This is a genomic window from Segatella copri, assembly GCF_024330485.1.
Classification (GTDB): domain Bacteria; phylum Bacteroidota; class Bacteroidia; order Bacteroidales; family Bacteroidaceae; genus Prevotella; species Prevotella copri_L.
The window spans coordinates 115,343-173,013 of the sequence record NZ_JANDWX010000002.1; the positions used below are offsets into that span (position 1 = coordinate 115,343).

Genomic DNA, 57,671 nt, shown 5'->3' on the forward strand with positions numbered 1-57,671 from the left:
AGATGCAGACATTGGGCGAACCAATGAAACTTTCTGCTCCCTGGAAGATGGGAGAGCGGAAGGTGACGCTGCCTGCCGGCTGTAAGATGGGCGATGAGATACTGATAGTACGTCCTTCTACCAAGGAATGGATTCAGAAGATGGGCTGTGCTGACTTCGGTGCAGGCAAGGATCTGGGCTATTGGGGCTGGCATCCGGGAGAAATCGATGTGCGCTGGACCCGTAGTGTGGTTTCTGACGGAAAGGGAGGATTGCAGTTGGATGCTCCTTTATCCATGTCGCTCGGTCAGGATGATGCGGAATGCTTCGTTCAGCGCATCGCCGGTAATGACTGGCGCTTGAAGAATGTGGGTGTAGAAAATCTCACGATAGATTCTGAATATGATACTACCAATCCGAAGGATGAAAACCATGCCTGGGAGGGTGTATATATTAATAAGGTGAAAGACGGTTGGGTAAGAATGGTGAATTTCCGCCATCTGGCTGGTTCGGCTGTCGTAACCCAGCGTGATGCTTCCCGTATCACGGTAGAGGATTGCATTTCTCAGGCTCCTGTCTCAGAAATCGGTGGCTACCGTCGTCGCACCTTCCTCTGTATGGGCGAACAATGTCTGTTCCAGCGTTGCTATTCAGAACAGGGCATGCACGATTTTGTGGCTGGTCTCTGTGCAGCGGGTCCTAATGCCTTCGTACAATGCGATGGTTATGAATCGCTGGGTTATAGTGGTGCTGTGGGACCTTGGTGTACAGGATTGCTCTTCGATAATGTGAATATCGATGGCAACGACATCAAGTTCTGCAATCTCGGTCTCGAAGGCTACGGCATCGGATGGAATACAGCCAACAGCCTTGCTTACCAATGTACGGCTGCCGGAATCTTTGCCGACAGCATTCCTGATGGCAGCAACAACCATGTGTTTGCCTGTTGGGCGCAGTTTAACGGCTCTGGTGATTTCCAGCAATGTAACAATCATGCCAAACCATGGAGCCGCTTTGCCTCTCTTCTGGAGAAACGACTGGGTAGGGATGTCTCTGCCCAATGTCGTGTGCTGGAGAGAGAACGCAACAATGTGAGCAACAATCCTACCTATGATGTGGCACAGAAGATGGTAGAGGAGGCGCGCAAACCTCGCATCACCATGCAGATGTGGATAGCAGACAACGCCCGGTTCATGGCTTCTGTTTCTCCTGTCAAGGCTATGGATGTGGATAAAATCAAGGAACGTTCTAAGAAAAAGGCGGATCTTGCCCATGCCGGGAAGCCTGTCTTCGCGATAAAGGAGGGTAAGATCATGGTGGCTGATACGCTGTTGAAGGGTGCAAGAATGAATACCCCTTGGTGGAACGGACGTGTTCGTTACTCGACTTTCCCTAAGATTGCCGATGCCGTGACCCGTTTTGTGCCGGGAATGGAGGGACAGGGCACTACAACCCGTGTGGATAGTGTGGTGGCTCATCTTCGTGATAAGCATGTGGTGCTCTTCAACCAGAACTACGGCTTGTGGTATGACCGTCGCCGTGATGACCACGAACGTGTGCGCCGCCGTGATGGAGATGTCTGGGCTCCGTTCTATGAGCAACCTTTTGCCAGAAGCGGACAGGGCACGGCTTGGGACGGACTGAGTAAGTATGACCTTACAAAGTTGAATCCGTGGTACATCAGCCGCATTAAGGAATTGGCAGAAAAGGGAGCCAAGAATGGTTTGCTGGTTATCAACCAGCACTATTTCCAGCATAATATCCTGGAGGCAGGTGCCCATTGGGTAGATTGTCCATGGCGCCCGGTCAACAATATCAATGGTACGGTGTTCCCTGAACCTGTTCCTTTTGCCGGCGATAAGCGTGTATGGATGGCAGAATACTTCTATAATATAGATAATCCGGTGATGCGCCAGCTGCATAAGCAGTATATCATGAAGATGCTGGATGCCTTTGCTGATGAGCCGAACGTGATTCAGTCGATTGGCGAGGAATATACGGGCCCTTATCATTTTACGAAGTTCTGGTTGCAGACCGTTGCCGAATGGGAGGCTAAGACGGGCAAGCATGTCTGGGTGGCTTTGTCGTGCAACAAGGATGTGCAGGATGCCATCCTCCAGGATCCGGAGTTGAGAAAGGTGGTTGACATCATTCATATTGAACAGTGGTATTATACCCAGAAGGGACTTTATGCTCCTGAAGGAGGCAAGAATCTGGCACCTCGCCAGTATCAGCGTCGCCTTCGTCCGGGCAAGGTTACTTATGATGATGTCTTCAAGAGTGTGAGCGAGTATCGTCAGGCTTATCCTGAGAAGGCTGTCATTTACAGTGGGGCTTCGGCACCCGAGAATGGCAAGGCGGTGATGGATGCTGGCGGCTCTTGCCCGAATGTGAAGTAATAAGTAGAATATCATAAAAGTAGAGAAGATGAAAAAAATGATGATAACAGAATCTGTAAGAAATCTTTTATTGAATACCGACTTCCTGGAGTCGGTATTCGGTTCTTCTATTGTAGAACCGGATGCCAACTCTGGGAGGCCGGCATCTTCTCGAAAGCTTGAGAAAATGTATCTTCCTGCCGAAATAGAGCAGGCAAAATATGTTCTTCTTCATCTTGACGAGATTTCGGGCTTGTTGTCTGAAACTGACATAGAAGAACTGAAAAATCGCATAAAAAGCCATTTGTACCCTTAAAATGGGAGGAAAAATACACTGAATACCAATTTTTCCCATTCATTTACCTGATTTTTCCTTAGAGTTTGCCGCATTTAGGCTACTTTTGCACCATCAACAAACAAAAGTACACCTAAGATGAAAACAAACTACAATAACATTAGAGAAAGAGAGGAAGCAGCACAGACGTTGCTCGCTGCCTATCGCCAAGGCGACCAGAACGCTTTCATGTCTTTATATGATATGTACGCGGAAATGTTGCTCAATTATGGTCTGTGTATTACATCAGACAAAGAACTTGTAAAAGATTGTGTACAAGATGTGTTTATCAAACTCATCTCTAAAAGCCAGGATTTACAAGTTACAAAGGTAACCTCTTACCTGCTCATTTCTCTCCGCAACAGATTGCTGGATGAGTTTCGCCGCAAGAACTATATGACGGAGACTGCGGTGGAGGATATCCGTATCTCTACAACTGTAGAAGATGTGGAAAACTCTTATATCCTTGATGAAAGTTCGCTCAATAATGTTCGTAAGGTACAGATCCTGATGGATGAGCTGACACCACGCCAGCGCCAGGTGTTCACCTTATATTATATAGAGCAGCGCAAATATGAGGACATCTGCGACATCATGCAGATGAACTATCATAGTGTACGCAACCTGGTACATCGTGGCATGTTGAAGTTACGTGCAGCCGTAGCAGTATAAACTCTTCTGAAGGAGAAAGGTGTTTGACTGATGTTATTGGTAGACCCGAAATAGAGATTTGCACTTTAGGTTAATGGTAAATTAAAATAGGTTTATTATAGTTATAAAAAAGGCAGGGGACTCCGTGAGGAATTCCCTGCTTGTTTTTTATGCCTCGTTGTTTCGCCTTACCCCAGCAACGCTTCAGCTATCTTGATGTCGAATGGGGTAGTAATCTTGATGTTCTCACGATTACCATCAACCATTGCAACCTGGCAGCCAAGACTTTCTACCACCGAAGCATCATCGGTAAACTGTTCCTTGTATTCCTGGTTGAAAGCCTGCTTTGCCAGACCGATGTCGAAGGTCTGGGGAGTCTGCACCACGCGGTAATCGCTGCGCAGCACGTTCTTTCCGCCTCCGTGCTGGTCAATATAGCGCAAGGTGTCGGTTACGGCATATACAGGGATGGCTGCATATTCTTCGCGAGCCGTCTCGAAACATTCTTCGATCACTTCCTTAGATACGAATGGGCGCACACCATCGTGAATGCCCACAACGCCATCTTCATCATCAGGAATGAGAGCCAGTCCGTTTTTGGATGACTGGAAACGGGTGTCGCCACCATTGGCTATCTGGTGCTTGATGCTGAAATGATGCTCCTCGCAGAGCTGGTGCCAGTATGCCTGCTGACTCTCCGGCAGAACCAGAATGATGTTCAATGCAGGGTTGTATTCATGAAAACGCTCTATGGTGCGCATCAGGATAGGCTTGCCCGCTACCGGCAAGAACTGTTTGGGAATCTCACTTCCCATGCGGAGGCCCTTGCCTCCGGCTACTATGATTACGTAATCCATTTTTTAAGTGAAGAGTTAAAAGTGAAGAGTGAAGAATTCTAATCCTGCCTTTCTTCACTCATTGTTATTATTTGCTTTTCATGAGATGATCATACATCATGCCATCCTGCAGGGCAGCCACAGTTTCCTTGCTTACGAAGTAATTCAATATTTTATAAGCGTATGGGAGGGTTGCGGCAGGACCTTCGCCTGTAATCACGTTGCCGTCTTCCTGGAAGAGGGTGGCGGTATATTCGGTGTTCTCGCCGAAATACTGCTCGAAACCAGGATAACAGGTAGCCTTCTTTCCTTCGAGGATGCCTGTGCTTGCCAGAACCATTGGGGCTGCGCAGATGGCACCGATTCGCTTGCCAGCCTTGTGCTGTGCGATGAGCGCCTGGCGTACACCTTCGTGCTCGTTGAGGTTTGTACTGCCTGGCATTCCGCCTGGAATCATCAGCATGTCAGCATCTTCAAAGCTGGCAATATCCTCAAACTTCAGGTCAGCCTTGATGGTTACACCATGCGATGTTTCTACCCATTCTGTACCCGTTACACTTACAGTCTTGATGTCTACACCACCTCTGCGGAGGATGTCAACCGGAGCCAATCCTTCGATTTCCTCGAAGCCATTGGCAAGAAATTCATATACCTTTGCCATAATTTATTCGTTTTTTGTCTTGTTATTCGAATTATATTATTACCTTTGCAAAAGTAAGAATAATAATTGAAATAACAAAATAAATGGCACAGCAACATTTAAAATTCGCAATATTTGGTAATGAATACCAGGCTAAGAAGTCGGCTTCGATAGAGAAAATCCTTCTTTATCTTGAAAAGAAGGAGGCTGAAGTTTATGTGGAGAATGCTTATTACGAGTTTCTTACCCGCGACCAGCATCTCGATGTGAAGGCGGCTGGGGTGTTCGAGGATTACAACTTTGATGTGGATTATGTCATCTCTATGGGTGGTGACGGTACCTTCCTGAAGGCGGCGAGCCGGGTGGGAGCCAAGGGTACGCCTATCATCGGTGTGAATATGGGCAGATTGGGCTTCCTTGCCGATGTGCTGCCTAGCGAGATAGAGTCGGCGCTGGACAGTCTTTATGCTGGTGAATGTCTGATAGAGGAGCATGCGGTGATTCAGGTTGAGGCTGAAGGAGGCGTTCTGGCTGGCAATCCGTTCGCACTCAACGATATTGCCGTGCTGAAGCGTGATGATGCTTCGATGATTTCCATCCGTACGCAGGTAGATGGCGAATTCCTCGTCACTTATCAGGCGGATGGTCTGATTGTTACTACGCCAACAGGTTCTACGGCATACAATCTATCTAATGGCGGACCTATCATCATTCCGCAGAGTGGCAGCATCTGTCTTACTCCGGTGGCTCCTCACAGTCTGAACATCCGTCCTATCGTCATCAACGATACGGCAGTCATCACGCTCGATATCGAGAGTCGCAGCCACAACTATCTGGTAGCCATCGATGGACGCAGTGAACGTATGACGGAGGAAACCCGCCTTATCATCCGCAAGGCTCCTCATAGCATCAAGATTGTGAAGCAGCGCAACCAGCGTTATTTCTCTACCCTGAGAGAAAAACTGATGTGGGGTGCTGACCAGCGCGAAAGATAAGTAGAATAAGAAAGATAATTAAAATAAGAAAAGAGGTATATCCCGAAGATGAATCTTGGGTATACCTCTTTTTCCTAACCTAAAACAACTAACTAATAATTTTGTTCACACAAAACTAAACCTAAAAACATAAACCTTAATAAACCTAAAAACTTAAAAACTTAAAACTGAAAAACTTAAACTAAAAACTGAAACTATTCTTTGAACTTATTTGTTATATTCTTATTTGATAATCACTTTCTTTCCCTGGTGGATGTAAACACCGCTCTCAGCAGGCTTCTTACCCAATTTCATACCGCTAAGTGTATACCATGCATTGTCTGTTGTGGTATTGCTTATGGTTGGAGTTCCTGTGATGCCTGTTGGTGCCCAGATGGCGGTAACATCCTTGCAGGTGTATTTGCCATCACTCTGTTTAGGGGTAATCTCATAATACTTGGTGCTATTGACAGCTTTGATGTCTTCGGTCTGCTTCTTGCCTGTTCCATTTCCCTGATTGAAGATGACATTTACGATAGCATCCTTGCTCTTGATCTTGAAGTCCATATAGTACCACTTCTTACCGTTCAGCGTCTTGGTTGCTGTTACAGCAGTACCTGGCCAGGCTTTTGTAATGGTTTCGCTGGAATTCCATGCGTAGAAATACATGGCTGAACCCCAGTTGGTTACCTGGTCGGCATTGGCATATATGGTGATGGTATATGGCTCGAATGCCTTGATGGTATAATTGTAGGTACGGATACCTGTTACGGTTCCGTTGCTGAGCAAGCCAACCTTCAAGGTGCAGGTGTTGTCAATATTGATGGTGTTACCATTAGTAATCTGCTTGCTTTTGGCTGTAGGGTCTGTGCCGTCAGTAGTGTATACCAGTTTGGCATTGCTGTTCTGGCTCACAGCCGTAAGCTTAGCCTTGAATCCTGCCTCGTATTCGCCTGATGGTATGTTGCACCATGCGGTTTCTGCAGATTTAGAAAGATAATAACGGTAGTGGTATCCTTCGAGAATCTGTGCATAATCAGCACTTGGAGTATATGCCTTGGTGTTGTTTCCTACAACCACGATGAGTTTCGCCTTGTTGCCAGTAGTCTCATTGGCAAAGCAAGAGGTCTGCGCCATCTTGTTGGTATAATTGCTCATGTTGGTGATGCCTGCAAGTTTGCGGGCTTCAATCATGCTCTTGATTTCCTGTTTGTAGGCTCTCCAGTGTGGCTGGAACACGCAAGGAGTTCCCGGCATGGCGAGCATATAGGCATTGGCAGCAAGCGTATCCCGCTTAAGAGGATCCAGCTGCTCATCTTTAGAACGGTATTGCATGTCGTGATTCTCTACGAATGTGATGGCATACTGCCGGTAGGTTGGGTCATGCATCAGATTATTATCGCTCTTCAGCTTCGACCAGTTTGGCGATGAAACAATCTTATTGTCTTTTACGCCTACTGCGTCACGAACATTATAACGGAACTGGAAGTCGAAGGCAGCACTCTTCTTGTTGGTTTTGTTAATCCAGTTGATGATAGATGGGTTTCCATCCCAATATTCACCCACAGAGAATTTTACACCTGTTGCATCATTGTAGTCAGCTACGTGAGAACCACTGAATCCCTTTACCATGTCGTAGCGGAAACCGGTATATCCCATATCCTCCTTCAGGAATTTCAGATATGCCTTGATAATCTTCTGCACGTTTGCACTCTTGTGGTCTAGGTCACGGCAGCCATCCCAGTCTTGGCCCTCATCATTGTTATTGCTGAGGCTTACCCCCTCTTTGGTTGCCTGTTTAGCAGTAGCTCCACGATCATCATTCTTGCAGATGTCGGTAGGCTGCATCTTATATGTCACTCCATTGTATGTCTCTGCAGGGAAGGTGAACCAGCCGTCTGTATTGCGGTGGTTGACCACAACATCTGCTATTGCGCCTATGCCAGCGGCTTTAAACTTAGTAATCAGGCTTCTGAGTTCAGCCTCTGTTCCGAAAGAAGAATTCTGGTTGAAATAATAATATGGCTTATAGCCCATTACCTGAGTAGTTTCGATGCATTTACCGCTTTGTGGAAGCCATACAAGGTCGATGAATCCTTTCATATCATCGGCTTGCTTCTCTAAGACTGTCCATTGGGAGTAGTCGTAAGAATCCCATGAGAATCCTTGCAGCATGACGCCACTATAGTTAGCAGGCCAACCTTGTGCAAACATATTGATGCTTGCCAGTAAAGCGATGAGTGTAAGGTATATCTTCTTCATAATTATCATTGTATTTTTTGATTACTATCTTATGTTTAATTGTAAGTTGTATTCTTTTTCGTTGGCAAAGTTACGATTTATTTCATTAGCTTGTTCAAAAATTGATGCAAATCAAGCGATTTTCTTGTGCAAACGTTTGCATTTACTAATAAAGTTGTTTCTTTAGGTACGTCTTTAGGTACTTTAACTTGAAAGACTTGATGAAGATATATTTTGCATATAATTTTGCACAGATGAAACAGTAAAGATTATGGCGAAAAAGAGAACTAAAACAAAAGCAAAGGAACCCATCAAGATTTGGGTGAAACCTTTGAAGAATGGCAACAAGGCAATCTATCTGCGTACTTACCAAGCAGGAAGCAAGGGTAGAGGCTATACCTACGAGCGGTTGAAGGGATTGTTGCTGGTAGATGACAAAAGAGGAAGCGACAAGGAGGCTAAGGCAAAGAATGAAGCTACTTTGCGCACCGCTATGCTCATCCGATGTGAGCGAATCAGGGAGTGGAGTATGAGCCACGGTAACTATCAGCGAGAGATGGTGACCAAGGATATGCTCTTAAAAGACTGGATGCTGCTATATGCTGATCAAAAAAGACAGCAGGGACAGAGCGGCAGTCATGCTGTCAACATCCAGCATGCCCTCTTGCATTTGATAAGATACAAGGGTGAGAATATTCGCATGGCACAACTGGACAAGGTGTATTGCGAAGGCTTGGTACAGTATCTGGCTCATGCCAAGACCATTGGTACGGATGTGCCCAAGCGGGGCGAACATCATGAGAAAGACTTGGCGAAGGGTACGGCACGCCTCTATTACAATACGTTTGTTACTGCATTGAATGAGGCGGTGAGAGAAGGTATCATACCTGAGAATCCCACCAAACTACTGAAGAAAGAAGAGAAAAAGCTGATTGGTCAGGGAGAGAGCCGACGCTGCTATCTCAGCATCGAGGAAATCAGATTGTTGATGGCTACTCCTTGCAAGGATGAAACCGTGAAGCAAGCTTTCCTCTTCGCTTGTTTCTGTGGTTTGCGCATCAGTGATGTCAGGACATTGCGATGGGCAGATATCGGAAAAGGTACGGAGGGATACTATATTAGCAAGTTGATGGTGAAGACCCGTCATGTGGTAACGGTACCCTTGTCGGAGAATGCTTTGTCGTGGATGCCAGCAAGAGGACAGGCAAGGGCTGATGACAAGGTATTTGAGCTGCCATCGTTCTTCTCGGTCAACTATCGATTGAAGCAATGGGCTAGGGAGGCAGGCATTGACAAGCCAGTTACTTTTCATGTATCTCGTCATACCTTTGCCACCACCTTGCTAACGATGGGAGTGGACCTCTATACCACCAGCAAACTGTTGGGACATCAAAACATCATAACCACGCAAGTATATGCCGAGATAGTGAACAGAAAGAAGGTTGAGGCGGTGAACCTTTTGGACCAAATCAAGCCTCTTTAGGTACGCTTTTAGGTACATGATGCTTTCAGAAACTTGAAGGAGAGGGCAAGTTGCAAACTTAAAAATCAAGCAAATGATGAAGCAGGTAAAAATAAAATTGCCTCTCAGAGCGTTGACCCTAGCAAGCGGTCTGCTTCTGACGGTGAGTTCCTTTGCGCAGAGTAATGCAATTAAGGGACATGTGAAGGATGCTTCTGGTGAGCCTATCATGGGTGCTACCATTACAGTTAACGGTAAGGCAGTGGGCATTACCGACATGGATGGTAACTTCTCAGTTGATGCAGCGCCAGGTGCCAAGATTACATTCACCTATCTGGGTATGACACCGCAGACAGTGAAGGCATCTAGTAACATGAACATTACCTTGGAAGATGACTCTAAGTCTTTGAACGAAATCGTTGTCATCGGTTATGGTGTAGCTAAGAAGAACGACTTGACTGGTTCTGTTACTGCACTCAAGCCAGATGAGAAGAACCATGGTATCATTACATCTGCACAGGATATGATCCAGGGTAAGATTGCCGGTGTAAACGTTAACTCTGCAACGGGTGCTCCTGGTGAAGGTGCACAGATCCGTATTCGTGGTGGTGCTTCTCTTACTGCGAGCAACAACCCATTGATTGTTATCGATGGTATGCCTATGGATAACAATGATACAAAGGGTGTTAACAACCCTCTTTCTCTTGTCAATCCTAACGATATCGAGAGCTTCACAGTATTGAAAGATGCTTCTGCTACAGCCATCTATGGTTCCCGTGGTTCTAATGGTGTCATCATCATTACCACCAAGAAGGGTCGCAGCGGTCAGAAGCCACAGGTTTCTTACAATGGTACAGTCTCAGTAAGTACTATTGGTAAGAAGTTGGATGTGATGAACGCATCAGAATACGTTGACTTCATCAAGAACTATTATGGCGAAGGTTCATCTGCCTACCAAGGCTTAGGTTGGAAGGAATACAATGCTGATGGTACACCTAACTATGCTGCCGGCACATACGATACCGACTGGCAGGATGAGATTTACCGTGCAGCTGTCAGCCATGAGCATAATGTCAGCTTATCAGGTGGCATCAATAAGAAATCATGGTCAATGCCTTACCGCGTCAGCGTTGGTTACACTGGTCAGGAAGGTATCTTGAAGGGGTCTGACTACAAGCGTGTTACTGCTGGTTTCAACCTCAGTCCTTCTTTGCTCAACAAGCACCTCAACCTGAATATCAATGGTAAATATTCTTACTCAAAGACAGTTCCTGGTGGACAGGATGCCGTTGGTGCAGCTATCACAATGGACCCTACCCGTCCTGTTAAGAGCAGTGATGAGAAATTCAAGAACTGGGGCGGCTATTGGCAGTGGGCACAAGAGAGTAAATCATACGACCCAACCTTCCCATACGACCGCAATTCAGATGCTCCAGCCAACCCTGTTGAAAAGGTAGAGAACTACGGATTTAACAAGAGTGCACATGTTCTCTTGGGCAACGTAGAGGCAGACTATAAGATTCATGGTTTCGAAGACCTGCATCTGCATGTCAACTTAGCTGGTGAATATACCACCGGTGGTGAGTATGATCACAAGAATCCACAGTCTACCTACGCATACTACTATGGTGGAGAAAGTGAAGATACAGAAAAGAAGTATAACGTTGTAGCAACAGCCTATGCCCAATATACCAAGGACTTCAACAAGGCTAACCACTTCGATATCACAGCTGGTTACGAGTATAGCCACATGAAATATTGGGGAGACAAATGGAGCAGAACCATGTATCCATCTACCTACGAAGGAAAGAATGACAAGGGTGAAGCTCTTGCTGGTACAGAAAAGGCTTACGATACTAGCAGATGGAGAGGTCAGACCTATCTCGTGAGCTGGTATGGTCGTGCCAACTATTCTTTGTTGGATCGTTACCTCCTTACATTTACCGCACGTTATGATGGTTCTAGCCGATTTGCAGACGGACACCGTTGGGGTTTCTTCCCTGCAGCAGCCTTCGCATGGCGTGTTAAAGAAGAAAGTTTCCTGAAAGAAGTTGACGCTATCAGCGACTTGAAACTCCGACTTGGTTGGGGTAAGACCGGTCAGCAGGATACAGGTAGAGAGTACTACACCGCTACCTATAAGAAGAGTACAAGTAATCACCACCTCTATCCTATCGGTGGCGGCGACAACACTGGATTGCTCTATCGTCCATTGGCATACAATGATGACCTGACTTGGGAGACAACCACTACTTGGAACGTCGGTCTCGATTACGGTATGTTCGACCAGAGATTGGTCCTCAACTTTGATGCATATTACCGCAAGACTACAGACCTTCTGAGTGAAACAACCATCCCAGCAGGCCAGAACTTCGACAACAAACTGTTGAAGAATGCTGGTACCTTGGAGAATAAGGGTTTTGAAGTTGCTGTAACAGGTCGTCCTATCCAGACCAAAGACTGGTTTGTTGAATTGAGCGTGAACGCAGCCTACAACAAGAACGAGATTACTGAGCTTGCAGGCGGTCGCGATATGATTGAAGCAGGAATGACAGTAGGTCAAGCCCAGCCAATCACCTATCATAAGGTAGGTAAGCCAGCCAACTCTTTCTTGGTTTACCAGCAGGTATACGATGAGAACGGACGCCCTATCATGGGTTGCTACGTAGACCGCAATGGTGATGGTTCTATTGACGAGAACGATAGATACTTCTACAAGAATATCGTAGCTCCTTGGACAGGCGGTTTCAGCTTCAAGATTTCATACAAGAACTGGGATCTTGGAAGTAACTTCCGTGCAAGTTTTGGAAACTATCTCTACAACGGATACGCAGAAAGCAAGGCTAACACATCTGTTCTCTGTAATCCAAAGGGATATTATGAGAATTGTACAAAGGAAATAGCAGCCTTAGGTTGGACTTCCTACAACTATCCTCGTACCGATTACTTTGTACAGAATGCAAGCTTCTTGAAGTGTGACAATATCACTTTGGGCTACAATTTTGATAATGTATTTAAGATGGGTAACTACAAGGGTATCTCAGGTCGTATCTACGCCTCATGCTCTAACGTGTTTACCATCACAAAGTACAAAGGTCTCGAGCCAGAACAGACATCAGGTAAGGACAGCAACGTATATCCACGCTGCCGCACATTCCTGCTCGGTTTGAACCTCAACTTCTAACAATTTAAAATAGATTTCAATATGAAACTCAATAAATTCAAAACAATCGTTCCTGCTGCAGCGCTTCTGTTTTCAGCAAGTTTGTGCTCTTGTATGGATGATTTGGACAAGGGAAACATTGATCCAAATAGTGACGCAAATCCAAACATAACAGGCTTGTATAGCAAGTGCTATGCTGGACTTATCATGGAAGGTAATGATGGTAATGCCGATTTCAACATTCAAGACAACGGCAAATCCACTTTGATACGTAACATATACAACTTCAATGAGTTACCTACTGACGAATCAATCTGTTGGTGGTCTGATGGTGGTCTCACCGAAATTAGCTACAACCAGTTCAAAGCAGATAATGAAACTCTGAAGTATTTGTACTATCGTATGATGTCTAATATCTCATTCGAGAATCATTTCTTAGGACTCGAGGCAGCAAAAGAAGATAAGACCAAGTATGCAGAGGTACGTGTTATCCGTGCTTACCACTATTTATTGATGCTTGACTTCTGGGGCGATCCTTCATTCACAGATAAGATTTCGTCAGAGACTCCACGTCAGGCTCACACCTACAATACTAAATATGATCCAAACAAGAGTTACACTCGTGCAGAGCTTCTTCAGATGGGTCGTGAGTTCTTGTTTAACTGGGTAGAAAGCGAATTGCTTGCTGCAGAGCCAGACCTATTGGCAGCAAAGCCTGAGAAAGATACAGAAGCAGACTATGGTCGTGTAGACAAAGGAACATGCTGGTTGCTCTTAAGCCGTCTGTACCTCAATGCCGGTACATACCTCAACAATGATGGTCAGAACAATCCTCATTGGGACAAGGCGCTTGAATACGCAGAGAAAGTAATTAATTCAGACTATAAACTCTTCCTCGAAACAGATATGTCTGCAGAGGCAAAGGCTAACGGCTACAAGCCATACGACATGCTCTTCATGGGCGACAATGGTTCGAATGGTGCAAGCTGCGAGGCTCTTCTGCCATTGATGCAGGATGGCGACAAGACCCAAGGCTACGGAGGTTCACTTTTCTTCGTTGCTGCAAGTATAGATGCTAATTCCAGAACTGTTACAGGTAAGACATTAGGTACATCTGCTACCAACTGGTCAGGTATGCGTGTTCGTCCTTCATTCTTAACCAAATTTGTCAACAAGCCTTCGGATTTCGAAGGTAAGACTGCTGAACAGATTCGCGCTATGGGTATTGATGACCGTGCCATGATTTGGGGTGTAGACCATAAATTAGACCTGGGTAAGAATGACGCCTTCAAACAGGGACTCACCATTGTAAAATGGAATAACAATTACTCCAACCATGGAACTACACATGATACGGAAAAAGTAGATACAGACTTCTTCCTCTTCCGTGTAGCAGAGGCTTACCTCAACGCTGCTGAAGCAGAAATGCATCTTAACGGCGCAAATTCTGATAAGGCTAAGGGATGGATTGATGCTCTTCGCGATCGTGCCCACGCAGAAAAACGTCAAACATATTCTCTTGAAGACGTGCTTGATGAGCGTGCCCGTGAGTTGTACTGCGAAGGTCTCCGCCGTACCGACTTGATTCGTTTCAATCAGTTTGGTGGCAGTCAGGCTACATACAATTGGGAACTTAAGGGTGGTAACGAGAAGGGTACAACCTTCGACAAGAAGTTTAATGTATATCCTCTCCCATCTTCTGAGATTCTTGCCAACCCGAACCTGACACAGATTGACGGATATAACGAGGTTCAAAACTAAAGTATAATAGATTCATAAAAAGTAAACGCAATATGAAGAATAAATATATAATTGGTGCTATGCTTGTCGGCATCATCAGCTTATTCGCATCATGTTCGGATGACAACGACTCAAACCCTACGCTGATCCAGCCTACGGAGTTCAAGTTGAATACTCCAGAATATGTAAATTCTACTATTGACTTGGAGCATTCTACAGGACTTAGCCTTTCATGGTCACAGCCTAAGTACACTGCCGACAATGCCCCAATCAATGTAACATACGAGGTACAGGTATCTCCAACCAACACCTTCACAGTTTCTACTGATGAAGCTGCTGCAGACGAGAGTGGCGAGAAAGTTGCCGATTATGCAGCACTCAGCCACACTACACTGGAATGCAAAACTTCAGCCTCTGCTGAAGAAATAGACAAGGCTTTGGTAAAGATTCTGAAATTAACAGAAGACAATGTTCCTGCAGAGCAGGATGCGTATGTACGTGTGAATGCTTTCATCCTTGAGGGCACAAATCGTCTGAATCCTATCGCATCTAACTCTGTACAACTTAAGGTAAAACCTTACTATATTGAGTTGAAGGATGCTACTCCAACAATGTGGTATCTCGTAGGTAACATGTTTGGCGGCAAGTGGGCTGGTGACAAGAGTATTGGTGTTGACGCACTTCCTATGTTCCTTAAGCCAAACTTCTCTTACGACAAGAAGACTGGTGCTGGTGAGATTGAATACACTAACTACTTCCTTACAGACGAATTCAACGATAATGCAGAATCTGCTGTAGCAGGTTTCAAGATTCTGCCTTCAAGCTTCAACTGGGATTACAGTATGGACGGCGGTGGAAAGTTGAAGGACAATATCGCCTATCGTGGTTCAACTAATAGCGATGGTGGTCATATCCTTGCAGGAGCAGACGGTTACTACACAATCACATTGAACACCGCCAACAATACAGCCACTATGGTGAAGTACGAGGGTAATGTAACCAACTATGGTACTATCCAGATTGCTGGCTCATTCAACGAGTGGGCAGATACTCCAATGCTTCCTTACAACACGGAAGGCGTTGAGAACCACGCTTGGTATTATGTAATGGAAGTTCCTGCTGGCGAGACTGCACAGTTCAAGTTCAAGATTGCAGGATCTTGGGATACAAGCTGGGGTTATGGCAAAGCAGACGGCGATATCAATATGTTCGGTAAGTGTGAGGCTGGTGGCAAGAACCTCGGCTTGGCAGAAGGCAAGTACGTCATCTCATTCAACGACATCACAGGTGCATTCAGCATCGTTAAATTGTAAATCACTTAAAGTATAGACAATTATGATTAAGAAAATATTATTGGGAATGACCCTGCTGATGTCTATGGTATCTTGTACCGAGGACTACACAGACTGGGCTAACCCACAGACAAATCCTGAGGAGGAAGCTGTATCATTTGGAAACGGTAGCGTTACTCCAGAAGGTGTCATCAACTTGGCAGATGTTACAGGAGATAAGGTAAAAGTAGCGAGCATTGTTGCTCCTACTTCTACCAAAGATACTTACACGCCTAGTTTCAAGATTAATTTCGATGGTCAGTCATTCGACATTGATGCTGATGGTAACATGGCAAAAGCTGACTTGGTAAATTACATCACCAATAAGTATGGCAAGCGTCCTACAGAGCGCGACATCGATGCTACTCTTGACGCATGGCAAAGCAATGGCTCAACAGCCGTAAAGATGGTTACATCTGAAACATTCCAGGTTAAGGCTATTCCTGAGGCTCCAGTTATCGAAGAAGGCTATTACCTCGTAGGCGACATGTTTACTACAGATGACGTAAATGGCTGGACTAAGGGTGTTGCAAAAGCATTCAACCACAGCGACAAGGATGTATATGAGGATCCGGTCTTCACCGTATCTTTCGAAACAACCAAGGCAGACCAGTATTGGAAGATTATTCCTAAGAAAAACATTGATGCAGATGACCTCTGGGCTCCAGGTGTTGTAGGACCTAAGGTTGACGGCGACGACAGTATGACTGGTGCGCTGACAAACGGTGACGCTAAGGCAGGTAAGATTGCCAAGGCTGGTAAGTATAAGCTCACCATCAACATGATGGACTACTCTTATACCATAGAGGAGGTTAACTACGATCCATTCATCTACTTCATCGGTAGTACTGATGGTTGGAAATCTTCTGACCAGAAGCTTGCTCTCGTAGACGATGCAAAGGGCGTATACACTGGTTATGTTTATTTGGCCGATCCTAACGCTGCTGGCTTTGAGTTCAAGTTCCAGCGTAAAGCAGGTATTTGGGACAATGCTATTGGTGCAGGTACATTTGTAAGCTTTGGTGGAGCTGCTATCGGCGTCGACAATGGCAACCTCGGCGTAAATGCAGGAGAAGGTGTTTACTACATGGATGTTAATCTTTCAGAAGGCACTATCACAGCCACTAAGATTGAGACCATGGGTATGATTGGTGGCTTCAACAATTGGGATGGCGACGCAGTCATGACTTGGAATGCTGAAGAGTATTGCTTCGAGGCAACTAATGTTGGTGTGACAGCCGACGGTTGGAAGTTCCGCGTAAATGGTGGTTGGGACATCAACCTCGGTGGAAGCATCAACAACCTGACAGCAGGTGGTGACAACATTACAGTAGCAGGCAAAACTGTCAAGTTGTATCCAACAAGAAAGACAAAAGACAATATCTACTGCACAGTAGAATAAGTATTTGTTTCATCATAATAAAAATAGTATAACCAATAGGCGGCTCTCAATTCCGGGAGCCGCCTATTTTTCTTTCTCCTCATCCTTTTCAAGTATTTTTTCCCTAAAACCTTGGAAGTTACGAGGAAAAGTCGTATCTTTGCATAAGAAAAGCTGCACTCGACAAATTGAAAGCAAGCTTTCTTTGCGCTCGTTTGCATTTTCTTTGCCACCAAATAGCTTAAAAAAAATTTTCGTTTATGTAAAACTTGGGTTAAAGATAATGAATCTGTGTGAATCTGTGGGAGATTTTTTATGCCCTGGGCTAGCAGCTTCAGCCTTTACCTTTCCACAGTAGTGCAGTGTGAAGTATTTTTGCTTATTCCGTTGTCTGTACATCAGAGGCGGCTTTAGGAGATAATTATTATTAAAAAACTAGAAAACATTTGGCGGTCTCGTTTTTTATTGCGTAATTTGCGTTGCGTAAAAAGCGCAATGAACGTTTGTATAATGAATGATAACAAGATATGGCAAGATTGAACAATCCTTTTGTGGTATATGGCTATAAGGGCGCAGAGTATTTCTGCGACCGCCAGAAAGAGACGGAGAAAATGATTTCTTCGCTGCATAATGAACGTAACATCACGTTGGTTGCCCCACGCCGTATGGGTAAGACGGGATTAATTCATCATGTATTCCATCAGATGGAGGAGCAATATGCGGAAGTGAAGTGTTTCTATCTCGACATCTTTGCCACCAAGAATCTGGAGCAGATGGTGCAACTGATGGCTTCTGAAATCATCGGAAAGCTGGATACTGTTTCCCAATCAGCCCTTCGGAAGGTACAGGAATTCTTCAGCAGCTGGCGTCCTACTCTGACGATAGATGAATTGACAGGCATTCCTTCTTTTTCTTTAGACTTGAAACCGAGTGAAGGGAAGGAGAGTTTGAAACGAATCTTTGAATATTTGAAGCAATCGGGAAAGCGATGCTACATTGCCATTGATGAGTTTCAGCAGATATTAAGTTATCCGGAGGATGGGGTTGAGGCGATGATCCGTTCTTATATCCAGTTCTTGCCGAATGTATATTTCGTGTTTTCGGGCAGTCAGCAGCACATGATGCAGGAGATGTTTCTGTCGGCAAACCGTCCATTCTTCCAGAGTTCGCTGGTGTTGTCTTTGCCTTGCATCGGGGAGCAGGTGTATCGGGAGTTTGCCAATCGCTTGTTGGCATCTCAGCACAGGTCGATAGATGAATCTACCTTTTCTTATATTTATCAGCAGTCTGATCGTGTAACCTGGTATGTGCAGTCGATATTGCATGGCATCTACGAGCATGCTTCTTCCGAGATTACGAAGTCTCTGGTAGATGAGGTGATTCTGGAGCTGATTGAGGAGCAGGCGATGACTTATCAGAACTATTGTGCCTGGCTAACCGAGAACCAGCAGATGCTTTTGGGGGCGATAGCTCGTGAGCATTTGGTATCTTCGCCGTTGAGCCAGCAGTTTATCAGCACCCACCATCTTCCAGCTACGAGCAGCGTGAAAACAGCATTAAAGGCATTGGTAGATAAGCAGCTGGTAAGCAAGACTCCGACTGGCTATCTGGTTAGCGACCGCTTCTTTGCGAAATGGCTGGTGAGAGGAGGAATCATAGCCAACTGAGGAAATGAAAATTACGTCCCGATGCTTGGCTATGGTGAGATGGATGATAACAATGCTGCAACTTATATGATGCAAGGAATCAATTATAACGATGCAAGGAAGCCTTTCTTACGATTGCGTGACATTTGTCATGCGTTTATACGACACTTGTCGTACGGTCGGATGACAAATGTCGTATAATCACATGACATATATCAAAGTATAAATAAACCTAATATTTTACACCAAAAGATACAAGTTATCACATTATTATATATATATGCATCATCTTTCATAGAAGACAAAGAATGCGAATTCAACAAGCAAGTGCAAAAATCCATCCCATTGTCTGTTAAAGAATATAATCATAAAAATCTTGAAAACGTGCAGAAGGCTTAATACGATTTGCATAACGTAAAGGCATACAAAAAAGGCGGCTCCCGAAAACGAGAGCCGCCTAGTAATCTCTTCTTATTCCTTCATTTTCTGAATTTCCTCCAGCGGAAGCTCTGTGGCTGTTGCCACTTGCGCTTCAGAAAGACCCATTGACAGAAGGCGGCGAGCTGTGGCTAGCTTTTCTTTTTCCATACCTTTCGCCATACCTTTTGCCATACCTATTTCCATCCCTTTCTTTTCATCAAACTTTCTGGTGGCATATATATCACGCATATTCTTGATGTCCTCGTCATACAGCTCAAGTTCCTCTCGGGAGAGCTTGCGGAGGTCGCCTATTTCTGCCAACTTGCGGAAGACTGGATACTTCTCGCTGAATGGCATCTGTTCAAACATGTTCATATTCTTCACTATATAAATCCAACAATCAAATATATCCATACACTCTGCCTCCGTATGTTTGTCGAACAATGGCTGTTAGATTAATTATAATACAATGTTTGTAATAGAGTATTTCATTCTAAGCACTGTTTGATTAAGTCGTGAGCATCTTTTGCATGATATACTCTGCCAGCTTTAACATCTTCTAGGGCTTCTTTAATACCACTTTTCTTTTCGGTTTGAATAACCCAGCCAAACTTCTTTGCCAGTTTCTTTAATAAGTTGAAGTCAACTTGCGGAACAGTTATAGTTGTTTTTATATTATTTATAGCTACATTCATATTGCTTTCCTTTTAATGTTATTTTTAATGCTACCGCAAAGAAAATGCAAACGAGCGCAAAGAAAGCTTGCTTTCAATTTGCCGAGTGCAGCTTTTCTTATGCAAAGATACGACTTTTCTCTTTAATATCCAAATGTTTAAGTGAAAAATACTTGAAAAGGGGGAGGAGAAAAAGAAAATAGGCGACTCCCGGAATGGAGGAGAGCCGCCTATTGAATATTGTTGTTTCGATGATGAAACGAAGGATTATTTATTCTTTGATTTCCCAATGGCCTCCAAATGTAGAAGAACCAACACGCTCTATTCTTTTTTGAGCCTTTAGCTTTTCTATATGTTTTTGTATTGCACTTGCCTTGATAGCTAGTTTGTCCACGAGCTCTTGTCTTGTTATATACGGATTGTCTTTTATTAATTCAAAAACCTTTTCAATTGTTTTTGGTGATCTAGTTTGACCACCAGTTTGACCACCAGTTTGACCACCAGTTTCATTAGGAATAGGTAATCGTAGTTCTACCTCTTGTAACTCGTATTTATCTATTAATTCAGGCTTACCCCAACCTGATTCTTTGAAGCTTTTGCCCTTGCAGGGCGACAGTTTTGCGTCCGTAATTACCTAGGGCGATGCCCTGGGCTAGGGGCTTCTGCCCCTTCGGGGCGTATTCCCTGAAAGCTCAGTCCGGTTCAGGCTTATTCCTTCAATTTCTGGATTTCCTCCAGTGGAAGTTCGGTGGCTGTTGATACTTGCTCATCAGAAAGTCCCATGGACAGAAGGCGGCGAGCTGTGGCTAGCTTTTCTTTTTCCATACCTTTCGCCATACCTTTTGCCATACCTTTCGCCATACCTATTTCCATCCCTTTCTTTTCATCAAACTTTCTGGTGGAATATATATCACGCATATTCTTGATGTCCTCGTCATACAGCTCTAGTTCCTCTCGGGAGAGCTTGCGGAGGTCGCCTATTTCTGCCAACTTGCGGAAGACTGGATACTTCTCGCTGAATGGCATCTGTTCAAACATGTTCATATTCTTTCCTCCTTTTTATATTGTTTTATTCTTTGGATTCTCTTTTGGTTTCTATAGAAAATTTCAGCACTCCTAAATTTACCCCAAAAGTCAATCTGCGCATTTTTAATGGCAGCTTATCTGCGAAGACTTCGTTCATAGCAGCTTGTATCTTACCTTCTGTTGCTTTGTCTGGTAAAAATACCATGCTCCTTTGCATCTTCATTCACCTTATCTATAGTTCTTGCCAATTTGCGAAGTTGAGTGAAAGTATCAATGATGGCAATGGTTGTACTGATGGCTAAATCACCTTTCAGAATTGTGGCAAGCATATAAAGTCCTTGTTCAGTAAATGCGTGAGGTGCAACAGTGGAATGCTTGAGGGTATTGAACCGGTGGAAATTTTCCACCAGTTCCTGTTTCTCGCTGCTATTCAGTTCAATAATATAACCAGGGGGAAACTTTTTGGGGTTATTTTTAACCGCTTTGTTTATATCTCTGGTTTCTACTCCATACAATTCCGCAACATCTCTGTCAAGGATGACTTGCGTATCCCTGATGACAATGATTTTACTTTCTGTTTTTACAATAATTATTCTTCCTTGTTTTTTAGCAAGTCCATCATTTTCTTCATATCAGGCAAAGCCTTGCGTAACCTTTCAGGCATGTCATCCAACGTCTTGTAGGTAGCAACTCCCATCGGCTTGCTGTAGTCTCGAACAGCATATTCTGCATAAGAGTAGTTTGCTGATTGGCAAAGAATGATTCCAATAGACGGATTCTCGTGTGGCTTACGCACCTTGTCGTCGAGAATTTGGAGATAGCCAAAAAGTTGCCCAAGATAAGAGGTCTTAAACTCGCCAAGTTTTAGCTCTATGCAAACCATGGCGTTCAATTCTCGATTGAAAAACAGCAGGTCTGGGAATTGTTCAACACCATAGATTTCCAAATGGTATTGGTTGCCGATGAAAGCAAAGTCTCTGCCAAAGGTCATGATGAAATTCTTGATGTTCTGAACGATGCTTTGTTCTACAACTCGTTCGTCGACATCTATTTTTTCGCGTTCCCCAATCTCTTCTACATTGATAAAGTCAAGTAGATATTCATCCTTGAACATTTCTACTGCACGTCGAGCTTCCCTAGGATTGTTGATGGTCCTGGTAAAATTGTTAGGCATGCGTCCTTGGCTATGGTAAGCATCCTCCTTTATAAGTTGGCGGAGCTTCTTTACGGAAAGATGTTCCTCTACAGTGCGGTGAATATAATAAAAGCGTGCCGAAGTTTCTTTTGGTCCACTAATGATGGAAGAGTGGTGTGTGAATGGTACTTTAAAGAAGTCCTCAACAGGAAAATCTGGAATATTAGAAATAGATAAAGTATGGAATATATCTATCTGATTTTCACTATTTTGTAATTCAGCGGTTGCAACCGCTGAATTCTCAAAGCACAATTCGGCGGTTGCAACCGCCGAATTGCTGTCAAGCATATTCCATGCTTCATAAAAACGTCTCATATCCTTCATTTGAGTTTCCGAGAATCCTCGAAGACCAGGTAGTTCCTTACGAAGTTGTTCGCTGATGGCTGCTAATGCGCCCTCGCCCCATACTCCTTTGCGGGTATGTTGTGAAAGATATTTTCCGATGGCAAAATATAAAGCAAGTTGTATGCGGTTCACACCTTTGGCTGCTTCATATTGTCCTTGAAGTATGGCTGTCTTTATAGCGTTGACAGCATTGTTATATTGTATCAAACTATCCATAGAGTAATGTTTTAATTTGGTCTTCTAACAGAAGGCATACGGATTTTGGGACAAAGAAAATGCAAACGAGCGCAAAGAAAGCTTGCTTTCAATTTGCCGAGTGCAGCTTTTCTTCTGCAAAGATACGATTTTTCCTCGTAACTTCCAAGGTTTTTGGGAAAAAATACTTGAAAAGGATGAGGAGAAAGAAAAAAAAATAGGCGACTCTCGGAATTGAGAGCCGCCTATTAATTTTAAGTTTATTTGATGAAGCAAATGCTTACTTCTTTGTCATCACACATTTAGCAAAGCCTTCAGCCCAAGCATAAAGCTTGATGTCGTAAGTACCTGCTTCTACAGTGATGTTTCCACCATTCTTTGTTGTGAGGTTATCTAACTCTCCACCCCAACTGATGGCCCAATCGTCGTTGGCGCGGAACTTGATTTCACCAGCACTCAATGTGATGTTCTTAACTTCCCAGTAGCCATTAACTTCCTTGGTATCTTTATTGTAAGGAACGTAAGTCATATCTACGTCTGACTCCCAACCATTAGGTGATGCGCTACCAATGATTCCAATAGATGTAATAGGAGTCAGTTCGTATTTCTTCTCAGACAAATCAACATCTACCTGATAGTAACCTGCAGGTTCTGTAATAGTGATGTTGGCTGCATCTGGAGCAGTATTGAAGTCTGCGCCATAGTTGGTGCCCTTCCACTCTGGCTGAGTACAGAACTTGAAACCATTCTGGTTCAGGTACATGTAACCAGTGAATTTTACACCATCTTCACCTGCGAGATAGTCATTTGTTGCCCAGCCATTAGCATCGCCTGCCATATAGAGGATAGGCTTGCCTACAGAGTAAGACAGGTTGTTCATGTCGAGAGTTACAATCCATGTACCAGTACCTACGATAACCATGGTCTGTGGTGTACCCCAGCTGTCGCCAGTATAATAGATTGTACCAGAAGCATCTTCGCTACCGTCTTTCTCGCAACCCAAGACACCTGTGTTGATAACATCCCAGTTGCCGGTTTCATCCCACTTGCTACCTTCGTAGAACTTAAAATAGTTCTTATCTTTCTCTGTGGTGACCTTGAGCTGGTAAACACCATCAGACACTTTGTTCATCCATACAGGTTTTGTTGGCTTCCATCCATTGCCATTAACTTCACCGAGCATGTAGTAACCTTTCTCATCAATAGCAGGAGTTGGGGATGGCTTAAGTTTGGCTGTAGTCGTACCTACAGTATTGATGGCAACGGCATCACCTGATGCCAAGTTGACAGAAACCTTAGACTCAACGTTGATGTCACGAGCAACGCTTGCGCGTGATTTGTTCTGGCTGCAGAGAATCTTCTCCAATTCTGTTGCGCCTACCTGAATGCTGTTACCGTTGATTTCGCCTTTAATGGCTTCGCCATTTACTTTCAAGTCTTTGAGTGTGAAACCTGTAACATCTGCATCTGATGAATTGACTGTGACGAGATTGATAATACCGTCATCGTCTGGCAAGCTACTTTCAGCTTCAGTACCTGCTGCGAAAGTAATTCCGTATTTGGCAGCTGAGGCCTCCTGTGGATTGGTCTGAGGATTAGCCCAATCATCGTAGTCGCCGTTGCAGCTGGCAAGTGTAACACTTGCCAAGACTGCTAAGCTATATAATAATGTTTTTTTCATTGTGCTTTGGTCTTAATTATTTAACTTCTGCTGTGTAATTATCAAAGTCGATATACAACTTCTGTCCAACTTGGGTTGTTACAGAGTAATCTGCGCCCTCAGTCTCAGCCCAGCTGTTTACAATATCATATCTACGCCAGAAGACGTTGCCCTTGTAAAGAGTGAACTCTGTACGATACCAATCTAATTTGCCTACCTTGACAGCTGCGCGAAGCTCTGCGCTGGCAGTGAATGCTGGAGAAACCCATTTGCCATTCTTATCTGCTGGAGCTGTCAGAGCATAAGCGTCATCAAATGCCCAAGTACCAGACATCTCGACACTACCACCTAAGATGTAAACCTTTGTTGGGTAAACAGTCAGTGTCCAATCGATGTTCTTCTTGTCTTCGGTAATCTTACCCTTGAAGTGGAGAGTGTACCAACCTGCGTTTGCTACCTTGATTCTATGCTCTTCACCTTCTGAGATACCGGCGTTGGCCTCATCGTTGATTTCCTTGATACGGTTGTAACCGCGGTCGTCATTGTTCTCGGTACCCCACTTGAACTCACCACCAGCTGGCAAGTAGATTATACCATAGTAGTTACCTTCCAAACCAAAGACCTTAGGAATTGGTTTCCAACTCTTCCATGGATCCTGGATAGAACTACCAATCAAGTAGAGGTTGTCAGTGAACTTAGCATCAGGAGCCTCATAAGTAGCCTTCACAGAACGCAAGGTGATGGTATTTGAGAATGTCTCGCCCAAACTTGTATCAGTAGCGTCTCCAATCACAGCACGCAAGCGAATGTAAACAGGCATTTCTGCAGGAACACTTGTATCTGGATTTGCAGCCTGGAAGAGAGCTACTATAGCGTTGTTTATTTCAGTTGCATTAACTTGCATATCGGCAGTTCTATAGAATGTCGCTAACTCTGTGTGAGTTGCAGTACCATCGCTGACGAATGCTGGATCGATAGATACCTGTACGTAATATCTCATAGAGTAAGGTACTCCACCATAGTTTGGCTGAGAACATGTCAATCTTAAACTTTTTGCACTGATGAGATCGTAAGTATTGTTTTCTGCTACGGCAGGAGTGTTCAATACAAATCCATCTGCAACATGACTCAAGTCCAATGTAGGGTTGCTGTCTCTGTCATCATCGCATGATGTAAAGAGCAAAGGGAGTACCAATGCTGGCAACAGCATGAATTTGAATATCTTTTTCATAATTCTTTCTTTTTTTATTTAATCTGTTAACCTAACAATTAGTATTTTGGGTTCTGTGTCATGTTAGGGTTGTTCTTAGTCTCATTACCTGGGATAGGGTAGATATCGAAATGCGATTCAATACCTGCACCATTAGGTACACCACCCTTGAAACTCCAGAGATACGCTGAACCACTGAACAAGCCAAAACGAACCAAGTCTGAACGACGGCGGCCTTCCAAATAGAACTCACGGCACCATTCGTCAATAAGGGTCTGATTATCTACTGATGTAGCTTCTGTCCCACGGTGAGCACGGTCCTGAACTAACTTGATGTCAGCCAAACCTTCCTGACTGCCGTTGAGACGGAACTTAGCTTCTGCTCGGGTCAGATAGATTTCTGCCAGGCGGAACAATGGGATGTCGGTGTCTGAAAAGTTCTGGTCATGCTGTGCTGTACCATCTGCGTGGAAATTGCTCCACTTTACGATAGCCGCACCGTTCAGAGGGTCTGTGATAGCATCACCTGGATTGAGTGTACGAACTTTTCCACTTTCGCAGCCACCTACACCCATGTATAACAAAGCTCGGTCGTCTTTTGCCTTTGCTATAACAGCGTCTGTGCCGATGCCTTTCTCATTATCTTTTGCGATAATCTGATCCTTTGTTGCATTAGGTAAAACATCATCTGTAGTTGCCATAGGAATTTTCCCGTCAGGGAAGAACTTCTTAACCAAGTCTTCGCGTGCAAAGATACATTTCCAAGGGTCAGCGGTACTTGCTGATGGCATGCCAGCTTTGGTGCAGGCTGCTACGAGATAAGTAGAACCGCCATACTGGCGAGTCTTCAAACCATCCTGACGAACAGCAAAGATGATTTCCTTCATAGCCTCTGGATTGCAATCATTGTCGCCCATGAACAACTGCTGGTAACCGCTGTAGCCATTCTTTGCTTCGCGAGAAAGGTCATATTTGCCGCTATTGATAATCTTGTCGCAATAATCGATAGCCTTCTGGTAGTCCTTAACCTGACCATCTGTATAAACAGCTGAGTTAAGTGCCAAACGAGCATGGAGGGCATAAGCTGCACCACGGTCGGCACGTCCGAAATTCTCACTGTTATTATAAGCACCCACCTCTGCCATCATAGGCTCGATAGTTTCCAACTCTTTATCCAGCCAGTTATAGAGATCTACTCCTGACTTCTCTACAGGGAGAGAATCGTCGAAGGTTTCCTTGAAAGGAGCCTTGCGATAAAGGTCGAGGAAATAATAGTAGTTCAGTGCACGGAGGAAGCGGACTTCTGCAATCTTATCTTCGCTCATCTTACCTGTCTGCTCGGAAATAAACTGGTTGTACAGGGTGATGTCGAAAATTAATCGCTGGTATGCCCAGTTTACTCGTGCATTACTCTTATCCCAGTTCATGTTGGTAATAGCGGCAATACCTTCATTGTCTTGCCATGCCCACAAAATTTCGTCTGTCATTAATTCTTGCAAGTTGAAGACGGTACGGATAAATCCGCTCTCACCCTCGTCTCCACTCAAGTCTGCTGAACCAGCAGGACCTTTCTGACCTGTAAGACCGAGGGTTGCATACTGTTTAGCCAAGAGGCCCTCCGCAGTATATGTTGGGGAAGACTGTGGATCAATGGACTTGATATTCAGTTCGTCTGCGCATGAGACAAAGCCCATGCACAACATACTTGCCATTGCAGTCGTTATAAATAGTTTTTTCATAATTGTCTCCTTTTTTATTTTTAGATGTTAAGATTCAAACCAAGCTGGAAGCTTATTGGACGTGGGTAAGGATTACTGTCGATACCACTGCTTACCTCAGGGTCAATACCCTTATACTTGGAAATGATGAATGGGTTCTGAACTGTGAAGAAAATTCGACCACTGCAAATCTTCTCAGCACCAGCCTTAATCAATGCAGGGAAGCTATATCCCAATGTCATGTTTGTACACTTCAAGTAAGAAGCATTGCGTACGAAGTAGTCACTGGTGTTGGTTGCTTTTGAGGTTTTACCCCAGAAACCAAGATCAACAGCTTCTGCTGTAGTATTTCTGAAGATGTTGTCTTTATTGAGGTCGGCTAAAACTGCCTTCTCGTTCAAGAAATCGTAGTAAACATAGTTGCCGATAGAGGCATGGAATGCTGCACTGAAGTCCCAGTTCTTATAGATGAACTTGGTGGTGAGACCCATGATTACGTCAGGAGCTGGGCTCTTGTAGCAATAGCGGTCGTCATCATCGATTGTACCATTTCCGTCGCGGTCAACATACAGACCCTCGATAGGTTTGCCGTTTTCATCATAAACCTGCTGGAAAACATAGAATGATTTGATAGGCTGGCCTACCTTGTTTACCTGAATCTTGGTGTTGTTACCACGAGATACTTTATCTCCAGTCCATACCCAGTCTTGCAAACCTGCATCCAATTGTGTGATTTCGTTGTGGTTCCATCCTACGTTGTAGGTTACATCCCATATGAAGTCCTTTGTAACAATAGGCTTGACATCGAATGCCAATTCAACACCATAGTTTTCCAAAGAACCAATATTCTTCAGAAGCTGGTCGCCAAAGTTAGTACCACCGGCGATGGCAATTGTTGACAGAAGGTCGGTAGTCTTACGATAGTAACCATCCACATTCATACCGAAACGACCATTGAGAGCGGTGAAGTCTAAACCAGCATTGTAGGTTGTTGTCTTTTCCCAAGTCAATTCAGGATTGTATGCTGATGGACGCATGGTTATATAATATTTGTCACCAAATGGATACTGTGCATAAGTATCGCTGACTGTATATACAGGAGTATAGTAGAAGTCTGGAATACCATTCTGCTGACCAGTCATACCCCAACCCAAGCGGAGCTTCAACTCATCAAGCCATTTTGCGTCCTTCAAGAAAGGTTCGTTGTTAATCTTCCAAGCAAAGGCTGCAGCAGGGAAGTAACCCCACTTCTTGCCTTTTTTGAAACGAGAAGAACCATCGGCACGGAATGTTGCTGTAAGCAAATAGCGATCTAACAAGTTGTAATTAAAACGTCCGAAGTAAGACACCAATGAGTTGTGAGCCTTCCACATGGTGTTCTTCTGATACGTTGGACTATATATATAGTTCATTTTACCATCTGCTTCAACGAACTGAGGATTGTTGTCTCTCAAGTACTCATCAATACCACTTCCGTAGTTATAGCCTGTTCTGTGGTAGTGGCTCTGCTCTGCACCTGCCATGATGTCGATATCATGAACACCGAACTTGTGTGCATATTCAGCAAAAGCTTTTCCTTCGATGCTATATTTGTATTGATGGTCAGTGCCATAATATCCAAAATAGTTGTTAGAGAAGGAATACTTGGAAATGTCTTCATTCTGCTTACCATCTGTATACTGGGCACCGATGGCAGCATGCAAATGCAAGTCTTCGAAGCCATGAATCTTGTAGTCTACCTCAAGGTTTCCTGAAATATCATTAGACTTTGCTATACACTTGTAGTTGTCGAGAACTGCAACTGGGTTCTGTGTAACTTGAGAGGCAGCCATCTTCTTCCAATCAGGATCGCTAATCTGGTCGCTCTTGTTCTGCAAGTACTGGAAATATCCACCAACGTATTTGTAGTCTTCACCATTTCCATATACAGGCTGTGTAGGATCCATTGACAATGCATTACCGATAGCATCACCAACTTTTGCATAGCGGTCCTTCTCGAACATATACTTTGCTGTGAAGTTGAAGTTCAAGTGCTTATCGAGGAAAGAAGGAGCAACATTGACAGATGTATTGAAACGCTTCATCCATGTTGTCTTGACAATACCATTGTTGTCTTCGAAACCTAAGCTGACGCGATAAGGCATATTCTTCAGACCACCCTGAATACTAATGTTGTGATTAGTAGAAACAGAGGTGCGGAAAATCTCATTCTGCCAGTCTGTATCGTAACTGCCTAATGTGCTTGTGTCGATACCAAGAGAGGTAAGAGCCTGCTTGTACTCGCTGGCATTCATCACATCATATTTCTTCTGGATGGTTGACAGTGTTACGTTGCCATTATAAGTAACAGAAGGCTTCTGACCAGAACGTCCCTTCTTGGTTGTAATGATGATGACACCATTAGAAGCACGGGAACCGTAAATTGCTGTAGCAGACGCATCTTTCAATACAGTGAAGCTCTCGATATCGTTAGGGTTAATCATGGCTAAGACGTTACTCATACCCTTGTTGGTATTGTTGTCAATAGCCAAACCATCGATTACGTAGAGAGGGTCATTAGAAGCACTCAGAGAAGCACCACCACGGATACGAATCTGTGCACCGGTACCAGGCTGACCGCCACCAGTCTGTACATCTACACCGGCAATCTTACCTACCAACATATCAGAGGCACTGCTTGTGATACCCTTTGACATCTCGTCTGGCTTGATAGCTGTAACAGAACCAGTCAAGTCGTTCTTCTTAGCGCGACCATAACCAATGACAACGACCTCGTTCAAAGACTTCTGGTCGTCAACCAAGGTAATCATCATGTTAGATGTTGCTTTGATTGTTTTTGGAGTCATTCCCAGATAAGTGAAAGTAAGGTTTGCACCTGGCGCTGCATCAACAGAGAAGTTACCATCCATGTCGGTAATGCCCACTGCCTTACCGTTAACTGTAATGGTAGCACCCATGACAGGCTCACCAGAAGCATCCTTCACATGTCCCTTAATTGCATTACTCTGCGCAAAGGAACTCACCGTCAGAAGCAGACCGCTTGCTAGGGTCAACGCTCTGAGAGGCAATTTAATTTTTACCTGCTTCATCATTTGCTTTGATTTTTAAGTTAATGAATTATATTTATTTATCTACTTTTTCTTCTTTTCTTTTTGGCTTAAGTTGTCATCGTTCCTACTCAAAATGTCGTTCTGGCTCTTGTTTAGTCTTTCTGGCATCTTACTTATATTATATAAGGTAGGAATGGGGCGTTTGCCCATAAACTTGTCGTTTCTGTGTGCAAAATTAAGTTCTTTTCTCTTATGTTGTACTATTTTTATGTTAATTCCGTTATTTATTTTGTGCAAACGTTTGCACAGAAATTACTTGATTTAAGTCAAGAACTTTGAACTGATATTAAGGATATTTCGTAATTTTGCAGCACAACTAATAGCAATGGGCGATAAAGAAACAATAACAATGAAAGATATAGCTCGCGACCTGGGCGTAAGTGTTGCCACGGTGAGCCGAGCATTGAAGGACAGTTCTCGTATCAGTACTGCCCAAAAGGAGCGTATTCAGAAATACGCGCGTGAACATAACTTCTTTCCTAATTTCCTGGGTGAAGCTTTAAGACATAATAAGGTGAAGCCGATGAAGGTGATTGGAGTTATTGTACCTCAGGTGGTACACTATTACTTCATGTCGGTGCTTTCGGGTATAGAGGAAGAGGCTAGAGCCAGAGGTTACCGTGTGATGGTGGCGCAGAGTAACGAGCGTTACGATAAGGAGGTGGCCATCTGTGAAGACTTCTATCAGAACAAGGTTTGTGGCATCATCGTTTCACAGGCGAAGGATACCAAGCAGTATGACCATTTCGAAAAACTGCTGCAGAATGGGGTGCCGCTTATCTTCTATGATAGAATATGTACGGGCGTGAACTGCTCGCGAGTGGTGGTAGATGACTATATGGGTGCCTTTACTGCCGTTACCCACATGATTGATACGGGCTGCAAGAAGATTGCCTTCTACGGCTCGCCGATGAATCTGGAAATCTCCAAAAACCGATATAACGGTTATCATGATGCGCTGGTAAAGCATGGTTTGACGGAGAACCCTGACTGGGTGAAGATCTGCGATGACCGTGCCAGTGCCGAAGCAATAACGCCGGATATTCTGAAAGGGGAAGATCGTCCGGATGCGTTCTTCGCCATCAATGATGATACGGCAATCGGCATTCTCTATACCGCCAAGCGGATGGGGCTCAAGGTGCCTGAAGAAATCAGCATCTGCGGATTCACCAATGGTGACCGTGCCAAGGCGTGCGACCCGATGCTTACTACGGTTGAGCAGCGAGGTGTTGCCGTAGGCGAGGAAGCTGCCAATATCCTGATTGGCCAGGTGGAAGGCTCCATTCCTAGAGATGAGGTGGAGAAGCGAGTGGTGAGAACACGACTCGTGGTGAGAGGAACAACAAGATAAAAATATAAAAGCATAACAATATGAAACAAAAACCTGATTTAAGTTTCTGGAAGCTCTGGAACTTGAGCTTCGGATTTTTCGGAGTACAGATTGCCTACGCCCTACAGAGCGCCAACATCTCCCGAATCTTTGCAACGTTGGGTGCTGACCCACACAACTTGAGTTATTTCTGGATTCTCCCTCCTCTGATGGGAATCCTGGTTCAGCCTATCGTGGGCACGTTGAGCGATAAGACGTGGTGCCGCTTCGGTCGCCGCATCCCTTATCTCTTTGTGGGTGCTACGATTGCCGTCCTGGTAATGTGCCTGCTGCCGAATGCCGGTTCGCTCGGACTGACCGTGAGCGGTGCGATGCTCTTCGGACTGATAGCGCTGATGTTCCTCGATACGAGCATCAACATGGCGATGCAGCCGTTCAAGATGCTGGTAGGCGATATGGTAAATGAAAAACAGAAGGCAAAGGCTTACTCTATCCAGAGTTTCCTCTGCAATGCCGGTTCTGTAGCCGGATATATCTTCCCATTCCTCTTTACCTTCCTCGGTATCAAAAATTATGCAGAGAAGGGTGTGGTTCCTGATTCTGTCATCTGGTCGTTCTATATCGGTGCGGCTATCCTGATTCTCTGTGTTATCTACACCACGATGAAGGTGAAGGAGTGGAATCCACAGCAGTATGCGGACTATAATGAAGCGAAGAGTGAAGAGGGAAGAGTGAAGAATTCTAATGCTGAGGCTTCTGAAGACAAGGCCGGTTGGATTACTTTGCTGCGCAAGGCGCCATCTACCTTCTGGAAGGTGGGACTGGTTCAGTTCTTCTGCTGGGCTGGTTTCCTTTATCTCTGGAATTATTCTACGGGAGCCATCGCTGAAACCGTATGGAATACGACCGACCCTGCTTCTGAAGCATTTCAGGAGGCAGGCAACTGGGTGGGCATTCTCTTTGCCGTACAGGCGGTAGGTAGTGTTATCTGGGCTGTGATTCTCCCTCAGTTTAAGAATACGAAGGTGGCATACGCTGTCAGTCTGGTTGTCGGTGGTGTGGGCTTTGCCCTGATACCATTCCTGCATGACCAGTATCTGCAGTTTATTCCGTTCCTGATGATTGGTGCCGGTTGGGCAGCTATGCTGGCGATGCCTTTCACCTTTGTTACCAATGCTTTGCAGGGATATGGTCACATGGGTGCTTATCTCGGCCTGTTTAACGGAACCATCTGTATCCCTCAGATTGTGGCTGCCATCTGCGGTGGAACTGTCCTGAGTCTGGTGGGTTCTCATCAGAGCGATATGATGATTGTGGCAGGTATCCTGCTGATTGCGGGTGCGCTGTCTGTGAGTATCATCAAGTATAAGAAATAGGTGTAAGTAACAGAGTGAACGATTAATTGATTGTTTCTACGGAGTGGGGGATGTGCAAACGTTTGCAAGGTTTGTGTGAGAAAAAATGCAAATTTCTGATACGTTTTTCATACGTTTTTCTTACCTTTGTAGCAGCAAATATAAATTATAACATTTTCAAGAGCCTTTAAGAGTCTTATGACAGTACAGTTTAATATTGAGTATAAAGCAATGTTCGGCGAACAGATCGTCGTAAACATTCAGACGGAGGAAGGTGAACTGAAACTTCCTCTCGAGACAACAGATGGTGAAAGATGGGCATGCGACTGGTGTGTTGAATCACCAGAAAAATCGTATACCTATTATTATAGTGTAGAACGTGAAGGTAGAGCAGTCAAGACCGAATGGCTTATGATTAAGCATCAGCTCGAAGTAAATGCCAAGAAGGCTGCGGTTTATACCCTTTACGATCATTGGAAGGCTATGCCAGAGGATGCTTTCCTCTACAGCAGTGCCTTTACCGATTGCATCAATCATCAGGTTCCACAGAAGATGAAGCCGGAAACGGGCAGCAAGATTGTGCGTCTGATAGTCCGTGCTCCTCAGCTTCGTGATGGTGAGCGTCTGGGTGTATTGGGTGCAGATAAAGCTTTGGGTGCTTGGGATGTGCAGAAGATTCTTCCGATGACTCAGCATACCTATAATGAATGGGTTGCTGATATTGATGCGACTCATCTTGAGGGCAGTCATCTGGAGTTTAAGTTCGTGGCTTTCAGAAATGCAAAGAACGAGCTTCTCTGGGAAACCAGCATGAACAGAACCGTGGATTTGCCGGAGATGAAGGCAGGTGAGTTGGTATCTTATGAACTCGACCAGGCTTTCTTCGCTCTGTATAACCGCAAACTTGCCGGAACGCTGGTGCCAGTATTCTCATTGCGTACCCGTAAGAGTGCCGGTATCGGTGACTTCGGTGATCTGAAGACCATGATTGATTTTGTGGCTTCTACCGGTCAGAAGGTGCTCCAGCTCCTTCCTATCAATGATACCACCATCACCCATACATGGACCGACAGTTATCCATATAGCTGCATCAGCGTCTTCGCCATTCATCCGCAGTATGCCAACCTTCATGCTCTTCCTGAGTTGAAGGATGCAAAGGCTCGTGCTGAGGCTGAGAAGACACGTGCAGAGTTGAACGCACTGGATAAGATAGACTACGAAAAGGTAAATGATTTCAAGATAAATTACTTGCGCCAAATCTTCAATCAGGAAGGTGAAAAGATGATGAAGACAGCCGAATACAAGGCTTTCTTCCAGGATACTAAACAGTGGTTGGTTCCTTACGCCCAGTATTCATACCTGCGTGATAAGAATGGTACGGCTGATTTCAACCAGTGGCCAGATCATCAGGTATGGGATGAGGCTGAACGCAAGGCACTTACCGACCCTAAGACTGCAGCTTACAAGAACGTGGCGTTCTTCTATTTCGTACAGTTCGTACTGGACCGCCAGATGCAGGAGGCTCACGAGCATGCCAAGGCTAAGGGCGTTATTTTGAAGGGTGATATTCCAATCGGCGTAAACCGCAATGGTTGTGATGTATGGATGGAACCTAAATACTTCAACCTCAATGGTCAGGCGGGTGCTCCACCTGATGACTTCTCTGCCAATGGTCAGAACTGGGGATTCCCTACCTATAACTGGTTTGAGATGCTGAAGGATGGCTGCCAGTGGTGGAACCGCCGTTTCCAGAACATGGCAAGATATTTTGATGCTTACCGCATCGACCACGTATTGGGCTTCTTCCGTATTTGGGAGATTCCGGTACATAGCGTACATGGATTGCTCGGACAGTTTGCTCCTGCGCTCGCCATGAGCCGTGAAGAGATAGAAAGCTATGGTTTGCACTTCCAGGATGACCGTTTTACCCGTCCGTTCATTACCGATTGGGTATTGGACCGTGTGTTCCATGAGCGTGCCGGCGAGGTAAAGGAGAAGTATCTCGACCGTCTGGATGACGAGCGTTATCAGATGAAGCCTGAGGTAGATACCCAGCGCAAGGTAGAGGCTCTCTTTGCTGATGCAACAGATGAGAAGGAACTTTGGCTGCGTGATGGCTTGTATGCCCTGATCAGCGATGTACTCTTCGTACGTGATCATACCAACCCTGGCGTCTTCCATCCACGTATCTCAGCCCAGCTTGACTTTATCTACGAGTCGCTCTATGATAATGACAAGGCTGCGTTCAACCGCCTTTACAACGACTATTTCTATCGCCGCAACAACCAGTTCTGGTATCAGGAGGCGATGAAGAAGTTGCCTAAGCTGGTTCAGGCTACCCGCATGCTGGTTTGTGCCGAAGACCTTGGTATGGTGCCTGATTGTGTGCCATGGGTGATGGATGAACTGAAGATTTTGAGTCTGGAACTCCAGAGCATGCCAAAGGATCCATCGGTTAAGTTCGGATATCTGAGCCGTAATCCATATCGTTCTGTATGTACCATTTCCAGCCACGATATGCCTACTCTGCGCATGTGGTGGGATGAGAATGTCCAGCGTACCCAGGAGTATTACAATACGATGCTCTACCGTCAGGGACCTGCTCCTCATCCACTCCCAGGCTGGTTGGCTAGTGACATCATCAGCCGCCATCTCACCTCTCCATCCATGCTCTGCATATTGAGCATCCAGGACTGGCTGGCTACCGATGAGGCTCTCCGTCTGCCGGATGCCGATGCCGAGCGTATCAATATCCCGGCTAACCCTAAGCATTACTGGCGTTACCGCATGCACCTCAACATAGAGGATCTGGCTGCTGACAAGCGTTTCGTGCAGAATATCACAGAGATGATTTCGCAGTCTGGAAGAGTCTAACTAACATGATTATATATACCGTGCAAACGTTTGCACGCTCATTTGCAGAAAAATACCCTCCCAAAACGTGGAGGGTATTTTTGTTTTTTGTATCTTTGCACTATCTTAAGAATAAACAGATAATGATTGAGATAAACTAACGAAGATTCAAAAACAAGAATAAACAACGACTGAACAGTATGAAAAAACTGAATGTATTAGTGATGGGCCTCTTGCTTCCTATGTTGGCAGCAGCCCAGACCGTTAAATCACCTAACGGCAATGTCTCGGTAACTTTCTCTTTGACCGAAAAGGGACAGCCTACCTATGAGATGAGCTATAAGGGAAAGACTGTATGTAAGCCATCCCACTTAGGATTGGAGTTGGCGAAGGATAAGCATGCCTCTAAGGGTATGGAGGAAACCAGCCTGATGGATGGTTTTACTGAAACTGGCAGCAAGACATCGACTTTCGACGAAACCTGGAAGCCGGTATGGGGTGAAACCGCTACCATCCGCAATAACTATAACGAGATGGAGGTAAACCTGAACCAGGCTGCTTCTAAGCGTAATATCACCATCCGTTTCCGTGTATATGATTATGGTATGGGCTTGCGCTATGAGTTCCCACAGCAGGAAAGTCTGAACTATTTCGTCATCCAGGAGGAGCATACCCAGTTTGCCATGGCAGGCAATCATACCGCTTACTGGATTCCTGGTGATTATGATACACAGGAGTATGACTACAATATTACTCCGTTGACAGGTATCCGTCCAATTATTGCGAAAAACCGTGAAGCTTACAAGAGCAATTCCTCTACCACCGTCTTCTCTGATACCGGTGTTCAGACCTCTCTCCAGATGAAGACCCAGGATGGACTCTATATCAATATCCACGAGGCTGCCTGCCTGGATTATCCTACCATGCATCTCAATCTGGATGAGAAAACATTGACCTTCGAGTCTTGGCTTACTCCTGATGCCGTAGGCAGAAAGGGATTCATCCAGACACCATTCAATACCCCTTGGCGTACCGTAATGGTAAGTGATGATGCACGTGATATGCTTTCATGCAAGTTGACCTTGAATCTCAACGAGCCTTGCAAGATTAAGGATACATCCTGGATTCATCCTACCAAGTACTGCGGTGTATGGTGGAACATGATTGTAGGCACCAAGACCTGGAGCTATACCAACGATCTGCCATCTGTGCGTCTCGGTGTAACCGATTACAGCAAGTGCAAGCCTAACGGTACTCATGGTGCAACCAACGAGGAAGTAAAGCGCTACATCGACTTTGCAGCCAAGAACGGTTTGCAGGAGGTGCTGGTAGAAGGCTGGAACGAAGGTTGGGAAGACTGGTTCGGTCATCAGAAACTCGATGTCTTCGACTTCGTGACTCCATATCCTGACTTTGATATCAAGATGCTCAACGAATATGCTCACTCTAAGGGCGTGAAACTGATGATGCACCACGAGACTTCTGCTGCCGCTCTCAACTACGAGCGCCACCTGGAAGATGCCTTCAACCTGATGAACAAATATGGTTATGATGCCGTGAAGACCGGTTATGTAGGAGATATCATTCCAAGAGGTGAGTATCACTACAGCCAGTTGATGAATAATCACTACCAGCGTGTCATCGAAACCGCTGCCAAGCATCATATCATGGTGAATGCCCACGAGGCAACCCGTCCTACAGGTATCTGCCGCACCTGGCCTAACCTGGTTGGCAACGAGAGTGCACGTGGTACAGAATACGAGTCATTTGGCGGTAATTCGACTTATCACACCGTGATGTTGCCATTCACCCGTTTGCAGGGTGGTCCGATGGATTATACTCCTGGTATCTTTGAGACCAAGCTTTCAGAGTGGAGCAACAACCAGAGCTATGTTCATACCACACTCTGTGGTCAGCTTTCGCTCTATCTCGTGATGTACAGTCCTTTGCAGATGGCTGCCGATCTTCCAGAGCATTATGAGAAGTATGACGATGCCTTCCAGTTCATCCGCGACGTAGCTTGCGACTGGGACGACTCCAAGTATCTGGAGGCAGAGCCAGCCAAATATATCACCGTAGCCCGCAAGGCTAAGGGTACCGACAACTGGTTTGTAGGCGGTAAGACTGATGCAGCCCGCACAGCCGTAGTAAAACTCGACTTCCTGGATAAGGGCAAGAAGTATGCTTGCGCTATTTATCAGGACGGCAAGAATGCTGACTACGAGAAGAACCCTAAATCTTACAAGATTGTTCACAAGACAGTGAAGAAGGGTGATGTTTTGAAGATTAACGAAGCACGTGGTGGTGGTTTCGCCATCTCTTTGCTCGCTAAATAAGCCTATAATTTCCGTATTTCCGTCCAACTGTCCGGTTGGTCGGAAATACGCTAAAAATGAGCGTAGATAATCTGTCACAGTTTTCTTCGCTCAGTTCGCTTTAATGTCCTGTATAACAATAACTTAACAATATGAATATCCAAAAACTAATAATTGCAGCATTGACAGCAACCGTTTTACCAACTTCATTGAATGCCCAGCAGACATTCAATGAGATGATGTATTCCAAGGAGAAAACCATGTTTATCCTGAATGCTCCAACAGCCCAAAAGTCTTCTGTAACCCTCCGTCTTTATAAGCAAGGACAGGGAGGAAAGGCTTATAAAACGCTGAAAATGAAGAAGTTGGGTGATGAACGCTGGGAGGCTACCGTAAAGGGCGACCTCAAGGGAAAGTTCTATACCTTTGATATTGGCAAGGGTGAAACACCAGGTACATTTGCCAAAGCTGTAGGTGTGAACGGAAACCGTGGCGCCATTGTAGATTTGTATGATACTGATCCATCTGGATGGGATAAGGACGTGCGTCCTGCCCTGAAATCGCCAGCCGATCTCGTTGTCTACGAGCTTCACGTGCGTGATTTCTCCATTTCTCCTACATCCGGCTTGAAATATAAGGGCAAGTATCTCGCCCTCACCGAGCCAAAGGCCATCGAATATCTCAAGAATCTGGGCATCAACGCCATCCACTTCCAGCCTGTATTCGATTTCGCTTCTATAGATGAGACCCGACTCGACAAACCACAGTTCAACTGGGGTTATGATCCGAAGAACTATAATGTGCCGGAAGGCAGTTACGCTACCGACCCTTATTCTCCAGCAACCCGCATCAAGGAGTTCAAGGAGATGGTGATGGCGCTGCATAAGGCAGGCATCCGAGTGATTTTCGATGCCGTATATAACCATACTTTCGATATCAACGGCAGCAATTTCCAGCGTACCTATCCTGATTATTATTATCGTAAGACCAAGGATGGTAAGTATTCTGACGGTTCTGGCTGTGGCAACGAGACTGCTTCAGAGAAGCCTCTCATGCGCCAGTTTATGCTGGAGAGCGTGAAATACTGGATAGACGAATATCATATCGATGGTTTCCGTTTCGACCTGATGGGCGTTCATGACATCGAAACCATGCAGGCTATCCGTGAGATGGTAAACCGCATCGATCCTAGCATCTATATTTATGGTGAGGGATGGAGTGCAGGCAGCTGTGCTTATCCTACCGAGAAACTGGCGGTGAAGGCGAATACCCAGCAGCTCAAGGGCATCGGTGCTTTCAGCGATGATATGCGCGATGCGCTCCGGGGTCCTTTCTCTGATGACCATCAGGGTGCGCTCCTGGCTGGTCTTACAGGTCAGGAGGAGAGCCTGAAGTTCGGTATTGTGGGTGGCATTGCTCATCCGCAGGTGGATATGAACAAGGTAAACTATGACAAGAAGCCTTGGACCAACAATCCTACCGAGCAGATTAGTTATGTAAGCTGCCATGACGATATGTGTCTGGTAGATCGTCTGAAGGCAAGCATCGCATCTCTTACCGACAAGAATATCCCAGAAGCAATACGTACTGCCGAGTTGCTCCGCATCGATAAGCTTGCGCAGACCTGCGTCTTCACTTCCCAGGGTGTTCCTTTCATCCTTGCCGGCGAAGAGATGCTCCGCGACAAGAAGGGAGTACACAATAGCTATAATTCTCCTGACAGCATCAACCAGTTTACCTGGACCAATCTGCAGAAGTATCCTCAGGCGTTTGCTTATTACAAGAGTCTGATCCAGCTCCGCAAGAATCATCCAGCCTTCCGTCTTTCAACAGGCGATAAGGTACGTCAGCATCTGGAGTTCCTGCCTTGTCAGCAGACTTGCCTCGTAGGTTTCCAACTCAAGAATCTGGAGGGCATTGATGCCTGGAAGAACATCATCGTGATCTATAACTTCAATAAGGAGGCAAAGAAGATGCAGATTCCTGAGGGTAATTATACTGTGGCTTGCTGCAACGGTGTGATTAACGAGGAAGGCTTAGGCTTTGTTTCGGGAAAGGATGTTGAGGTTGCCCCTCAGTCAGCCCTGATACTTTATCAGAAATAGTTTATATATATAATAAGGTGTAATATGAAAAAGATAATAGCTTCATTATTGCTTATGGGTAGCGCAATAAGTATGAACGCGGCAGTTAACGTAAGCCGCATTGAACCTACCGACTGGTATGTGGGCATGAAAGATGCTTCACTCCAGCTGATGGTGTATGGCAAGGATATCAAGAATGCCGATGTAACGGTAAACTATCCGGGTGTGAAGGTAGACAGCATCGCCCGCCTTGATTCTCCTAATTATCTCCTGGTTTATCTTAACCTCGATGGGGCAAAGGCTGGTGAGATGACCCTCAACTTCAAGCAGGGCAAACAGTCGAAGAAGGTAAAGTATGTGTTGAAAGACCGTGAGATGGCGGGCGATAAGCGCATCGGTTTCTCTAACGAGGATGTGCTCTATATGCTGATGCCAGACCGTTTTGCCAACGGCAATCTGAAGAATGATGCCTTTAAGACGATGCGTGATAAGACCTGCAACCGTGCAGAGCCTAGTCTGCGACATGGTGGCGACCTGGAGGGAATCCGCCAGCACTTGGATTATTTTAACCAGTTGGGTGTAACCGCTCTGTGGTTTACCCCTGTTTTGGAGAACGACAGTCCAAGCAATGGCAAGAACAGCAGTTATCATGGTTATGCTACCACCAATTATTATCGTGTAGACCCACGTTTCGGAACCAATGCCGATTATAAGCAGCTGATAGATGAGGCTCACAAGAAAGGTTTGAAGATTGTGATGGATATGATTTTCAACCATTGCGGCTTCGAGCATCCTTGGGTTGCTGATATGCCTTCAAAGGACTGGTTTAATAAACCAGAATGGCTGGCTCCTGAAAATCAGACTGCCGAGCATCAGAAGAACATCGGCACGGTGGATGGCGCTGCTAAGGTGAACGATAAGTATCTGCAGACCAGTTATAAGCTGACTCCTGTACTCGATCCATATGCCAGCAAGGTTGATCTCACAGAAACCGTAGACGGCTGGTTTGTTCCAACCATGCCTGACCTCAACCAGCGTAACCCACACGTTATCAAGTATCTGATTCAGAACAGCGAGTGGTGGATAGAGAGTGCAGGTATCGACGGCATCCGTATGGATACCTATCCTTATGCCGACCGCGATGCGATGGCACACTGGATGAAGGTGCTAGGCGAGGAGTATCCTCACTTCAATACCGTAGGCGAGACTTGGGTAACCGAACCTGCCTATACTGCAGCCTGGCAGAAGGACAGCAAACTTTCTGAGAAGAACAGCTATCTGCCAACCGTTATGGATTTCGCTTTCTTCGACCGCATCAACAGTGCAAAGAAAGAGGAGACCGATGACTGGTGGAACGGCATGAACCGTCTCTACAATGTATTCTGCTATGATTATCTCTATCCTAATCCAAAGAGCGTAATGGCATTCATCGAGAATCATGATACCGACCGCTTCCTGGGTGAAGGCAAGGATACCCTGGCTTTGAAGCAGGCGCTGTCATTGCTTCTGACCATCAACCGCACTCCTCAGCTCTATTATGGTACAGAGGTGCTGATGAACGGTACCAAGAGTGTAACCGATGGCAATGTACGCAAGGACTTCCCTGGCGGTTGGGCTGGTGATAAGCACAATGCTTTTACTGCAGAGGGTAGAACACAGGCAGAAAACCAGATGTTCAACTGGCTCAGCAACCTGTTGCACTGGCGCCAGGGCAATGAAGTGATTACTAAGGGCAAGCAGACCCAGTTCTGTCCTCAGAAGGGTGTTTACGTAATTGCCCGCCAGTATAAGGGTAAGAATGTGATGACGGTTATCAACGGCAAGAACGAGGCAAACGAACTGAATGTTTCCCGTTATGCAGAGATTATCGGTTCTCATGACAAGGCCACGGATATTACAAACGGTCGCACCGTTCTTATCAACAAGAACGTAAAACTCCGTCCTCGCCAGAGCATGATTCTTGAGTTCTAAAGACTTAGTATCAGTCACTTGATACTTTCATATCTCAGCAGGCTAACGCAGTTATCAGTGTTAGCCTGCTTTTTTTCATAAAAATATTCTTTCGTTTCAATTATTCTTTGTAAATTTGCAGCAGAGTTAACGAAATAGCTTTAGAATGATAGAAGAATTAGGCAAATGGCTGTTAGATATAGCAAAATATATTGTTACAGCTTATGTTTTAGTGAGAATGTTTGGTAATGATGATGGTTCGATTTGGACTTTAATAGGAGCAGTCTTTTTTGCAGCTCTTACGTTTGGGACAGGGTTATATCTTATCAGACGAAGTGAAAATAAAAAATAAGAAAGGTAAATAATATGGATTACGGATTATTAGGAATGTACTTGTTCCTTTCAGTTATAGCTATAGGCTCATTGGTTTATGTGAAGATAGAGGATCACAAAGAACAAAAAAAACAATAGCTATGAATTGGAATCTTTTTAGTATGTATATCGCTCTTGCTTTGTTAGGAGTTGGTATGGTCATCTATGCAAAAATAGAAGACAGGAAGAAAGGAAAATAATGATTAGAAGATACATTCTAACCTTTATAGCAGCATTGATCGTTACCTTGAGCAGTTGGGCGCAAGGTGGGCTGCCTAGTCGCTATAATGTAAGCTATCTCAATATGGCTGCAGGTATGCCGAATAATTTTGCTGATGATATCTTTCAGGATTCCTACGGCTTCGTATGGATCAGTACGCATGGTGGTGGACTGGTACGCTACGATGGTTTCAATTTCATGAACTTCGGTTTGGGGTCTGTAGGAATCAGTCTGCGAAGCAACAGCTGCCGTAATGTCTGCGAAGATCCGTTCAAGCGCCTTTGGGTGGCTTTCGAAGAAGGTCCGCAGGTGCTCGACCTCAATACCATGCAGCCTGTTGTTCCACCTTGTGAGAACAGCCAGGTAGAGGCACAACTCAACAACGTATTCAAGAACCTTTGCACCCGAATATATTGTGATGCAAAGGGCAATATATGGATGCTGTCTGTCAATCAGCTTACCCGTTTCGGTTTTAACGAAAAGGGCGAGGTGAACAGCGTCTTGTCCACATCCTATCCTTATAATGCTCCCGACCTCGGAATCTGTGATGTCTATCGCAGAGGAACAGTTGTATTATGCAACAATGGAGTGGTGAGCGAGTTTTCTGTGAAGAACAATCAGCTTGTGGCAAAGAACATCTCATCCCTGTTCCCTCCGCTCGAAGGTCGGTATGGGGGGGCGCTTATTTATTATCATGGTAAGATATGGATGGGTACGAATCGCGGATTGTTTAATAGTGGCAAGCAGGAATTCCATTGCTCTGCTACCGACCATTCGCTCCAGCACGAAGTAGTGACGAGCCTTGCCGTTTCTCCAGATGACAAACTTCTGGTAGGAACGCTCTGTGGCGTAGATATCTTCAATGATAAGACCGGAGAGATAGAACATTGGAACACTGCTACGGCTGTGAATCCGCTGAGCAGCAACTTTATCAACAGTCTTTTCTCAAAGAACGGACAGATATGGGTAGGCTCTGAGACGGGTGGTGTTATCAAACTGGCTCCACGTCAGCTGGATTTGGAATTCTACCGTCACGACCCCGCCAACCCGGGCAGTATCTCTCCCAACGCCGTCAATTCCATGTATGCGGCAGCCGACGGAACCCTGTGGGTAGGAACCGTAGAGGGAGGTCTCAATGCCTTGACTCCAGGCAGCATGAACTTTGTTCATTATACGGTGGCAAATTCCGGTTTGCCGCATAATACCGTCTCGGTTCTTGCAGCTGATAACCGCAATCAACTCTGGATTGGTACCTGGGGAAGGGGTTTTGCGGTGATGAATCTCAGTCAGCCGGGCAAGATTATTCCTCTGGTGGTTGATGCTAAGCATCAGCATTTACTCAACTTTGCCGGTGCTTTGGCTTACGATCCTATCAATGATGGTATGTGGCTTGGCACCAATGACGGTCTCTTCTTCTATGATATGAAGCGCCGCCAACTCATTGAACCTTTCAGGGGATGCCAGAATGTGCGCGGCTGCATTGGCTCTCTGATAACCCGAAAGGGCAAACTCCTGATGGGTTGTGTGCGGGGAATGGTAGAGGTCGACCTCAAGTCGCGTGCTCATGGCAAGGGCGATTTCGCTGTGACGTATCATCAGTATAAACTCGACAATCCGAAGAGTGGAGTTTTCGATAAGATATTGTCTTTCTGCCAGGCTAAGGATGGAAAGATATGGATGGGCAGTAACGGCTACGGTCTGTATTGCTATACCAGCGATAAAAACGGAAAGACTCAAGTGAAGTCGTATACCACCAATAACGGACTTGCCAACAATATCGTGAAGGGTATTGTAGAGGATAACCAGGGTATGTTGTGGATTGCTACCGATAACGGACTCTCTATCTTCAATCCGAAGACCGAGGCATTCTGCAGTTTCTCCCGTGAAGACGGTCTGATCAGTTCGCAGTTCTATTTCAATGGAGCCATCCGCAATGCCAAGGGCGAGATATTCCTGGGCACCGATACGGGTATGATGGCTGTAAAGGGCATAAACCGTTCTGTGCATCAGACGGGTAAGTTGTGCTTTACCGAACTTCTGGTAGATAACCAGCCTGTCTTTGCCGGCAGTGATTATTTGGAAGAAGACATTTCTATTGCCAGAAAGTTGCGTATCCATGAGAGTGATAAGTCGTTCACCCTCTTTTTCTCAGCGCTCAATTATGGCTGCGAGACACAGGGCGTGTACCTTTATCGCATGAAGGGATACGAGAATGAGTGGGTTCAACTCAAGGCTGGTCAGCATAGTGTGCGTTATTCCACTCTGCCAGCTGGAGACTATAAGTTTGAGGTGAAATATATCCCATCTATCAATTCCGACAAGGAGCAGGTGATCTCTGTAGAAGTTCAGATTACTCCTTATTTCTGGAAGAGCTGGTGGTTTGTTACCCTTATTATAATAGGTATCATCGCCTTGCTCCAATATGCTTATGTGCGCCGTCTCAACAAGATGCGCGAAGAGGAAGTTGAGGCTTTGTACCGTCCTATCGAGGCTGCGATGAAGGAAAGTGATGAACCTGAAAAGCTGCAGAGTCGCATCCAGATGATTCTGCAGAACCAGAAGCGTTATCAGGACAGTCAGATAAAGAGCATTGAGGCTGACAGGAAGATGGTAGAGGAGACTATGCGTCCATTCATGGAAGAAGTGATGGATGTGATGGAGAAGAATTACGATAATTCGGAGTTTGGTGTACAGGAACTGGCAGATGCCTTGGGTATATCCCGCAGTGTACTGAGCAAGAATCTCTCCAAGGAGACAGGCTTGCCAACAGCCCAGTTTATCCGCAACTACCGTCTCGACATCTCGCGCAAGATGATGGCTGATAAAACTTCCAACCGAAATATCACGGAGATAGCCTACCGTGTAGGCTTCAACGATCCGAAGTATTTCACCCGTTGCTTCACCAGGCAGTTTGGCATCTCGCCGACTGCATATAAGGATCAGTTGGATTCTCAGGGTTCAGATATGGCATAGTTCTCCTTGGATTCTTCGGAGAAATAATGTTCCTGGATGTGATAATTTGTTAAGTAAATAAAATAAAACCGAGGGGTTGCTTGATATAAGTCAAGTAACCCCTTGTTTTGTATGTGTGGGTACACAACTGGTGGATAAGCACGTAATATCCTTAAAAATCCACTGTTTATGCGTTTTGTCCACCTATAAAACCCATTTGTCCACCCTATATAATCCGATTAATTGTACTTTTGCCACTGAAAAAGGATTTAAGAATTTTAAATAACCTATTTGAATAGTAAACAAACAACCTAAAGGCGTTAAGTTATGAAGTTAAGAAAAACTTTACTTTCGTTTGCTTGTGCTATCATGGTGGCATTAAGTTTCACTGCTTGTGGTGATGACTGGGGCCGACAGGATGATCCTGCTGGCGTACAGATTTACCCATCTAAGACAACAGTGTCAACTTATGACTTTGAGTATTCAGAAGAGAAACCTGAGTATTCTGACATGATAAGTCACGATGAGTCATGTGAGGTGACCAATGATGAGACCCTCGCAAGTAATGTATTGCACATCAATGGTAAGGGTGGTGCCAAGATTGCCAATCCTTTCAATGGTGTGAAGTTGCAAAATGGTGCTGCCATCACTTTCGCTGTAAAGATTGATGCAGCCGTAGCTGAGGACGGAACAGTCGCTGATGTTGACTTGACACGACCTCTTATCTCATTTGGTTCAGATGAGAAGGATCTAGCTGGTAATGATATCAGTGCTCACTTCTATATCACTGCCAATGGTCAGGTGGTTTACAACAAGCCTACCCAGTTGCAGAGTTTGAACCTGAATGAGAATGATCCTGCTTCTGTGAAGACAGGTATTCTCTCTCCTAATGAGTGGCATTTCGTAGCCCTTCAGCTTTCTACTGAAGGTTACCAGCTCTACGTAGATGGCAAGAAGAGCCTTTCCGGTTATCAGACATCATCAAGTGCTACCTCTTTCAAGTACAAGACTTTGGTTGATTCCATCAACTCTTTACCTTATATATATATAGGTGGAGACAGCAAGTTGACATCCGAAGAGACCAACACCGTATCTATTGACAATGTTACCCTGATCCGTAACATGATGGAAGAGAAGGATTGGAACAAGACCATTGGTGGTAATGGAGGTAGCGGTTTCATTTGGAAAGAACAAGAATCTATCGGTAATGAAGATTTTAGTTCCGGATTCTTTGATCCTAAAACTCCAAATATTCAAATGAAAGGTAATGGTACTGTTCATTACCGTTTTACTTGCAATAATAATGCTGCAAAAAATTATGAAACATGGGTTCTTGCCATAACAAATGGTGTAGCTTTTGGCGATAATGGATATATTGAATATGAGATATGTCGTGGTGATGCTTGGAGTTGGGGTTCACTCCTCGATGGCGATGCTCAAGGCGTTTCTGCAAGTTATAATTGGGATTCATGGATTGCTGATATGAAGGGAGCAACAGTAGACCTTTATGTTACTCGTACTGGTAAAATGTTCCATGTTGAACAATATGTGACAACTGCAAGTGGTTCTAAACTACCAGTTTGTACATTTGATACTCAAAAGGAAGCTCCTACAGAAGAATGGGGTACTTTTGTAACTCTAGAAAAGTCATTCTTGACATTTGAAAAGGCCGAGACTTATACATCTGTTAATTATAAAGATGGTGCATATACAATCGGTTCTGATGATAATTCTTCAGCATTCTTTGATAAGAAATCTGAAATGTATGACCTTTCTGCAGAGCGTTCACGTTTGACAATTCAATTTGTCAATACAACTGCAGGTGGAGCGAATTGGGAAAATTATGTAGTTGCATTCACAAACACTCCTTTTGGTGAGGCTGGATATTTAGAGTATGCAGTTTGTAGAGCAGATGCTTGGACATGGGGAGCTAATATACCAACGAAAGGAGATAATGTAACAGCTACCTACAATTGGGATACTTGGAAGACAGATATTAATGGTGCTACTGTTACTCTTGATTTCAAACGTGTTGGTGATAGAGTTGATATGACAGCTGATGTTGTGACAGCTCAGGGAGAGTCTTTGCCTCAGATGTCTTTCTTTGTTGATGGACTTGAGGGTAAACCGCTTTATGTCTTCTTGACAAATGAAAAGTCTTATCAAGTTATCAAGCAGGTTAGAACATATCCATGGTTCAATACTAACTTTGCAGAATAATAACATAAATAGAATAAACAATGAACAATAACATATTGCATAAGTTATTCTTGACCCTGACACTGGTGCTCCTTACTTTAGGAGCATCAGCACAGGTTACCGTATCGGGTAATGTGTCAGATGAATCGGGTGAGCCTATCATCGGTGCTACTGTTATGGAAGCATTGACAACCAATGGTGTTGTTACTGATTTCGACGGTAACTTCAAGATTCAGGTGAAGAACGAGAACGCTACTTTGAAGATTTCTTATATCGGTATGGTTGCTCAGAACATCCGTGTAGGCAATCAGCGTAATATCAAGGTGGTTCTCAAGGACGAAAGTCAGAAAATCAATGAGGTCGTAGTCGTTGGTTACGGTCATCAGAAGAAAGAGAGTGTCGTAGGTGCAATCTCTCAGGTTAGTTCAGACGACCTCTTGAATACTCCTACTGCCAACGTAACACAGGCTATTGCCGGTAAGATTCCTGGTGTCGTAACAACCCAGGTATCTGGTGCTCCTGGTGCCGATGACGCTACCATCAACATCCGTGGTCGTGCAACCTTCGCTGGCGATGGTGCTCCATTGGTAATGGTAGATGGTGTAGAACGTGCTTTCTCTCAGGTAGCTCCTGATGATATCGAGAGCATCTCTGTATTGAAGGATGCTTCTGCTACAGCCGTTTATGGTGTGCGTGGTGCGAATGGTGTCATCCTCGTTACTACCAAGCGTGGTAAGGATATGAAGCCAGAGGTTAGCTTGACAAGCAACTTCATGTGGGGTACTCCAACCCGTAAGCCTCACTATCTGAACTCTTATGACTCTGTAACTCTCCTTGAGGAGGCTCTGAAGAACGATGGTCTTCCATCACAGTATTCGGCTTCTGACATCGAGATGTACCGCAAGAGCTGTGCCGGCGAATTGACAGGTGCTGATGCGCTTCTCTATCCTAATGTAGACTGGTATGATGAGGTGCTCAACAACTGGGCTCCTTCTCAGCGCTATAATGTAAGTGTACGTGGTGGTACGAAGCGTATGCGCTACTATGTCTCTGGTGAAATCTACAACCAGGGTTCTTTGATTAAGAACCTCAGCCAGGATACCTACGGTAACTCTTCAAGCCCAGGCTACAACCGTTACGCTTTCCGTGCCAACATGGACTTCTTCCTCTCTAAGGATTTGACATTCAGCGTAAACTTCGGTACTCGTTTCGAGAACCGTCATGGTTCAAACACTAACGAGAGTTCTACCAACTATGATATCTTCGCACGTATCAACCATACTCCAGGTTGGATCTTCCCTGTATCTTATGAGGTACAGAATGGTGAGACAACCAAGACTCTCTATGGTGGTACAGCCGTATATCAGGACAACGTAGTGGCTGCCCTTGCCAAGGGTGGATACTATCGCGGAACCAATACCATCAATGAGACCAACTTCATTGCTGATTACAAGATGGACTGGTTGACTCCTGGTCTTTCTGCCCGCGGTATGGTTTCGTTCGACTACGACTCATATTACAAGAAGACATTCGGAGCTGCTTTTGCAACTTACGAATTGAACGACCGTAACAACTTTACCAGTGCAGATGCTTATACCAAATATAATGTAGACGGCGACCTGGCTTACTCTAAGGGCTCTTCTACTACTTACAAGCTCTATATGGAGGGTCAGATCAACTACGCCCGCAAGTTTGGTAAGCACGATGTTACCGGTATGGTACTTTACAACCAGAATGACTATCGTTACAACTCAGACCTGGCTAAGCGCTATCAGGGTCTCGTAGGTCGTGTAACTTACGGTTATGATGACAAGTATTTGGCTGAGGTTAACGTTGGTTACAACGGATCAGAGAACTTCCTCAAGGGCAAACGCTTCGGTTTCTTCCCAGCATTCTCACTCGGTTGGCGTGTAACTCAGGAAGAGTTTATGAAGCCAACAGAAAACTGGTTGAACAACCTGAAGATCCGTGCATCTTACGGTGAGGTTGGTAACGACGTATATACCGTAGGTGGTGTGGCTCAGCGCTTCCTCTATGAGGAGAAGTGGAACCAGATTTCCAACGATTACTACTTCGGTAATACTGGTAAAACCGGTATTTTCGAGAGCCAGTATCCTAACTATGGTGTAACATGGGAGCGTGCCAAGAAGTTCAACGTAGGTCTTGAGTTCGGCTTGTTCAACGGTATGCTGACTGGTAACTTCGACTACTTCGTTGAGAACCGTAACGATATCCTGACCGAGTACTTGAGCCGTCCACAGTGGGTAGGTGTAACCATGGCAGCCGGAAACCTCGGTAAGACCCAGAACAAGGGTTACGAGTTGGAACTCCATCACTTCAATCACATCGGCAAGGACTTCACCTATAATATCGGTGCAACCTTCTCTCATGCAGCCAACAAGATCAAGAATATGGATGAGCCTGCTTACAAGACCGCTTACCGCAAGCGCGAAGGTCACCCAATCAACCAGTACTTCGGTCTGGTATGCGAGGGCTTCGTAACACAGACCGACTTGGATAATCCTAACTTCCCTGTATCAACCTACGGAAACGTAAAGGTTGGTGACCTGAAGTACAAGGATATGAATAACGATGGCTTCATCGATGACCGTGATGAGACATTCATCGGCTACAGCGATATTCCAGAGAACACATACGCTCTGACACTCGGCGCCAACTATAAGGGCATCGGTTTCGAAGTAATGTTCCAGGGTGTAGATCATGTATCCCGTTACTACGACAGCGATGCGATGTTCGCCTTCCAAAACAACGGTAAGGTAAAGGATATCCACCTGAACCGCTGGAACCCTGCAAAGAGCGAGGCAGAGAACCTGGCTACTGCTACCTATCCATTGCTCCATTACGGAAGCAACGGTGACCACAACCAGCGCCAGAACTCATTCTTCCTGAAGAACGGTTCATTCGTCCGTCTGAAGAACATCGAGTTGAGCTATACATTCCCTAAGGAGTTGATTAAGCATGTCGGTATGAGCAATGTCCGCTTCTACATCAATGCCAACAACCTCTTTACATGGGATCATCTCGACGACTTGGTTGACCCGGAGAGTAACGGTTCAAACCGTTATCCACTCTTGAAGACCGTCAACGTAGGTTTCAATGTCGTATTCTAATTCAAGAACATTCAAAAAGAATCGAAAATGAAGAAATATAGTATATTTGCTTTGGCGCTCGTTATGGGAGCAATGACGCTCACCTCTTGCGAAGACGCCTTTGGCAATTTCCTCGACAAGCAGCCAAGCAATGAGTTGACAAAAGCTGAGGTGTTGGGTAACTTCACTCTGTTGGAAGAGAACCACAATGATACTTACAACTTCCTGCTTCACGGTGCCAACCGCGTGAACAACTCATGGATGGATGCTGCTACCGATCTGGCTGAGTCAAGTATTGGTACATCAGGTACACGTACCACATTCAACATCGGTAACTATTATGGTGGTGGCGGTGCAGCAGAGCTGACTTCTCCTTGGGAGAGCCGCTATCGTGGTATCCGCAAGTGCAATATCACCATCAACACATTGGAGCAGGACACTGAGAACAAGCTTCGCCCTGCAGATGTTGACGTAGAACTTTACAATTCACGTAAGGCAAACTATATTGCAGAGGCCCGTTTCCTCCGTGCCTATTTCTACTGGGAACTGTTCCTCCGCTATGGTCCGGTGCCATTGGTTACAACCGAGCTCGACCCTAACGGTGACCTGATGACAGGTTATACAGAGCGCCCTGACCTCAAGACCTTCATGGATTATCTCTTCAAGGAGGTGAAGGAATGCGAGAGCAGTTTGAAGACTTACGCAGAGACCAGCGATGCTACCTATGCAGGTGAGGTAAACCAGCCTACAGCACGTGCCCTCTATGTTCGCATGATGCTCTACATGGCAAGTCCACGCTACTCAGCACAGAGCGGTGTTACCTGGCAGCAGGCTGCAGACGCAGCTGCGGGCTTCATCGCTGACTATGGTGAGAACTATAAGTTGGAAGATCGTACCAATGGTGGTGTAGCAGCCTACAACAATGCCTGGTTGCTCAACACTTATACCGACAAGAACCCTGAGGTTATCTTCTTCCGCAACGATGTAGCTATCGGTTGGAGCGGTATTTCTACCGATACTCCTGTAGGTGAAGGTGGACAGGGTGGTCTTTGCCCAAGCCAGAACCTCGTAGATATGTATGATATGGAAGATGGTTCAGCTCCTTTCAAGCAGTATGATGCAACAGGTGCTCCGGTTTATGTAAACGGCAAGCCTGTCATCAACGAAGAGAGCGGTTATACAGAGCAGAAGATGTGGAAGAACCGTGATCCACGCCTCGCAGCTACCATTCTTTACAATGGTTGTGAGTGGGGTCAGGCTACCAGCACCAAGACCAATGTCATTGATGTGGTTTATGGTCATCGCGATAATCCTATCGGTAACCAGAATGCTACTCCAACAGGTTACTATGTACGCAAGTATATTCCTGAGACCATCCTGAGCAGTAACCACAGCGGTACAGCCAAGCGCCTCTGGAAGATCTTTACCTATAGCGAACTGCTTCTGAACTATGCTGAGGCATTGAACGAGGCTGACTATGCAGGCAACAAGACACAGGTTTGCAACCTGCTCGACCAGATTCGTCATCGTGGCGGTATCATCGGTAATGTAGCCGATCGTGCAGACTTGAATTCCCAGACAGCTATGCGCAATTTCATCCACAAGGAGCGTACCATCGAACTTGCTTTCGAGGAGCACCGCTGGTGGGATGTACGTCGCTGGAACGTAGCAGGCGATGCGCTCGGCCGTGATATCTACGGTGTAAACGTGGCAGCAGATGGCACCATTACCCGTAAGGTAGCCCAGAAGCGCAAGTGGCAAGACAAGTTCTACCTCTATCCAATCCCAGAGGCTGAGGTTTGGAAGATTGGTCAGGACTTCCAGAACGATGGTTGGAAAGAATAACTCTTTTAATGATAGAATCGTATGAATAATATTCAGAATATATATAATAAGGTATCTTCATCAAGCAAAGTCTTGATGCTGAGTGCACTTCTCTGTGCTTCAAGCTCAGTCTTGGCACAGGAGCAGGTGCTCAAAGGCCGAATCGTCAACAGCCAGGGTGAACCAATCCCTGGAGCTGTTGTCAACGTGGCAGAGGAAAGCCGCATTGCCCTGACCGACAAGGATGGTTACTTTACATTGAAGAAGGTAACTCCTAGCGATGAAATCTGCGTTAGTAGCGTAGGTTACAAGAATGCTCAGGAGAAGGTGACCACTTTTGACGGCACATACGTCATCAAGATGGAAGATGATGCTGACGAGTATGAGCATCTCGCTCCTGTTCCTTTCGGCGAGCAGAAAAAGAAAATCTTGACAGATTCCCGTTCGGTTGTTTCAGGCGAGGAATTGCAGAAGCATCCTGTTACTATTCTTCAGAATGCCTTCACCTCAACACTGAATGGTGTGCAGACCTACGAGTGGTCTTCTGAGCCAGGATGGTCGGAGAGTTTCCTCTTTATCCGTGGTATCCGTACCACCAACCAGAGTGCCCGTTCTCCACTGATCATCGTGGATAACGTAGAGCGTGACCTCTCCTTCCTCGATGCTTATCCTATCGAGAGCATCACCGTATTGAAGGATGCTGCCGCTTCTTCTATCTATGGTATGCGTGGTGCCAATGGTGTGATTATGGTTACTACCAAGCGCGGTAATGCCGGTAAGACTAAGATTGATTTCACTCAGGAAGTCGGTTTCCAGACCCTCGCCAACAAGATGGAGGTTCAGAACTCTTACAACATGGCGATGACCCGTAACCAGGTACGCTATCTGAGCGGTATGGATCCGATGTACACCCAGGAGCAGCTCGACAACTACAAGTATGTATGCAATGGTGGAAAGTTTGCTGACGATGATATCCGCAAGTATCAGTACTTCAATACATCTTGGGCAGACCAGTTGTATCGTGAAGCTGCACCGCAGTATCGCACCAACCTGCAGATTAGTGGCGGTAACCAGCGTGCCCGCTACTATGTAAGCTTCTCTTACCTGCGCCAGGAGGGTATGTGGAATACCGAGGGTACTGAAATGAATGATGGTTACAGCACTCAGCACGTACTGAACCGCTGGAATCTCCGTTCTAACATCGATATCGATGTATCCAAGTATCTGAATGTATCTCTCGACTTGGGTGGACGTATTGATAACATCTCTCAGCCTACTGAGGGCGTGTTCAACCTCGTTACCTTCGGTGTAATCGAGGCAAACCCTATGGCTCCTACCCATAACCCTGACGGAAGTATCTATTCTTCATCTACAGCCAACAACCCAGTACGTTACCTGGGTGGTTCCGGTTTGGAGAAGAACCGTCGCCGTAACTTGTATTCTACCTTGAATGCCAAGTACGATTTGAGTCCTGTATTGAAGGGCTTAGGCTTGTTCGGTACAGTCAGCTTCGATGCATACGAGACTTTCGAGTCAACACAGACTGCTCAGATGGATTCATGGAACTACGACTACGATAACCTGGCGGTTACCGATGTCAGCCAGTTCAAGTATACCAAATATACAACCAAGGCAGCTTTGAGCAACCCATCAGCTAATCAGCGTGGTTACTACTACAACCTGAATCTGTTTGGTGGTGTAAGTTATAAGAACAGTTTCGGTAAGCACAATGTAGATGCCCGTGCCTTTGCCCGTTACTACCGTAATGAGGAAGCAGGTTCAGATTACTCTACCCAGCAGAGTGCATCTTCAAACCGTTATCTGGCATACAACTTCCAGGGAACATACGACTATGCCAACAAGTATATTGCCTCAGTCAACCTCTCTCGTATGGGATGTGATAACTTCTCACCAGACGACCGTTGGGGAACCTTCTGGGGGGCATCAGCAGGATGGGTACTCTCTGAGGAATCCTGGATGAAGAAACTTGGCTTTGTCAATCTTCTCAAGCTCCGTGCTTCTTATGGTGAAGCTGGTCAGTCTTCTACTGGTGCAGGCCGTTACCCATATCAGAGTATCTATGGTTCAGCTACCGGTTACGGTTTCGGTTATAACGGAACTTTTGTGAATGGCTATGCTGAGAGCAAGACCGGTAATGCCAACAGTAAGTGGGAAATCTCCAAGATGGTAAACCTCGGTGTTGACTGGAACCTCTGGAACAGCAAACTCTATGGTAGCTTCGATGTCTTCAAGGAGTGGCGTTCTAACATCCTGGTATCCCGTTCAACCGTGCCAGAAACCATACTTGGTGTGCCTGTAGCACAGGATTCATATGGTAAGGTTGAAAGCCGCGGTTACGAACTCGTTCTCGGACATCGTGGCAATATCGGCAAGGACTTCAAGTACTTCATCGAGGGGCAGCTTACCTTCAATACCAACAAGATTACCGATATCGATGAAACTGCACCAGATGTAGAATGGCAGCGCAAGGCAGGTCATAGAATCTATGACAACACTTCGGTAGCCGAACTCTATGAGCAGGCTCAGACAGGTACCAACCGTGTGGGTGGATGGAACATCTATAAGTTCGACCAGTGGGCTTCAGATCCTAACCTGATTGCAACCTCTCAGCAGGATGCCATCGACCATCCGGAAAAGTATCCATACAACAGCTTCTCTAATGGAGCACAGCAGTTGGGTACAGCAGTCTTCAAGGATATCAATGGTGACCGCGTGATCGACTCAAAGGATATGGTGCCAGATTCATACACCATCATTCCTGAGATGATTCCAACCTTCAACTTCGGTTTCGAGTATAAGGGCTTCGATGCCCGCATGATTGTGAATGCTTATCTCCGTCGCTCTGTATTCCTTTCACCGGCTATCAGCTACAGTGGTTGGAGTAACATGGGTACCCATGAGGTAACAAAGGCTTGGGGTTACTATACTGATGACCCTTCTGATCCTCGCAACGTGAATGCTACTTATCCACGTCCTGTTTATAATGGATTCGATGCAGTTGATTCAGACCGTGCTACAGGTTCTTACCAGAACAACATTTGGGTACGCAATGGTAACTTCTGGTCTATCCGTAATATTGAGGTAGGATACTCTTTGCCTGCTAAGTTGATTTCTAAGTTGTGGATGACTAAGTGCCGCGTTTACTTCAGCGCTTACAATATTGCTACCTTCAGCAGTCTGCCAGATGATGTAGACCCAGAGAAGCCATTGAGCTACTGCTGGTGGTATCCAAAGACAAAGTCATTTACATTTGGTATTAACATTGGTTTCTAATCAATTTTATCAAAAACGAATATGAAAAAGATATTAGTTAATATATCATTGGCGATGCTGGCTGTAGGAGGTATGACCTCCTGCAGCGACATCCTCGATAAGGAAGTCGACTTGACTTATACCGACGAGAACATCTACAGCAACTACGACCGTACCCGTGGTGTCTTGGCAAATGCCTATACCTATTTGCCTGATGCCTTTGCGGGATATACTGATGGTCAGTTCCGTGCAGCTTCTCGTGACTGTATGACCGATAATGCCCTTTCTTACTGGAATGTGCATTACTATCACAGTGTATTGAACGATTCATACGATGCCAAGAACCACTGGTTTGCCAATAGTTATTGGAGCAACGATCTGAAGGGCATCCGTGTCTGCAACGACTTCATTTCAAAGGCACGTGAGAGCGTAATCGGAAATGCAGAGAAGAGCGGTGACGACAACAAACTCTGCGACCGTTACAAGGCAGAGGCGCGTTTCATCCGTGCCATCCTTCATTTCGATATGATTGGCTATTTCGGTGCAGTGCCTATCGAGGATCATGTGTTGGATAATGCAGAGGCTGCTTCTATTGCCCGTACTCCAGCTCCTGAAGCATTGAAATGGGTAGCTGATGAATGCGATGCCATCATCCAGAGCGGTGCGCTCCCATTCCGTTACAGCAATGAAAATGAGAACTGGGGACGTATCAATGGTGCTGCTGTCTATGCATTGAAGTCAAGAGCATTGCTCTATCGTGCTTCTGCACTGAACAATCCTACAAATGATGTTACCTGGTGGCAGGAAGCTGCTGATGCAGCCCTCGCTTTCATCAATGCCAACAAGAGTTCTGCCAACCCTTATCGTCTGTACACTACAAGCGATAACAACCCTAACAAGAACTATTATGAGTGCTTCACCAGTACCCCTCACCTGAACCCTGAGTATATCCTCAGCCGCAGTGAGTGGAATACACGAGAAATTGAGATGTTCAACACTCCTTGTGGTTTCTCCGGTAATGTGAACTCTACCGGTCGCGTAAACCCTACACAGAATCTGGTTGATTCTTACGAGACCATCAATGGTCTTCCTATCGATCAGGATCCTTCTTACAACGACCAGGATCCATACAAGAACCGTGACCCACGTCTGGAGCAGACCATCTTCCACCAGGGAAGTATCTGGGGAGACAAGAGCCAGGACGAGGAGCGTGCAGTGGATGTATCTGTAGGTGGCAAAGACTATCAGGATCTTCATGGTGGTACCACTACCGGCTACTACTCTAAGAAGTTCGTTCACAATATGAGCTTCAAGAACCCTACCACATACGTTACCGCTTGCCCTATCTTCCGCTATGCGGAGATTCTGCTCAATGCTGCTGAGGCTTTGAACGAGGCAAAGGGTCCTGAGGCTGCCTACGACTATGTAAACCAGGTTCGTGCCCGTGTGGGTATGCCTGCTTACAAGGGTATGACCAAGGAACAGCTTCGTGAGCGTATCCGCAACGAGCGCCGCATCGAGTTGG

At 45.4% G+C, this 57,671-nt stretch carries 35 protein-coding genes and 1 pseudogene (2 of these 36 running past the window's edge); 23 read left to right on the forward strand and 13 right to left on the reverse strand.

Going from position 1 to position 57,671, the window contains the following annotated elements:
- The 3 genes from NNC77_RS03040 to NNC77_RS03050 all read left to right on the forward strand — a co-directional run.
- Positions 1–2,378 carry the 3' portion of a DUF6298 domain-containing protein gene (locus tag NNC77_RS03040; protein WP_254969828.1) on the forward strand. Its footprint begins 391 nt before the window's first position, so 2,378 of the gene's 2,769 nt are visible here — the last part of the coding sequence; the start codon falls outside the window, past its left edge; the stop codon is at positions 2,376–2,378.
- 37 nt (positions 2,379–2,415) lie between these two features.
- Entirely contained in the window at positions 2,416–2,673 is a 258-nt protein-coding gene (locus NNC77_RS03045) for a hypothetical protein (protein WP_254969827.1), read from the forward strand.
- A gap of 117 nt (positions 2,674–2,790) precedes the next feature.
- Positions 2,791–3,363: an RNA polymerase sigma factor gene (locus tag NNC77_RS03050; RefSeq protein ID WP_117691936.1), complete on the forward strand. Its 573-nt coding sequence runs from the start codon at positions 2,791–2,793 to the stop codon at positions 3,361–3,363.
- 167 nt (positions 3,364–3,530) lie between these two features.
- Here the strand turns inward: NNC77_RS03050 and NNC77_RS03055 are convergent, their stop codons facing one another.
- Together NNC77_RS03055 and NNC77_RS03060 are read right to left on the reverse strand one after the other, a co-directional pair.
- On the reverse strand, positions 3,531–4,199 hold the full coding sequence (locus tag NNC77_RS03055) for a 2-C-methyl-D-erythritol 4-phosphate cytidylyltransferase (protein ID WP_254969825.1): 669 nt from the start codon (positions 4,197–4,199) through the stop codon (positions 3,531–3,533).
- 67 nt (positions 4,200–4,266) lie between these two features.
- Positions 4,267–4,839, reverse strand: a complete 573-nt coding sequence (locus NNC77_RS03060; RefSeq protein WP_118200404.1) for a DJ-1 family glyoxalase III — start codon at positions 4,837–4,839, stop codon at positions 4,267–4,269.
- An 83-nt stretch (positions 4,840–4,922) separates the two neighbouring features.
- Here NNC77_RS03060 and NNC77_RS03065 point away from each other — a divergent pair, with 83 nt between their 5' ends.
- Entirely contained in the window at positions 4,923–5,813 is an 891-nt protein-coding gene (locus NNC77_RS03065; RefSeq protein WP_117586787.1) for an NAD kinase, read from the forward strand.
- A gap of 222 nt (positions 5,814–6,035) precedes the next feature.
- On the opposite strand, the gene NNC77_RS03070 is transcribed toward NNC77_RS03065, so the two are convergent.
- Positions 6,036–8,054, reverse strand: a complete 2,019-nt coding sequence (locus NNC77_RS03070) for an alpha-amylase family glycosyl hydrolase (RefSeq protein WP_117728756.1) — start codon at positions 8,052–8,054, stop codon at positions 6,036–6,038.
- Positions 8,055–8,304: 250 nt separating this feature from the next.
- Between NNC77_RS03070 and NNC77_RS03075 the strand changes: the two genes are divergently transcribed.
- The 6 genes from NNC77_RS03075 to NNC77_RS03100 all read left to right on the forward strand — a co-directional run bounded on the left by NNC77_RS03075 (position 8,305) and on the right by NNC77_RS03100 (position 18,777).
- Entirely contained in the window at positions 8,305–9,516 is a 1,212-nt protein-coding gene (locus NNC77_RS03075) for a site-specific integrase (protein ID WP_117691944.1), read from the forward strand.
- A gap of 76 nt (positions 9,517–9,592) precedes the next feature.
- Positions 9,593–12,679 (forward strand): SusC/RagA family TonB-linked outer membrane protein, encoded by a 3,087-nt coding sequence (locus NNC77_RS03080; protein WP_254969870.1) that lies wholly within the window; start codon positions 9,593–9,595, stop codon positions 12,677–12,679.
- 21 nt (positions 12,680–12,700) lie between these two features.
- Positions 12,701–14,419: a RagB/SusD family nutrient uptake outer membrane protein gene (locus NNC77_RS03085; protein WP_254969824.1), complete on the forward strand. Its 1,719-nt coding sequence runs from the start codon at positions 12,701–12,703 to the stop codon at positions 14,417–14,419.
- Between the two features lie 32 nt (positions 14,420–14,451).
- On the forward strand, positions 14,452–15,711 hold the full coding sequence (locus NNC77_RS03090; RefSeq protein ID WP_254969823.1) for a SusE domain-containing protein: 1,260 nt from the start codon (positions 14,452–14,454) through the stop codon (positions 15,709–15,711).
- 22 nt (positions 15,712–15,733) lie between these two features.
- Positions 15,734–17,131, forward strand: a complete 1,398-nt coding sequence (locus NNC77_RS03095) for an Outer membrane protein SusF domain-containing protein (RefSeq protein ID WP_254969821.1) — start codon at positions 15,734–15,736, stop codon at positions 17,129–17,131.
- A 506-nt stretch (positions 17,132–17,637) separates the two neighbouring features.
- Positions 17,638–18,777, forward strand: a complete 1,140-nt coding sequence (locus tag NNC77_RS03100) for an AAA family ATPase (RefSeq protein WP_217744311.1) — start codon at positions 17,638–17,640, stop codon at positions 18,775–18,777.
- 450 nt (positions 18,778–19,227) lie between these two features.
- Here the strand turns inward: NNC77_RS03100 and NNC77_RS03105 are convergent, their stop codons facing one another.
- The 10 genes and pseudogenes from NNC77_RS03105 to NNC77_RS03155 all read right to left on the reverse strand — a co-directional run bounded on the left by NNC77_RS03105 (position 19,228) and on the right by NNC77_RS03155 (position 30,288).
- Positions 19,228–19,620, reverse strand: coding sequence for a PD-(D/E)XK nuclease family transposase (locus tag NNC77_RS03105; protein ID WP_254969819.1), 393 nt, complete (start codon positions 19,618–19,620; stop codon positions 19,228–19,230).
- A 44-nt stretch (positions 19,621–19,664) separates the two neighbouring features.
- A complete protein-coding gene (locus NNC77_RS03110) occupies positions 19,665–19,871 on the reverse strand; it encodes a hypothetical protein (RefSeq protein ID WP_117588152.1) in 207 nt (68 codons plus the stop codon).
- A gap of 250 nt (positions 19,872–20,121) precedes the next feature.
- On the reverse strand, positions 20,122–20,481 hold the full coding sequence (locus NNC77_RS16655) for a winged helix-turn-helix transcriptional regulator (protein ID WP_367398718.1): 360 nt from the start codon (positions 20,479–20,481) through the stop codon (positions 20,122–20,124).
- 77 nt (positions 20,482–20,558) lie between these two features.
- Entirely contained in the window at positions 20,559–20,894 is a 336-nt protein-coding gene (locus NNC77_RS03120; RefSeq protein WP_254969817.1) for a transposase, read from the reverse strand.
- A 25-nt stretch (positions 20,895–20,919) separates the two neighbouring features.
- Positions 20,920–21,469 (reverse strand): annotated as a pseudogene (locus NNC77_RS03130) (ORF6N domain-containing protein).
- Positions 21,466–22,632 (reverse strand): PDDEXK nuclease domain-containing protein, encoded by a 1,167-nt coding sequence (locus NNC77_RS03135; RefSeq protein ID WP_254969816.1) that lies wholly within the window; start codon positions 22,630–22,632, stop codon positions 21,466–21,468. The pseudogene NNC77_RS03130 and the gene NNC77_RS03135 overlap by 4 nt, the downstream one beginning before the upstream one ends.
- A 259-nt stretch (positions 22,633–22,891) precedes the next feature.
- A complete protein-coding gene (locus NNC77_RS03140) occupies positions 22,892–24,292 on the reverse strand; it encodes an Outer membrane protein SusF domain-containing protein (protein WP_254969815.1) in 1,401 nt (466 codons plus the stop codon).
- A gap of 16 nt (positions 24,293–24,308) precedes the next feature.
- On the reverse strand, positions 24,309–25,502 hold the full coding sequence (locus NNC77_RS03145; RefSeq protein WP_117695723.1) for a SusF/SusE family outer membrane protein: 1,194 nt from the start codon (positions 25,500–25,502) through the stop codon (positions 24,309–24,311).
- A 38-nt stretch (positions 25,503–25,540) separates the two neighbouring features.
- Complete coding sequence (gene susD / locus NNC77_RS03150) at positions 25,541–27,220, reverse strand: starch-binding outer membrane lipoprotein SusD (RefSeq protein ID WP_254969814.1); 1,680 nt, start codon at positions 27,218–27,220, stop codon at positions 25,541–25,543.
- A gap of 20 nt (positions 27,221–27,240) precedes the next feature.
- Complete coding sequence (locus NNC77_RS03155; protein ID WP_254969868.1) at positions 27,241–30,288, reverse strand: SusC/RagA family TonB-linked outer membrane protein; 3,048 nt, start codon at positions 30,286–30,288, stop codon at positions 27,241–27,243.
- 346 nt (positions 30,289–30,634) lie between these two features.
- Here NNC77_RS03155 and NNC77_RS03160 point away from each other — a divergent pair, with 346 nt between their 5' ends.
- The 13 genes from NNC77_RS03160 to NNC77_RS03220 all read left to right on the forward strand — a co-directional run.
- Positions 30,635–31,660 carry a LacI family DNA-binding transcriptional regulator gene (locus NNC77_RS03160; RefSeq protein ID WP_118066268.1) on the forward strand — a complete coding sequence of 342 codons (1,026 nt, stop codon included), beginning with the start codon at positions 30,635–30,637 and terminating at the stop codon, positions 31,658–31,660.
- Between the two features lie 20 nt (positions 31,661–31,680).
- On the forward strand, positions 31,681–33,015 hold the full coding sequence (locus NNC77_RS03165; protein ID WP_218435266.1) for an MFS transporter: 1,335 nt from the start codon (positions 31,681–31,683) through the stop codon (positions 33,013–33,015).
- 177 nt (positions 33,016–33,192) lie between these two features.
- A complete protein-coding gene (locus NNC77_RS03170; protein ID WP_254969813.1) occupies positions 33,193–35,868 on the forward strand; it encodes a 4-alpha-glucanotransferase in 2,676 nt (891 codons plus the stop codon).
- Positions 35,869–36,047: 179 nt separating this feature from the next.
- Positions 36,048–38,183, forward strand: a complete 2,136-nt coding sequence (locus NNC77_RS03175) for a glycoside hydrolase family 97 protein (RefSeq protein WP_254969812.1) — start codon at positions 36,048–36,050, stop codon at positions 38,181–38,183.
- 131 nt (positions 38,184–38,314) lie between these two features.
- The gene (gene pulA, locus NNC77_RS03180; RefSeq protein WP_254969811.1) at positions 38,315–40,267 is read left to right on the forward strand and encodes a type I pullulanase; all 1,953 of its coding nucleotides are present in this window, start codon (positions 38,315–38,317) and stop codon (positions 40,265–40,267) included.
- 24 nt (positions 40,268–40,291) lie between these two features.
- Positions 40,292–42,217 (forward strand): glycoside hydrolase family 13 protein, encoded by a 1,926-nt coding sequence (locus NNC77_RS03185; protein WP_254969810.1) that lies wholly within the window; start codon positions 40,292–40,294, stop codon positions 42,215–42,217.
- A 145-nt stretch (positions 42,218–42,362) separates the two neighbouring features.
- Positions 42,363–42,548 (forward strand): DUF6722 family protein, encoded by a 186-nt coding sequence (locus NNC77_RS03190; RefSeq protein ID WP_117587261.1) that lies wholly within the window; start codon positions 42,363–42,365, stop codon positions 42,546–42,548.
- A 219-nt stretch (positions 42,549–42,767) separates the two neighbouring features.
- Positions 42,768–45,761, forward strand: a complete 2,994-nt coding sequence (locus tag NNC77_RS03195) for a two-component regulator propeller domain-containing protein (protein ID WP_254969809.1) — start codon at positions 42,768–42,770, stop codon at positions 45,759–45,761.
- Positions 45,762–46,067: 306 nt separating this feature from the next.
- Positions 46,068–47,960: a hypothetical protein gene (locus NNC77_RS03200; protein WP_254969808.1), complete on the forward strand. Its 1,893-nt coding sequence runs from the start codon at positions 46,068–46,070 to the stop codon at positions 47,958–47,960.
- A gap of 20 nt (positions 47,961–47,980) precedes the next feature.
- Positions 47,981–51,070: a SusC/RagA family TonB-linked outer membrane protein gene (locus NNC77_RS03205; protein ID WP_233338453.1), complete on the forward strand. Its 3,090-nt coding sequence runs from the start codon at positions 47,981–47,983 to the stop codon at positions 51,068–51,070.
- Between the two features lie 27 nt (positions 51,071–51,097).
- Positions 51,098–52,894 (forward strand): RagB/SusD family nutrient uptake outer membrane protein, encoded by a 1,797-nt coding sequence (locus NNC77_RS03210; protein ID WP_117695559.1) that lies wholly within the window; start codon positions 51,098–51,100, stop codon positions 52,892–52,894.
- A gap of 21 nt (positions 52,895–52,915) precedes the next feature.
- Positions 52,916–56,167: a SusC/RagA family TonB-linked outer membrane protein gene (locus tag NNC77_RS03215; protein WP_181992403.1), complete on the forward strand. Its 3,252-nt coding sequence runs from the start codon at positions 52,916–52,918 to the stop codon at positions 56,165–56,167.
- 21 nt (positions 56,168–56,188) lie between these two features.
- On the forward strand, positions 56,189–57,671 hold the 5' portion of the coding sequence (locus tag NNC77_RS03220) for a RagB/SusD family nutrient uptake outer membrane protein (protein WP_117695560.1). Its footprint extends 344 nt past the window's final position; the window shows 1,483 of its 1,827 coding nt (coding positions 1–1,483); it begins with the start codon at positions 56,189–56,191; the stop codon falls past the right edge of the window.

Coding starts and splice junctions, on each gene's coding strand:
- NNC77_RS03045 (WP_254969827.1), top strand. CDS start 2,416: ATGATGATAACAGAATCTGTAAGAAATCTTTTATTGAATACCGACTTC.
- NNC77_RS03050 (WP_117691936.1), top strand. CDS start 2,791: ATGAAAACAAACTACAATAACATTAGAGAAAGAGAGGAAGCAGCACAG.
- NNC77_RS03055 (WP_254969825.1), bottom strand. CDS start 4,199: ATGGATTACGTAATCATAGTAGCCGGAGGCAAGGGCCTCCGCATGGGA.
- NNC77_RS03060 (WP_118200404.1), bottom strand. CDS start 4,839: ATGGCAAAGGTATATGAATTTCTTGCCAATGGCTTCGAGGAAATCGAA.
- NNC77_RS03065 (WP_117586787.1), top strand. CDS start 4,923: ATGGCACAGCAACATTTAAAATTCGCAATATTTGGTAATGAATACCAG.
- NNC77_RS03070 (WP_117728756.1), bottom strand. CDS start 8,054: ATGAAGAAGATATACCTTACACTCATCGCTTTACTGGCAAGCATCAAT.
- NNC77_RS03075 (WP_117691944.1), top strand. CDS start 8,305: ATGGCGAAAAAGAGAACTAAAACAAAAGCAAAGGAACCCATCAAGATT.
- NNC77_RS03080 (WP_254969870.1), top strand. CDS start 9,593: ATGAAGCAGGTAAAAATAAAATTGCCTCTCAGAGCGTTGACCCTAGCA.
- NNC77_RS03085 (WP_254969824.1), top strand. CDS start 12,701: ATGAAACTCAATAAATTCAAAACAATCGTTCCTGCTGCAGCGCTTCTG.
- NNC77_RS03090 (WP_254969823.1), top strand. CDS start 14,452: ATGAAGAATAAATATATAATTGGTGCTATGCTTGTCGGCATCATCAGC.
- NNC77_RS03095 (WP_254969821.1), top strand. CDS start 15,734: ATGATTAAGAAAATATTATTGGGAATGACCCTGCTGATGTCTATGGTA.
- NNC77_RS03100 (WP_217744311.1), top strand. CDS start 17,638: ATGGCAAGATTGAACAATCCTTTTGTGGTATATGGCTATAAGGGCGCA.
- NNC77_RS03110 (WP_117588152.1), bottom strand. CDS start 19,871: ATGAATGTAGCTATAAATAATATAAAAACAACTATAACTGTTCCGCAA.
- NNC77_RS03120 (WP_254969817.1), bottom strand. CDS start 20,894: ATGAACATGTTTGAACAGATGCCATTCAGCGAGAAGTATCCAGTCTTC.
- NNC77_RS03135 (WP_254969816.1), bottom strand. CDS start 22,632: ATGGATAGTTTGATACAATATAACAATGCTGTCAACGCTATAAAGACA.
- NNC77_RS03140 (WP_254969815.1), bottom strand. CDS start 24,292: ATGAAAAAAACATTATTATATAGCTTAGCAGTCTTGGCAAGTGTTACA.
- NNC77_RS03145 (WP_117695723.1), bottom strand. CDS start 25,502: ATGAAAAAGATATTCAAATTCATGCTGTTGCCAGCATTGGTACTCCCT.
- susD (WP_254969814.1), bottom strand. CDS start 27,220: ATGAAAAAACTATTTATAACGACTGCAATGGCAAGTATGTTGTGCATG.
- NNC77_RS03155 (WP_254969868.1), bottom strand. CDS start 30,288: ATGAAGCAGGTAAAAATTAAATTGCCTCTCAGAGCGTTGACCCTAGCA.
- NNC77_RS03160 (WP_118066268.1), top strand. CDS start 30,635: ATGGGCGATAAAGAAACAATAACAATGAAAGATATAGCTCGCGACCTG.
- NNC77_RS03165 (WP_218435266.1), top strand. CDS start 31,681: ATGAAACAAAAACCTGATTTAAGTTTCTGGAAGCTCTGGAACTTGAGC.
- NNC77_RS03170 (WP_254969813.1), top strand. CDS start 33,193: ATGACAGTACAGTTTAATATTGAGTATAAAGCAATGTTCGGCGAACAG.
- NNC77_RS03175 (WP_254969812.1), top strand. CDS start 36,048: ATGAAAAAACTGAATGTATTAGTGATGGGCCTCTTGCTTCCTATGTTG.
- pulA (WP_254969811.1), top strand. CDS start 38,315: ATGAATATCCAAAAACTAATAATTGCAGCATTGACAGCAACCGTTTTA.
- NNC77_RS03185 (WP_254969810.1), top strand. CDS start 40,292: ATGAAAAAGATAATAGCTTCATTATTGCTTATGGGTAGCGCAATAAGT.
- NNC77_RS03190 (WP_117587261.1), top strand. CDS start 42,363: ATGATAGAAGAATTAGGCAAATGGCTGTTAGATATAGCAAAATATATT.
- NNC77_RS03195 (WP_254969809.1), top strand. CDS start 42,768: ATGATTAGAAGATACATTCTAACCTTTATAGCAGCATTGATCGTTACC.
- NNC77_RS03200 (WP_254969808.1), top strand. CDS start 46,068: ATGAAGTTAAGAAAAACTTTACTTTCGTTTGCTTGTGCTATCATGGTG.
- NNC77_RS03205 (WP_233338453.1), top strand. CDS start 47,981: ATGAACAATAACATATTGCATAAGTTATTCTTGACCCTGACACTGGTG.
- NNC77_RS03210 (WP_117695559.1), top strand. CDS start 51,098: ATGAAGAAATATAGTATATTTGCTTTGGCGCTCGTTATGGGAGCAATG.
- NNC77_RS03215 (WP_181992403.1), top strand. CDS start 52,916: ATGAATAATATTCAGAATATATATAATAAGGTATCTTCATCAAGCAAA.